Raw genomic sequence first — 53,779 nt, forward strand, 5'->3', positions numbered from 1 at the left:
TCGTCGTGGCGTGCGCGGTGCTGATCGTCTCCGGGCGAGCTGGCCGGTCGGACCGCTGACCGCGGACCGCTGATTCATCGACTGTCCGCTGGCCGATCCCTATCAGAGACGCTGATGGGTAGCGACGGCTCTTGCGAGATCGGTCGCGGCCGTACTCTGACCTCCTCGCGTACTACGGTTTGAACGTGCCCGCGTTCTCCACCGACGACATCCTCGGCAACAGGCTGGACTTTGAGATTGCCCGCGACGGATTCGTCCGCAGGCTGCGAGACGATGCTGCGTTGCGCAATGCCGAGACGTGGCTTCGGCGCGAGGGCTATCGGGTCATCGAGCTGGACGCCGGGGCTTGGCAAGAAGGCAAGCAGATGCACATCGCCTTCGCGACGGCCCTTCAGTTCCCCAGCCACTTCGGGAAGAACCTGGACGCGCTCAACGACTGCATGTCAGACGTAGCCGAGGCGGACTACGGGTGGGATGCGACCGAGACAGGCCTCGTCCTGATCCTCTCCGGCTTCGAGCGTTTCACTCAGCGACTCCCACGGATAGCCGACGATGTGCAGCACATTCTGAGGAGGCAGGGACGCTACGCAGCACTCTTCGGGAACCGGCTCCTCACGATCTTGTCCTGAAGAGGATCCGCTGCCGGGCTGGTCGGGCGATGCAATTCGATCCGAGTGACTGTTGTTCTAGTCGGTGGCTTTGCTGGCGGCGATGGCGGTGAAGACGCTGACGATCAAGAAGGCGATCGCGACCAGGATCGCAACGATGCCTTGTGCGTTGCCGTTGAGCAGGACTGCTCCGCCCAACCAACCGAGCCCTACAGCGACCACGGCGACGGCGGCTGCCCAGACAGCAACGGCGATGTTGCCGTGTGCCTGGTGACGGAGACGGGTCGCGTTTCGAATGTTCGCGATGGTCGAGATGACGGCGCTGATGGTGAGGATGAGGAACGCCACGATGACCACGTCGGAGGCGCGCGTGGCGAGCTCGAAGTACGCCAGGAACACGGCAATAACCGCCGCACCGATCAGCGGGCGGATCGGATGCGTCGGTGTTGTGGTCTGAGCGTCGGTGACGGCCATCGGGGTTCCTTTGTCGGCGATAGGTGTGTGGAAATGCTACTGGCGGATCAGGGGGCGACAGCGACTCATCGCCCCCTGATCAGTCTCAGTAGTTCGTCGTGAACGCCTTCGAGGAGTTCACGTGGAGCGACATGTAGAGATCCTCCGACTGATGCCCGGTGTTCCCGACATAGTGCGCGTGGGCGGTCGCCACCGCATCCTTTGAGCCGTCCTGCTTCTTACGCTTGATGGCGAGGGACTTGCTGTCGACGGACCCCCAGAACGCGTTGACGTAGAGCGAGCTGCTCGGTGCCGAGTCGATCTGCGCGCCGCCGGTATAGCGCTCGTACGTGGCCTTGAAGGATAGCTCGTAGCTTGCGGTCTGGAGGTAAACGGTGCAACCAGACATCACCACGTAGCCGCCGCCGTTCGACTCCTTGCAACCCTTGATGGCGCGCGGCGCGATCGATCCCGATGCCGCCGGCGCCGCTTGCTCGGTCCCGGAAACGCTGATCGAGCCATCAGCGAAGGTCGAAACGACCTCATCTGCGGTAGCAGTCGTGATGGTGCGCGACGACACCGGGATCGCTCCGGACTTCGCAGAGTCGAGAGTCTGACCGTGCGAGAGCTTGTCGACGAGGGCGTCCTGGGTCGTGGTGGGGACGCCGTACTCGGTCAGGAAGCTCCGTGTGTACGCCTCATCGTCGCTGGTGGCCGCGTGAGCAGGAACGGCGAGGGTCACACTGAGGCATGCTGCGGCTGCGACAGCAGTTGCGAATGTTGCGACTCGGCGGGTTCGGGTGCTGTTCATGATTGTGGTCTCCTTCGTCATCGAGCTCACCAGCCCGTCGTCCATGCCTTGTCGCCGCCGACCTTGACGTACATCGTCCCCGTGTAACTGCCCGCGGATCCGCTGAACTGAGTCGAGCCGCGCGCGTACGCAGGCCCAGCAGAAGTCTCGGTCTTGCGCTGGATGGAAATCTTCGGCGTCGCCGCCTGACCACCACGAGCGAACTGATACGGCGTCGTGATCTCGTTGATGGTGTCGCCGGTCCCGGAGACCAGCGTGTAGGTGAGGTGCATCCCGACCGTCAGAACACCGTCGGAGGCCTCCGCGGCGCAGTCGTGGTAGGTCGTGCTGTAGTGCGACGTGGTCTTCTTCGCGCAGTTCCCGACCGCCTTGGTCGAGAACCCACCGGAGGTCGAAGTCGTCGGCCGCTCGACCGTGGTGACGGAGATTGAGCCGTCTGGGAACGTTGTGATCGTCTTCAGCTCGTTCGCCGTGCCCACCTCCCGCGAACCGACCGGGCTTGCTCCACGCATGGAGTCCAAGAGCGTTCCGCCGTCGTACTTCTGCTGAAGGGCCTCGGCGGTGGCGGTGCTGACGCCGTTGTCGGTGAAGAACTCCTCGAGCGTCGCGGGTTCCCCTGCAGACGCGGTCGCGCTCATCGTGGTTCCGAAGATAAGTGGCGCGGCGACAGCGACCGCCGCAACGACACCCAGCCCGACCCGATGCCTGATTGGTACTAGCAAACTGCCCCCTTGTTCGATCGACCGAAGTTGTCGATGGAACGACCTTGGCTTCCGCTCAGGCTGTCGCGGGAGTCGGCCAAAAAGAGGACTGGTGCACTACGCAACATTCAGGAATCGTGGCGAGATTGCATCTGGTCGTGCCACCGAATCCGGCTCACACCGCCTCCAGTTCGATGACCACCTTGAAATCCCAGGTCAGCGGCCCGCTCCGACCGTGGCGTAAGCGCGTCGCTGACGGGCGAGCGGATACTCCGGGCGATCGTTACGCGGCTGTAATTGTGCGCGCGCACAGCAAAGCCCCCCAAATCTGTGGAGATGAATAGGGTGCTGCACTGGCCAGACAGTGGCAGCCGCATGGGCTACGAGCAATCGGGACTGCTGCAGAGGATCGTCAGGCGGACAGTCGGACAGCGACCTCATCGGGGGTCAGGTCATAACCGGTCGCACCCGCTCCAGACCAGTTGACGCCGGCAAGGAGGCCGTCCCGTTGCAGCCCCGGAAGCCAACGAGACGCAAAGTGCTCGCGCGAGATCTCCAACGGCCGGAATCCCTCGTACGCGCGAACAGTACGGATGATGCGCTCGGCACGCGATCGTCGCGACCAGAAGGGCATCACTCGTCGGCCGCTCGATCCCATCGGAGCGGCGACACCGCCATCGTCCTCGATCACCCAGACCGGGCCTTCGCTTCCGAGTTCGTCAAAGAACGCTTGTGCCTGTGCTGCGCTCGTGCTCACACGGAGAACCTAGCTCGACAACCGTCGCACACGCGGATCGGTCGGTGACGTAGTTCGACTACGTGCCGAACAGACCAAGAGAGGCTGCGACTGCCAGACCACACCCGGCGAGTACCGCCACCGCGCCCCCGACGACCGCGGCCAACCGTTCACCCTTATTCATCCCCATGTCCCGAGCCTAGAAGTGTCCGATAGCCGATCGGTTCGCGGGGCAAGCAGTCTGGCGATTTTGGACGTCGCCTACGTGGGACTGAGGGCGAGCTAGCATCTCGTCGTGGCTGAAGCGATCCTCCTCGCGGCGAGCGTCGTGATCCTGGTGGGGACCGTCGCGCTCTTCCTATGGCGTGTGCGGAATCCAACGTGGGTGCGTGACGCACGGCTCACTCAGAACGCCAGTCCCGTGATCAGCCTGGTGATGCTCGTTCTCGGTGCACTCCTAGTCGCGCTCGTCTTCGCGTTCGGGATCGGCTTCATCGCCACGGGACGCAGCCTCATCGGATGGGCAATGATCTGTGCTGCTGGGAGCGGGCTCGCTCATGTGAGCGTCACCGTCTGGATCCGACGGCAGCCGCTTCCGTAGATGTGTCCAGCGCCGTGGGTCCGGAAGGATCGGTTGACGGACACGTTGGTTCTGCTCCTCACGGCGCTCCCGTTTCTGCTGACGGGCGACGCGCGGCCCCAGCGTGATCAGAATCGTTCGGGCAACGGCAACGGCAACGGCAACGGCAACGGCGACGGCGACGGCGACGGCGGTCGCAGCGAGCAGCGGTGGCCAAGGCATGAGCGCGTGGATGCCGCCAGGACCGCCAGCACGATCAGGGCCGCCGTACGCGAGCCGATGGTTCACGCCATCCAGATCCCGTACCGACGCATCATTGCCCCATAGCTGACTCGGCACTCACTACTGGGTTGGGGGATTCTGGTTTCGAGGGAGTTCCTCGGTCCTGGCTCGGAGCGTCTCGATGGTGCTGACGTGGTTGACGAGCCGGGTGATGAGGGGTTTGAACTCGCCCGTCACGGACCGGGTCCAGGCGGCGGGGTTCTCCCGTTGTTTAGGGGGGGAGTGGTTTCCACCCCACACCGCCATCGACGAGGGGGAGAGGCCAGACGGCGTGGAGGAGTTCGTTGCGGGTGTGAGCGTCCGTACGGGCGGCTGCGACCTCTGATCGGAGAGCGTGAATGAGCTTCGGAGGTGCTGACCGTCGAGCGGGTATGCCCGCTCGTGCGATCTGGTCGAGCTCGTCGAGGACAGCGCCAGCGGGACGTCCGGCCCACGTACTCTGCGGGTCGGTTCCGACGGTCGAGAGCAGCCCGTGAAGTTTGCTCTCCACGAGTGCGGACAGGAGCGCGACGCGGGCGATCGCTGCGGCGAACTCGTCGGGGATGGGGCCGCCGAACATCGTGTCTGGGACACCCCACCGATCGGCTCCTGTGTTCATGGGGTCACCTTGCCACGCCTCGTAGGAGCTCGGTGGCTCACGCGTCATGGTGGACAGTTGTAAGACAGGGCAGACGCGGCACCCGAGTGCGAAGCGGACGGCGTCCTCGGCAACTACAGCAGCGCTGGTGCCGGTGTCCGGTAGTCGATCGGTTTCCGGAACGCGATCACGACACGAGCGAAGCTGCTCACACCGGGGCTTGTCGACGTCGCTGCGCCGCGACGAAGTGCTGGGCGATCGGCACGAGATGCAAACATCCTCTGCCGGCCGCTTGGTTCGTCGCGGTCTCCGACTAGATTCAGATGGTGTCCGACTCCTCCTCGCCGTACGGAGACCGCCGTCCAGCGCCGCCCAACAAGGGTCAGGCTGCGCCATGGCGTGGCGTCGCACTGAGTCTGCTCGTCATCGCACTCGTCTTGTTCCTCGGCGCGGCCGTCGCGGTCGTGGTCGCAGTTGCCCGAATATGGATAACGCTCTCGCAAGATACGGGCCTGGACATTGCCGTAGGGCTGATCATCATCGTGTTCGTGGCGTTGGTCCTCTCTGGTTACGCCACAGCGACCGCAGCCAATAGAAGGCGTCACAACTGACGCTTAGCGGATCGCGCTGGTCGGACTGATTACGCCGAGCACGCCGCCGTAGCCGGTGACTCAACGAACCACCGGGCCCGAGTGGCTCAGCCCGGTAGGACGTCACCACTCGAACGCTACCGGCGCAGCATGACGTTCGGTAGCCGATCGCTCAGCGAGCGACTAGAGGCTGATGAACTCCGTCGCCCACGCGACGATCACGCCCACGCCGGCGAACACTGCCACAAGGGCTCCGACGATGACCGTGAGCTGCTGGTCCTTGTTCATCCCCATGCTCGGAGCATATGAGATCCGCCCGCTGCAGCGGTCCTTGGCCGTCTCGACGGCCGATCGGCTCACGAGACGGATCGGGGCGGCTTTTGCGCGCTCAAGACGAGGTGTACTGCCTGTCGCGCTTCGTCAGGAACAAGCCGTTCCTCGTCGAGTGACGTTGCGGCGATCCAGCTCGGGTCGTACTCGTTACCTGCCGACGCACGGCGCAGCTCAGGTCCTCCGAGCGACACCTCCGTGGAGGTCACTCGCACCGCAAAGTAGGCGGCGGGCACGTCGCCGTCCACGGGAACGTCGAGCAGATCGCCCACGTCGCCTTCGAGCCCGGTCTCTTTGCGGAGTTCACGGAAGCAGGCCTCGCGCAGGTTCTCGCCCTCTTCGACGCCGCCTCCGGGGAGCACGCAGTAGCTCCGACCGTCCTTGCGTCTCTTGATCACCAGCACCTGCTCATCGAGCACGACGACTGCGGCTGATCGAATACGCATGATCTCAGTTCACCATCCACCACCTCGGTCCGGCAGGCGTCACGACGTCCGATCGGCCTCTGAGCGCTGGTAGCGTCCAGAGATGGCGCAAGCGATCGGCGGTCCGGCTCGATCGAAGATCCGCGAGCTGCTCGCGATCCCGGCGCCGGAGTCGATCCACCCGACGGCGGTCCGCCGTTCGCCGCTCTGCCACGAGGGCTCGGTGTGGAGCGAGCGCATCGAGCTCGACACCCTCGACGGCGACACGATCCCGTGCCTCCTCCTCACGCCGGATGATCCCGCCGGCGTGGACGTCATCGCCGTTCACCAACACGCGGGGGCGTTCACTGTCGGCAAGAGCGAGCCGGCGGGGCTGACGGGCGACCCGGCACTCGCCTACGGTGCAGCGCTCGCGAGTGCCGGAGCGCGAGTGATCCTGCCGGACCTCGTCGGATTCGAGGAGCGACGACGCGACTGGACCGACGACCCCGCCGCGGACGAACGGCTCGACGCATTGTTCCGGGTGTCGAACGGCAGCAGTCTGCAGGCGAAGCACACGCGCGACATCGCCACGGTGACGAGCTGGATGCAGGACACGGGTGCGGTCGGCACCGAGCTCGGGATCATCGGGCACTCGCTCGGCGGTCAGGTCGCGCTGTTCTCCCTCGCAGTCGACCCCCGCCTGACGCGGGGCGTCGTGAGCTGCGGCATCGGGACGCTGGCCTCGTTCGAGTCGGAACGCATTCGCCACAATCCCGCGTGGTTCGTTCCGGGGCTCACCGCGGCCGGCGACGTTCCGCTCGTCGCCTCCGCCGTCGATCAGTCCGTCTTCGTCGCCGCCGGACATGACGACGGCCTCTTCCCGCTCCACGGCGTGCAGCAGGTCCTCGAAGCGTTCCGGCCAGGCATCCTGACCACCGAGGTGTTCAACGGCGGACACGCGATGCCGGCGTACGTCCTGGACGCAGCCGTCCGGCATCTGCTCCGAGAGCGGAACGCAGACTGACCTCCTCGCCCGTCCGGTCGTCGATCGACCGGCCCTCCGTCACGCCCCGATCTGCACGACCCCGATCGCGGACAGCACGAACGCCACGATCGCCGCGCTCGACCGGACCACGTCGATCCGCTCCCACCGCACCACGACCCGCTTCCAGTCCGCCGGCGGGTCGAGCGGATCCCAGTCGTTGACCCCGATGTTGATCGGGACCGTACCGAGGAACGACGCGAGGACGAACACCCCGAGCGCCACTGCGGCTGCCACTCGCCACCTGAGACCGTCGCCCGCGCCGGCGACGACCAGGACGGCGACCGTGGCGAGCACTGCCGGCACCATCAGCATCGGCACGACGACCTTGAGCGACTTGACGAGCGCGATCCGCGTGCGGAGGTGGGCATCGTCCGGCAGGGAGGCCATCGCGGGTTGGACGCCCCACCGCACGATGAACTCCTCACCGGCGAGGAGACCGACGAGGACGAGCTGCACGACCAGGACCACGTTCACGGACCACAGCCTCGTCCGAGCCACTCACACCACGCTGACGTGGCGCTCACACAGGTTCGACAGAACCGTCATCGGTGCCTGGGAGCCGCGACGGCGCGCATTCGACCACGAAACGGAACAGGAGCGGCCCCGCTGCCTGCGGGGTCGCTCCTGTTGACCGTGGCTCTTACGACTGCGCGACGCAGACCTGCTTGACGCTCGTGACGTGGCCCGTCGAAGCGCCGATCTGGAACGTGTACGTGTGGTACCCGGAGTTGTAGCTGTACGAACCGCTCTTCGTGACCACGCGGATCAGGTTCGTTCCGGCCGAATTGCGGTCTGGTGAACCGAAGATGTGGACTTCACCCGTGCTCGTCCAGTTCAACTGGGCGGTCTTGTTCCCGCACCCGATGGTCAGGAGTGACCCGATCTTCTCGGCGTGTGCCGGACCTCCGGTGAACAGGGTGGCGGTGACGAAGGCCACGGCGACCAGCAGGAGAGCGCCGAATCGCTTTCGACCGGTAAAGGTCGACGTCGTTTCTCGGGAGATTTGGCTGGTGATGTTCATGTTGCCTCATTCACTTCCGCTCGCGGATTCCCCGAAATGCCTTCGGGATCCCGTTCGGACGCTAACACCGGCGAGATGCGGTCAACAGTCCGCTGTTCGGCGGACTGCAATTCCTGGAGCATTGCGTATAGGGTCTCCGCCACAGGCGCAGCAGTCGTGCAACAACGCTGTGACAGTGCCGACTACCCATCCAGGGCAAACCACGTTCCTCGGGCACGCTGGAGCGGCACCGCTGACGATCGGGGGGACCGTGCAACAACGCTGTGACCAGTGCCGACTGCCCATCCAAGGCGAACCGGTCCGGACGGCCACACGGACGCTGTGCGACGCGTGCGGGACGACCTTCCTCGGGCTAGCTGCCGGAACGATGGCCGGCAACGGCGACGTCGGGCAGTCGATCGCGACGGCCGGCTGGTTCGAGCGACTGCGCCGACGCAAGCTGGACTGAGCACCGCGACCGAGGTCACCGGACCGCTGCGAGCACCGCCGCCTCGTCGGCCGCCCCGAGCCCCGCCCGCCGCGGCCGCTCCAGCCCGCGATCCCGCTCGTCGTCGAGCACCCCAGCGAGGGTCTCCGTCAGCGGACGACTCCGACCCCCGGCATCGCGGAACGCCCGCGCAGACCGGTGCATCAGCGCCGCATCGGAGTGCGGAAGCCACAGCGGCAACGACCTCGGCCCCGCCCAGTACTGCACGTCGTGGGTGAGCAGCACGTCGTCCTCGACCTCGACGAGCTCGCCGTCGAACCCCGTGGCGTCGACGACCAGGCGGAAGAAGTCCCGCATCGGCACGACCTCGCCGACGGCGTTGACGACCCCGGTCTGGCCCGTTCGCCAAGCACGTCCGACCCACGCGGCCAGGTCCGCGACGTCGATGACCTGCACGGAACGCCCTTCCGACGTGGGGACCAGCACCGGCCCGGGTCGGCTGAGTCGGGCGGGCCAGTACCCGAACCGGTCGCTCGGGTCGCCCGGGCCGACGATGAGGCCGGGTCGGGCGACCAGGAGCCGCGACCCGAGTCGGTCGGCGCTGCTCCGCTCGGCGGCGACCTTGGCGTCCGCGTACTGCGTCAGGTCGACGGGTTCGACGACCTCGGCGGTCTCGTCCGCGCCCGGTTCGTCGTTCCGGGCGTAGACCGAGGTGGTCGAGACGAGCGTCCAGTGCGCGGCGGAGTCTGCGAGCGCGTCGAGCGCGGGACGGACGAGAGTTCGACCACCTCGTCCCACGCGCCACGCACGGGTTCGTAGGCACCGTCCGCACGACGATCGGTGCGGACGAGTCGGGCGCCGTCCGGGACGTCACCCGTCGCACCGCGTGCGAGGCAGGTGACCGCGACGCCGTCCTCGAGGAGGTCCCGGACGATCGCACGTCCGAGCCATCCGGTCCCACCCAGCACCAGTGCCCGCATGGACCCATTCAACCGTGGTCGACCCCGAGCGTCCGGCTCGTCCACCCCGCCAGCGCGGCGGTCGCCGTCCTGGAGATCGTGGCGTCGGGGAGCATGCTCGTGAAGCCGTGGAAGGCTCCTGGCCACACGTGGAGCTCGGCGTCGACGCCCGCTGCCCAGAGTCCGCTCGCGAAGGCCACGGTCTCGTCGCGGAAGACCTCGGCGCTGCCGCAGTCGATGTAGGTGCGCGGGAGTCCGGCGAGGTCCGTCGCCCGAGCGGGAGCGGCGTACACGGACACGTCGTCGGTGGCGCGTCGGCTGCCGAGGTAGGCGTCCCAGCCGAACCGGGTCAGCTGGCGGTCGGCGACCCCGACACCGTCGATCTGCACGGTGGAGACGGTCTCGTCGCGGTCGTCGAGCATCGGCGACACGAGGATCTGGGCCAGCAGCGACGGCCCGCGTCGGTCGCGGGCGAGCAGGGCCGTGCCCGCTGCGAGGCCACCCCCGGCGCTCTGCCCGGCGATGACGATGCGGTCCGGGTCGATGCCGAGCTCCTCGGCGTGCTCGGACACCCACACGAGCCCGGCGTAGCAGTCCTCGACCGGGAACGGGTCCGGGTACTCGGGCGCGAGGCGGTAGTCCACGCTGACGAGCACGACGTCGTGGACCAGCAGCCAGTCGTCGTAGGAGTCGAGGTTCCCGAGGTGGTGGCCGAACACCATGCCGCCCCCGTGGATCGTGTACACCCCCGTGGTCGCGCCGGTGCGACCGATGCGCTGGATCACCGCGAGGTCGATCGGGTCGCCGCGGTGACCGGGGACGGTGATGCGTCGACGCTCGTACCCGCGGGCGTGCAGCCGTGCATCGAGTTCGGCCTCGGTGACGTCGAGCTGCCGCATGTGCGGCAACACCTCGGGCGTGATGGTGACGGGACCGCGCGCTGCGAGGGCGTCGAGGAACGGCACGAGTTCGGGGTCGAACGGCGGGCGGGTGATGACTTCGGACACGGGTGCACTCCTTCGATGAAGAAGTGGCGACCCCCGTGAGCCGCGTGTGAGTACCCGGCAGCCGATGGGGCGCGGGCCTTTTCCCTCTGCGCCCGACGATAGCGCATCCTCGACGGGCGCCCACCCACGCCGATCAGGTCGGTCGGTGCTGTTCCGCGTACCGACGCGCACGACCGATCCGCCGTACCGAGAGCGGGATCGCCCAGGCGAGCACGACGACCATCGCGACCAGGAAGACCACGGGCAGCAGCCCCAGGTCGCCACGGACCGCGGACGACACGAACTGGAACGCGATGGCGACGTACAGCAGGCCCGTGAACACCAGCTGGAACTGCAGGGCGAGCGGGACGATCCGGGCGTACCGGACCGCTCCCGCGCGGTCGGCCTCGTCGAGGGGGAGCTCCTTGCCCCGCAGCACCACCTTCGCGTACCGCTGCAGGCGTCCGAGGTCCCGCCCACCGCTGTCGCGGAGCGCACGGTTCAGCGGGAGCGCCACGACGATCGCGGCCATCGCCGTCGCGGTGAAGGTCAACTGGCCCCCGAGCAGGACGACCTGGAGGAGCGCGCCGCCCCGGTCCGAGAAGGCCGCCAGGATCGTGACCCCGATCGTGCAGACCACCGCGGCGATGACGAAGGTCGTCGCGATCGAGCGCACCCCGCGTCGCACCAGCCCGGTGCCGGGGATGTCGTCGCCCTGGTCGGTGATGGGCGGCTCCGAACGCCGGAAGAGTGCTCCGAGCGGGCGGGCGACGGCGAGGAGCACCCCGGCCCCGATGACGAGCAGCACCGGCACCCAGAGGGGCGCCTGCGCCGACAGAGCCGTCAGCACGAAGACCACGGCGGCCACGACGTCGACGGCGGCGACGACCGCCGAGACCCGGAACAGGGAGCGCTGGCTCTCGGGGGACGAGCGGTGGTCGTAGTAGCCGGCCAAGGCCCCGACGAGGACCGGCCCCATGACGACGAGCGGCGTGCAGACGGCCGCGGCGATGAGCCACCCGTGCGCCGCGCTCCCGAGTTCGAGCGCCACGAGCAGCCCGCCGCCGAGGGACAGCGCCGTCGCGACGACGATCGTGGCGACGTACAGCAGGACCCGGATCACACCGTCGCCTCGGTCCCCCGGATCCGCCCGACGACGACGTCGACGATCCCCGCGAGCAACGCCGCCGCGACGAACCCGAGCGCCACGCCCAGTCCGAGCGGCAACCCCTGCGCGTAGTCGCCCTTCGAGCTCGCGAGCGCCGAGTAGAAGACGCTGCCGACGGCGGCGATCCCGATCGCGGACCCGACGCGCGCACCGACCTGGATGAGCCCGCCGGCCGAGCCGCCCTGCTCCACCGGCACCTCGGACAGCGTGAGCGTCTGGTTCGGCGAGATCGTCAGTCCGGAGCCGACACCGGCGACGAGGAGCGGTACGACGAGCCACCACCCGAGGTCGGACCGGTAGTGGTTCGCGACGACCCAGATGACCCCGCCGAGGCCGATCAGGACCAGTACGGTCCCGACGACGATGAGCTGTCGGCCGAACCGCGAGACGACGCGACCGCCGATGGTCGACGCGACCCCGGACCCGATCGCGAACGGCACGGACGACAGGCCGGCGAGCAGCGCGGAGTACCCGAGGCCCGACTGCAGGGCCAGCGTCAGGACGAAGAACAGCGGCGTGAACCCGGCGAAGTACAGCGTCGCGAGCCCGACACCGAGCGAGAACGACCGGCGGCGGAACAGCCCGAGGTCGATGACGGGCTCCTTGGACCGCGCGTACCGCCGTTCCCACAGCACGAAGAGTGCGCCGAGCACGACGGCGGCGACCACGAGCCACCACTTCGCCGTGCCCTTCCACTCCTGCGACTGCACGAACGGCAGCAGCAGGGCGACCACCGCGGCGCCGAGCAGGACGATCCCGACCGGGTCGAAGTCGTGCTTCCGGCCGCGTTCCACCCGGCTCGCCGCCGGCAGGTAGCGGAAGGCCAGGAGGATCGTGACGAGTCCCACGGGCAGGTTCACGAAGAAGACGAACCGCCAGCCGTTCTCGGTGCCGAAGGCCGTGATGAGCAGACCACCGACGAGGGGGCCGATCGCCGTGGCGATGCCGACCGTGGCGCCGAACAGCCCGAAGGCGGTGCCGCGCTCCTTCCCGCGGAACAGCTGCTGGATGAGCGCCGTCACCTGCGGTGTGAGCAGACCACCGGCGAGGCCCTGCACCAGCCGTGCGACCACCAGCACGATCCCGTTCGGGGCGAAGCCGCAGAGCGCGCTCGCGAGGGTGAACAGGCCGACCCCGATGACGAACATGCGCCGGCGGCCGGAGGCGTCGCCCAGTCGACCGCCGGGGACGAGCAGGAGTCCGAACGACAGTGCGTAGCCGGACAGGATCCACTGCACGGCCTCCGGAGTGGCCCCGGGGAGTCCGGACGAGATCGACTGCAGCGCGACGTTGACGATCGACACGTCGAGCAGGACGATGCCGCCGCCGAGCAGGCAGATGACGAGGGCCTTCCACCGGTTCGGGTCCGGCTGGTCACCGGATCCGGCGTCGGAGTGCTCGGATCGCTCGGGGGGCGCGGCGGTGGCCGCGTGGTGCGCATCGTGGTGCGCGACGGTGGGAGCCGCGTCGGGCTCGGCGGGGAGTCGGTGTTCGGGTGCCATGACGCTCTCACGCTAGGCCGCAGCGGAGTCGCTGGTCCGGCGAGCACGGATCTTGTCCACACCTTCAGGAGGCGCGGTGCGGGTCCGGTACGCCGGCTGGCAGCATGGCCTGGTGACGACCGATCCGGACCCCGCCCTCGTCCCCGAGCTCCTCGTCACCGACGTGGACGCGAGCATCGCCTTCTGGTCCGGCCTGTGCGGGTTCACCGTGGCCTACGCGCGTCCCGAGGAGCGGTTCGCCTACCTGACGCTCGGGTCGGCGCACGTCATGCTCGAGCAGGCCGGGGTCGGTCGGAACTGGCTCACTGGGCCGCTCGATCGACCACTCGGCCGCGGGATCAACCTGCAGATCGGTGTCCTGGACGCGGACGTCGTCGCGGCGTCGCTCCGTGCCGGCGGTGTGGAGCTCTTCATGCCGGCGGAGACGCGCTGGTACCGCGTGGGCGACGAGGAAGCCGGGGTGCGGCAGTTCCTGGTCACCGATCCCGACGGCTACCTGCTGCGCTTCCAGTCGTCCACGGGGCGTCGACCGGTCGCGCCGTAGCGCGACTCACGCGTCGTCGCGCAGTGACCGCACCATGCTCCGCAGTGCTCGGAGCGCCGCGCCCTGCTCGTCGGCCGACATCCCGCTGAGCATCCGGACCTCGACCCCGCGGACGGCTGCCGAGGCCTCGGCGAGACGCTCCCGCCCGAGCGGGGTGAGCTGGACCGGCAGCGCCTTGCCCACCGGTGCCTCCGACGCGCGCGACACCGAGCCGTCCCGTTCGAGCGCCTGCAGCAGGACGTTCATCGACTGCCGCGTCACGAACGCCCCGCGAGCGAGGTCGGAGTTCGACGACCCCGGACGCTGCGCGAGCAGCTCGAGACACGAGTAGTGCGTGACGGTCATGCCGAGCGGGCGCAGGACCGACTCCATCGCGGTGCGGAGCGCGCTCGCGGCCTCCTTGAGCAGGTACCCGAGGGACGTGTCCAGGTCGATGCCGTGTCCGTCTTGACGCATGTCAGTAGTCTGACATAGGTTCTTTCGTGTCAGATAACTGACACCAACGAAGGAGACCCCATGCCCGTCACCGGCCCCGACTTCATCTCGCTGCAGACCCGCGATCTCGATGCATCTCAGGCGTTCTACGAGCAGTACCTCGGCCTCGTCCGGTCGCAGGCGGGTCCGCCGCACGCGGTGGTCTTCGAGACCACGCCGATCGCGTTCGCCCTGCGCGACCTCGTGCCCGGCACCGACCTCGACGCCGTGGCACAGCCGGGCATCGGCGCGGCGATCTGGCTGCACGCGACCGACGTCCAGGCGATCCACGACGCCTTGGTCGCCGACGGCCACCGGATCGTGTCCGCGCCGATCGACGGCCCGTTCGGTCGGACCTTCACCTTCGCCGACCCGGACGGGTACCAGGTGACGTTGCACGACCGCGCCTGACGCCCTGGCACGGGCGGACCGGACGGTCTACGGTGTCGCCATGAGCGATGACGCCGGGGACGAGCAGCTGTGGCGGTCGATCGTCGGGCGGCCGGCGCTCTGGATGGCCGTGGCGTGGACTGCCCTGGGTGTGGTGTGGCTCGTGTTCGCCGCGGTCGAGGGCGGTGACGACGCGTGGCGGTGGATCATCGGTGCGGTCTGGATCGCGCTCGGTGTCGGCCGGATCGCCGTCGCGGTCTGGGACCGGCGGCACCGCCGTGGGCGGTACGCCGGGCGCTGACCCGGCGGCGCGGCTCGTGTCACTCGTCGTCGGGGGTGGTCCGGCGACGGGCGACCAGCAGGACGGCGACGAGCGCGGCGGCGACGACGACCGCGATCCCGCCGAGGACCCACGGCGTCGCCCCGGGCCCGGACGACCCGGCCGTGGCGCTGGTCGCACCGGCACCGGCACCGGCTGTGGCGCTCGGCGTCGGGGTGCCCGCGCTCGGGGTCTCCGTCGGTCCCGTCGCCGTCGGAGTCGGAGTCGAGGTCGGCGCTCCGGTCGACGTGAACCGGTAGCTCCCCGAGATCGGGTGTCCGTCCACCGAGACGCTCCGCCAGGTCACCGTGTACGAGCCGGCAGCCGTGAGGTCGGCGGCCGTGCGCAGCGTGCTGCCGTCGACGTCGACACTCCGCGCGCCGACCTCGGCGCCGTCCGGGCCGGTCACGCTGACGACGATCCCGGACTCGAGCCCGGCCAGCGGCGGCTCGGAGAACGTGAGGGCAACCTGGTCGAGGTCACCTCCGACCGTCGCGTCCGCAGCGGGTGCGGTCGAGGCGAGGACGTCGTGGGCGGACGCGGGGGCCGCCGTGACGAGGACGAACGCCAGGGCGACGGCCGACGCGGCGGTGGCGAGCAGGGCACGGAAGGGCACGGTCCATTGTCGCCGATCCTGACCGGACGCACAGGACGTCGGCCCGGACGACGGACTCCGCGACGGCTCAGTCCATCGCGTCGTCGTAGACCCCGATCAGCCGGTCGAGGAAGGTCTGCACCGTCGCACGCTCCGCGAGGTCCAGGTCGTCGACGATGCCCTCGATGCCCTCGATGAGCGGCAGCACGAGGTCGTACGCACGGTCCGAAGACTGCTCCGCCGCCGTGACGACGAGCTTGCGCCCGTCGCTCGGGTGCCGTTCCCGTCGGACGTGCCCGGCGCCCTCGAGCCGGTTCAGGACGAGCGTCATCGCGGCGGTCGAGATCTCGAGCCGACGGGCGAGCTCGGTCGGGGTGGCCGGCCCGGTCGCGATGAGGTGGTCCATCGCCTCGAGCCCCGCGGCGTCGACCGACAGCGCCGCGGCGAGGTGCCGCTCGAAGCGCTGCTGCCGCACACTGACCTGCTGCACGCGGGACCGGATGTCGTCGTCGGGGAGCGATCGCCCGTCGCGTCGCGCCGTCGCCCGGTCGTGGCGGTCCTGCCGGTCGTCGGGGCGGTCGGTCGCTGGGTGCTGGTCGTCGTTCGGCACGTCCACCATGGTAGTCGTGTACATTGCCAATCTCATTGGTAATCAACAACGTGAGGGACCATGACCGATCACACCCGCGGACGCGTGCTCATCTCCGGCGCGAGCATCGCCGGCCCGGCACTCGCCCACTGGCTCCACCGCTTCTCGTTCGAGACGGTCGTCGTCGAGCGGGCGCCGTCCCTCCGCACCGGCGGGCAGAACGTCGACGTGCGCGGAGCCGGGCGTGAGGTGGCGCGCCGGATGGGCATCGAGGACGACATCCGCGCTGCCACGACGGGCGAGGTCGGCACCCGGTTCATCGGTCCGAGCGGCCGGACGGTCGCGGCGTTCCCGGCGGGGACCTCGGACTCCGGCGGGGCCACCGCCGAGCTCGAGGTCCTGCGCGGTGACCTCGCGCGGCTCCTCGTCGACGGGACGTCCCACGCCACCGAGTACCGCTACGGCGACCGGATCACCCGCATCGACCAGGACGACGACGGCGTGACCGTGGGGTTCGAGCACGGCCCGGACGACCGGTTCGACCTGGTGGTCGCGGCGGACGGCATCGGATCGAGCACCCGTCGGCTGGTGTTCGGCGACGAGCCGGAGATCCGCTCGCTCGGGCTCGAGACGACGTACGGCACGATCCCCCGGACCGCGGCGGACGACGACTGGTGGCGCTGGTACAACGCACCGGGTGGCCGGTCGATCACCCTCCGCCCCGACCAGCACGGGACCATCCGGGCTGCGATGTCGGTCGTGACGGACCGGAAGCGGGAGCGAGCCGGCCCCGAGCGCGGCGACCTCGATGCGGTGCGCCGCCGCCTGCGCGCGGTGTTCGGCGACGCCGGGTGGGAGGCCGAGCGGGTCCTCGCGGGGTTCGACCACTCCGAGGACCTCTACTCCGAGGCGATCGGACAGGTCCACGCCCCGCGCTGGTCGGACGGCCGGGTGGTGCTCCTCGGGGACGCCGCGTACTGCGCCTCGCCGGTGAGCGGCATGGGCACGAGCCTCTCGCTCACCGGTGCCTACGTCCTCGCCGGGGAGCTCGCCGCCCACGTCCATCACCGCGACGCCCTGCGCGCGTACGAGCGCATCATGCGCCCGTACGTCGCGAAGGCGCAGCAGCTGCCGCCGGGCACGCCGCGGATCGCGAACCCGAGGTCCCGGCTCGGGATCGCGGCCTTCGGCACCGCCGTCCGCGTGGCGTCGCTGCCCCTCGTCGGGCGCCTCGGCGCCCGCTTCGCCACCCCACCGGCCGAGGCGATCGACCTGCCGAACTACGCGCACCTCGAGTGAGCCGGTGGCGGACGGGAGGCGCGGTGCGGGCCCGCCACGCGCCTCCCGTCCGTCCCGTCCTCCCGTCCCGCAGCGATGTGCGCTACGGTCCGGTCATGATCGTCTGGATCAACGGGACGCACGGCGTCGGCAAGACGACCACCAGCAGGCTGGTGCAGCCGCTCCTGCCGGACGCTCGCGTGCTCGATCCGGAGAAGGTCGGCGAGACCCTCATGGACGTCCGGCCCCCGCTGCCCGAGTCCGGCGACTTCCAGCACTGGGACCCCTGGCGACCGCTCGTCGTCGAGACCGCCCGGCAGGTCCTGGCCTTCGCGGGCGGCACGCTCGTGATGCCGCAGACGGTCCTCGTCGAGCGGTACTGGCGGGAGATCGCGGACGGGTTCGCGGCGCACGGGATCCCGGTCCGGCACTTCGTGCTGCACGCGGAAGAGGAGACCCTGCGGGACCGGATCCAGAACGACGCCGTGATGGGGCCGTCCACGTTCCGGTCCAGCCGCGTCGAGCCCTACGCCGAGGCGGCACGCACCTGGCTGCACGCCGCGGCCGAGGTCGTCGACACGACGGACACCTCGCCCGAGCAGGTGGCACGGAACATCGCCGACGCGGTGCTGCAGGTCGCACGGTGAGCGCCTTCGTGCAGCGGTCGCAGTGGTCGGTCGTGACGTCGGAACCGGCGGACGCGGCGGAGCTCGTCACGCGGATCCCCGACGTCCGACGGGCCACGGTCGAGGGCGCGCCCTCGGGGTTCTCGTTCGAGGAACGGCGACGTGGCTCCGAGCTGCTGTCCCTCGTGTCGATGGCGAGCACCGGTGTCGTCGAGGGAACGGTCGAGGCGGAGTCCGCGATGGTCCTCTTCTGGCTGAAGTCCGGCAGCGGTGCGGTCGACGGCGACGGGGTGCCCACCGGCCGTCCGGTCCTGTTCCGCCACGACCCGCAGCAGGTTCGGTGGGACGGGTTCCAGCTCGACCTCATCCGCATCGACCGGACCACGGTGGAGCAGGTCGCTGCCGAGCGCGGCGCCTGGCAGCCGGGCCCGATCGAGTTCCAGCCGCACCACATCCCCGAGGGGCCGACGCTCGCCGCCTGGTGGTTGATGGTGCGCGCGGTGGCGGCCGACGTGCTGCGCGGTCCGGAGGAGGTCACCGAGGAGCACGAGCGCGAACTGACCCGCTTCGCGGCGGGCGGCCTGCTCACGGCGATCCCGCACTGGCCGGTCGGGCAGGACCAGCCCCGCACGGCGGCGGCGGCACGGTTCGCCCGGGCTGAGGCGTACCTGCTCGAGCACGCGACCGAGCAGATCACCGTCGAGGACGTCGCGGCGGCCGCGGGCCTGAGCATCCGCGGGCTGCAGGACGCGTTCCGGCGCCACCACGGCATCACGCCGACCACCTACCTCCGGCGCATCCGACTGCTGCTCGCCCGGGAGGGCCTGGAGTCCGGGGACGACCGGAGCGTCGGGGACGTGGCGCGGGACTCGGGCTTCGCGCACCTCGGACGGTTCGCCGGCAGCTACCGCGACGAGTTCGGGGTGCTGCCCCGCGAGACCTGGCAGGCCGCGCGCCGCCGCTGATCCGCGCGCCGCCGCTGATCCGTGCGCCGCGCCGGTCAGGCCGCCAGCGGCTGGTCCCGCAGCGCCGGGCAGTGCTCCGGTGTCGGGTGCTCGGTGATCGCGATGACCTCGTCGAGCCGGTCCCGAGCGGCCTCGAGCTCGGCGAGCTGCGCCGTGATCCGGTCCCGCTCGGCGACGAGGAGCGCGAACGACTCCGGCGTCGCCACCCCCGCGTCCACGCACGGCAGCAGCTGCACGATCGTGCGGCTCGGCAGTCCGGCGGCGAAGAGCTGCTGGATGAGCTGGACCCGCTCGACGGCGGGCACGGCGTAGGAGCGCTGGCCGCTCGCCGTCCGTCCGGCCGGCAGCAGGCCCTGCTCCTCGTAGTACCGGAGCGACCGCACGCTCACGCCGGTCGCCGCAGCGAGGTCTCCGATGCGCACGATCTCCTCCTTGCACCTGACATCGATGTGAGGTCTTAGCGTAGCCGAGCCGCTGCGGGAGGTGCCCGCTCGGCAGGAGGAACACCATGGACATCGCTGGATCGGTCGCACTCGTCACGGGCTCGAACCGGGGCATCGGACGACGGTTCGTGCAGCAGCTGCTCAAGCGCGGCGCCGCCAAGGTCTACGCCACGGCCCGGCGCCCCGAACTGGTCGACATCGAGGGGGTCGAGGTGCTCCCGCTCGACATCACCGACCAGGCGTCCGTCGCGGCGGCAGCGGCTGCGGCGTCCGACGTGACCCTGCTCGTCAACAACGCCGGGATCACCACGCAGGGCTCGCTGCTCACGGACGACCTGACCGACGTGCGGCGTGAGATGGACACGCACTTCTGGGGCAACCTCGGGATGGTCCGGTCGTTCGCGCCGGTGATCGAACGCAACGGCGGGGGCGCGATCGTGAACGTCCTGTCGGCGCTGTCCTGGTTCGCGTACCCGGGCTCGGGCGGGTACGCCGCCGCCAAGGCCGCGGAGTGGAACATGACGAACGCCGTCCGCCTCGAGCTGACCGGCCGGGGCATCAGCGTCCAGGGGCTGCACCTCGGAGCCGCCGACACCGACATGATGGCCGGCTACGAGGGGCCGAAGGTCGACCCGGCCGAGGTCGCCCGGCTCTCCCTCGACGGTGTGGAGCGGGGCGCGGCGGAGGTCGTCGTGGACGACTGGAGCGCCGGGGTCAAGGCGTCGCTCGCCGAGGCGCCCGAGCGGTTCTACGCGCAGTTCGCGTGATGCGGCCAGCGTGACCCGGGGGCGGACGGGAGGGACGGTGCGGGCCCGCACCGCGCCTCCCGTCCGCCGCTCCGCACGGTCCGCGCGCTCGTCGCGTCCTCCGCGCTCGCCGCGTCAGGACCGCGCACGGGACCGGACCGACGGCGTCAGCGATCCGTCAGGACGCTGTCCGCACGGCCGCCCCCGCCGGATCGTGGAGTGGTGACCCTGACCGCGATCCTCCCGACGCTCCGCGCGTCCCTCCCCGACCCCGTGGACCCGACCCTCTGGCCCGCCCACACCGAACCCACGACCGGCGACGTCCTGGTCGCCGCCGTGTCGATGGTCCGGCTGGCCGAACTCGCCGGCACCCCGTGCGTGCACACCGCCGAGCAGGCACCGCCCCGCTACCGACCCCGCACGTGGACGCCGGGCGAGGTGAGCGTCGCCGTGGCGTCGGTGCTGCGCGTGCGGCGCCCCCGGACCGGTGTCGTCCTGCTCGAACTCGACGCGGTGCTCCCCCGGTTCGCCGTCCTCGACCAGGTGCGGCTCATCGGCCGGGTGAGCACGGCGGCCCCGACCGGGACGTACGTCCTCACCCCGTGCGCCGGCGCGGAGGACGGTCCCTTCCACCGGCTCCCGGCCCCGTTGCCCGCGGACGTCCGCGAGGGCGACCTGCTCTGCTTCCCCTGCGTGACCGCGATCCGGCACCGCGACGTCGTGGTGCCGGTCCGTGCCGAGGTCGTCCGGTGAGCGCCGTCTCCGACCTGCGCGCACGCGTGGTCGACGGCCCGCACGTGTGGGGCCGGTACTCCGTGCGTCCCGTCGACCGGACGATGTGGAGCACGAGGACCCTCGTCGTCTACCCGCCTGGTACGACCCGCCGCGAGCGTGCGGTACTCCGTGCGTGGTCGGCGTGGCCGGCCGTGGGGGCACTGCTGGCGATCGCCGTGATGGCCGCGCTCGCTCCCCGCGCCGCCCTCGGGACCGTCGCCGCCGTCGGGGTGTACGCGTGCGGTTTCCTGGTGCTCGGGCGGGCCGCTCGTCGACTCCGTCCCGGTGTCCGGACGTTGACGGTGACGACCTTCCACGGCACCGGGCGACCCGAGGTGCACGGGGACGTCCGGTTGCTCCGCGCCTCGCTCGACGCGTTGACCGTGCCGGAGCGGGCGCTCCGTGCCGGTGCGATCCGACCGGTGGACTTCGAGTCGATCTGGGCCGACGTCTGGGACGACCTGCCGAGCGGCCCGCGGTCCCGGGTCAGTCGCGCAGGAACGCCTCGAGCTGCCGGGCCACGAGGTCCGGTCGGGTGATGAACGGGTGGTGCCCCGTCGGGAGTTCGACCGACCGGGTGGCCCGTGCCGCGTGCTCCCGCTGGAGTGCGACGGTCGTCGAGCGGTCCTCGGCGCACACCACCGCGGTGGAGTCCACGCCGGCCCACCCCTCGGCGCTCGTCGGGGTGCCGAACGCGCGGACGTCCTGCGAGGTGACCCGGTCCCACGCCGCCCGCTGCGTCGCGGCGTCGGCGTCCTGCAGGAACCGGGCGCCGAACGACCGCGCGTCGTACCCGTCGACGACGATCCGCCCGTCGGCGTCCGGACGCACCGCGACGGGGTCCGGCTCGCCGGACATGATCGACCCCTGCGACGCCCCGACGGGCGGCAGGTAGCTCGACACGAGCAGCAGGTGCCGGACCGCGGGGTGCGGGCCCGCCTCGGCGATCACGGTCCCGCCGTAGGAGTGTCCGACGACGATGGCGTCGGGGACCTCGTCGAGGGCGCGGCGCAGTGCGGCGGCGTCCTCCTGCAGGCCGCCGCCGGTGTCGGTCTCGCCGCACGACGGCAGGGCCACGGCGCGGCTGACGATGCCGGTCCGTTCGCGCAGCAGGTCGCCGGTCGGAGCCCACCACCAGTCCCCGTCACGGACGAGGGCGCCGTGCACGAAGAGGACCGTCGGGCTCGTCACTCCATCACCATCGCGGACATGCGCGTCATCAGGCCGCGGGGGACGAAGCGGTGCGCACTCGCCAGCACGGCGTTGCGCGCGCCGGAGACGACCGTCGGTCCGCCGGCACGGGCGAACGCCCGCAGACCGACGCGTGCGACCTCCTCCGCCGACTGCCGACCGCCCTCGAGGAACGACCCGCCGCCCGCGGCGTCGAAGAAGCCCGTCGCGGTCGGTCCGGGGCACAGGGCGAGCACCCGCACGCCCTGCCCGCGCGTCTCCTGCCAGAGGGCCTCGGTGAAGGACAGGACGAACGCCTTCGTCGCGCCGTAGAGCGCCATGTGCGGGGTGGGCTGGAACGCCGCGGTCGAGGCCACGGTCATCACGCCGCCGACGCCGCGGGCGAGCATGCCGGGCAGGAACGCCCGCGTCAGCCGGACCAGCGCGGTCTCGTTGAGCGCGATCTGCTGCACGATGCCGTCCTCGGGCTGCTCGGCGAAGGTGCCGTGCCACCCGACCCCGGCGTTCGCGATCAGGACGTCGACGCGGGTGCCGTCGAGGGCCGTGATCACCTCGTCGACGCCGTCGGCCGTCGCCAGGTCGGCCGGGAGCACCCGCACGCGCACACCGTGGCGCGCGTGGATGCCCGAGGCGACGGCGTCGAGCTTGTCGGCGGACCGGGCGACCAGGACGAGGTCGGCGCCGCCCGCGGCGAGGCCCTCCGCCAGCGACTCGCCGATGCCGCCGCTCGCACCGGTCACGAGGGCCAGTCGGCCCCGGAACGGTTCGGGGTTCCGCGCCACGGCTCAGCCCGCCGTGCGGAGGAAGTCGGCGATCGGGGTGGAACCGGTGTTGAACCGGATCGTCCGGCCGATCGTCTCGTCGCCCTCGACCGCGTCGGCCACCACGTGCGCGACGTCGCCGCGCGGGACCTGCGTCGAGGAGCCGTCCCAGTCGACCGAACCCGTGGGCTCGTCGTCGGTGAGGGTGCTCGGCGCGACGACCGTCCAGCGGAGCCCCGAGTCGCGGAGGACGGCGTCGGCGATCATCTTCGACTGCGCGTACGCGAAGAAGTCGTCGTCCTGCGGCACCCCGTGGTCGAGGAGCGAGCCGGACCAGGAGACCATGACGTAGCGGTCGACGCCGGCCTTCGCGGCACCCTGCACGGACAGGATCGCCGCGTCGCGGTCGATCGCCCAGGTGCGGTCCGCCGATCCGCCGCCGGCACCGGCCGACCAGACCACGGCGTCGTGTCCGTGGATGAGCTCGGCGAAGTCGGTGAGGGTCTGCTGCTGGATGTCGGCGACGTGCGGCTGCCCGCCGTGGGCGCGGATCTCGTCGGCCTGGTCGGGGTCGCGGATGACCGAGGTGACGGTGTGGCCGCGGTCGGTGAGGATGCGGGTGGCGAGGAGTGCGACCTTGCCGTGGCCGCCGAGGACGATGACGTTGCTCATGCGTCGGACGCTACTCGCGGCGGCTCAGCGCGCGAGGTGCGCGAGGTGCGCACCAGCGGACGGGAGGCGCGGTGCGGGCCGGCACCGTCCCTCCCGTCCGGCGGTCCGTCGCGTCAGCCGACCCGCCGGCGCTGCACGAGGGTCGCGACGCCGAAGGCGGCCAGCAGGATGCCGACGCACCACGCGAGGGCCACCCACAGGTCCGCGTCGAGCGGCTGCCCGGCGAACAGCGCACGGATCGAGTCCACGATCGACGTCACCGGCTGGTGCTCCGCGAACCACCGGACCGGCCCGGGCATGGAGTCGGTCGGCACGAACGCCGAGCTGATGAAGGGCAGGAAGATCAGCGGGTAGGAGAACGCACTAGCGCCGTCCACCGACTTCGCCGAGAGCCCAGCGACGACCGCGATCCAGGTGAGCGCCAGCGTGAAGAGCACCAGGATGCCGAGCACCGCGAGCCACGCTCCGACGCCCGCGCTGCTGCGGAACCCCATGAGCAGGGCGACCCCGACGACCACGGTCACCGACACGGTGTTGGCGACGAGGGACGTGAGCACGTGCGCCCACAGCGACGCCGCGCGCACGATCGGCATCGACCGGAAGCGCTCGTCGATCCCCGCCTGCAGGTCGAGGAACAGCCGGTACGAGGTGTACGCCACCCCGGACGCCACCGTGATGAGGAGGATCCCCGGCAGCAGGTAGTCGATGTACGGCGTGCTCCCGGTGTCGATCGCGCCGCCGAAGACGTACACGAACAGCAGCAGGAAGGCGATCGGCATCACGGCGGTGGTGATGATCGTGTCCGGGCTCCGGAGCACGTGTCGCAGCGAGCGCCCGGTCAGGACGGCGGTGTCGTGGATCGGGTGGGCGGACATCAGGCCACCTCCTTCGTGGTGTCGGCCTTCGTGGTGTCGGCGTCGGGACGGTGTCCGATGACGGCGAGGAAGACGTCCTCGAGCGTGGGGCGCTTCTCGACGTACTCGACCGTCGCGGGCGGGAGGAGTCCCTGGAGTTCGGCGAGGGTGCCGTCGGCGATGATGCGGCCCTCGTGCAGGATGGCGATCCGGTCGGCGAGCTGCTCGGCCTCGTCCAGGTACTGCGTCGTGAGCAGGACCGTGGTGCCGCTCGCGGCGAGGGCGCGGACGGCGTCCCAGACCTCGATGCGGGCCTCGGGGTCGAGGCCGGTCGTCGGCTCGTCGAGGAAGACCACCGACGGGTCGCCGATCAGGCTCATCGCGATGTCGAGCCGGCGGCGCATCCCGCCCGAGTACGTCCCCGCGCGGCGGGACCCGGCATCCGTGAGCGAGAACCGGTCGAGCAGCTCGTCGGCGATGCGCCCGGCGTGCCGGAGGTGCCGGAGCCGTGCGACGAGGACGAGGTTCTCGCCGCCGGTCAGCACCTCGTCCACGGCGGCGAACTGCCCGGTGAGGCTGATCGCCTCGCGGACCGCACCCGGATCGGCGGCCACGTCGTGCCCCGCGACCGACGCGGTGCCGGCGGTGGCCGTCGTCAGGGTCGCGAGGATGCGGATCGCGGTCGTCTTGCCCGCGCCGTTCGACCCGAGCAGGGCGACCACGGAGCCGGCCTCGACGTCGAGGTCGACCCCACGGAGGACGTGCAGGTCGCCGAAGGACTTCTCGAGCCCCCGGACCCGGATCGCCGCGGTCACGACGGCTCCCCGTCCGCATCGGCCGCCGCGATCGCGTCGACGAGGCGCTGCTGCTCCTTGCTGAGCCACGACCCGAGGCCGTAGTTCGCCTTGAAGTCCTCGGCGAAGGCGATCGGGTCGTCGCCGACCACCGCGCGGACGCTCGTGCCGTCGGCGGCGCTCTGCTCGAACAGGTCCGCGAGGTCGTCGAGCATGCGCATGAGCTGCTCGCCGTCGCTCGGGCCGGTGTACATGAGGTACCGCTCGATGCCGTCGACGGCGGTGCGGTGGCTCGTCGGCAGCGCTGCCGTGCGGGCCTTGTACTGCTTCCAGCGCTTCTTGTCGCCGATGAGCTTGGTCGTGATGTCCGAGATCGAGATCCCCATGATCAGTCCTGTCCGTTCGTGCTGCTGGTGGTGTGCCGGAGGTGGTCGAGCCGCTCGTCGAGGAAGGTCCACGCCCGCCAGAAGTCGTCGAGCTGCTCCTGCCCGCGGGCGTTCAGCGTGAACACCTTGCGGGGCGGGCCCTTCTCCGACGGGACCTTCTCGACGTCGACGAGGCCGCGCTGCTCGATGCGGACGAGCAGGGCGTAGACGGTGCCCTCGGCGATGTCGGTGAACCCCTGCTCCCGGAGCGAGGCGGTGATGTCGTACCCGTGGGCCGGGCGGCCGGCGAGCACGGCGAGGACGATCCCCTCGAGGATGCCCTTGAGCATCTCGGTCTCCTGCTTGGGCATGCGTGCCTCCTGCGGTCGGTGCCGTGTGTCGTGGTGCGCTGTACTCAGTGACGCTGACTACTGGTACATAGTAACGCTGAGTACCAGGAGCGCAAGAGTAGTTTCCGAACCGACACGACAGGAGCACCGATGAGCACGAAGAACGAGCAGCACACCCTGGTCCGCACCCTGGTCCTGGGCATCCTCAGCGGCGGCCGGAGCGCGACCCCGCTCGCCGTCATGGCACTGAACCACGACCGCTCCTCGCTGAAGGGCTCGTGGCAGGACTGGAAGGTCTTCAGCACGCCCCTCGGCCGTGGCGTCCTCGTCGCATCGGCCGTCGGCGAGCTCATCGGCGACAAGCTGCCGGGGACGCCGAACCGGATCTCCCCCGCCGGGCTCGCCGGGCGCGTGGCGTCCGGAGCGCTCGTCGGGGCCGCGCTCGGCACGACGGGCAGGCGCGACCTGCGCATCGAGGGCGCGATCCTCGGCGGCGTCGGCGCGATCGTCGGCAGCTTCGTCGGCTGGGGTGCGCGCAAGCTCGTCGGCGCCACGACCCGCCTCCCCGACCCGGTCGTCGCGCTCGCCGAGGACGCCGCGACCATCGCCGGCTCCGTCAAGGTGATCACCACCTCGTGACGGCACCGCGTCGGGCCCTCGTCACCGGCGGCAGCATCGCCGGGCTCTCCGCCGCCTACTGGTTGGACCGGACCGGCTGGGACGTCACCGTCCTCGAGCGCTCGGCGGGCTTCCGCACCGGCGGCCAGAACGTCGACGTCCGGGGCGTCGCCCGCGAGGTCCTCGACCGCATGGGGCTGACCGAGGCGATCCGCTCGGCCAACACGGGCGAGACCGGCACGGTGATCGTCGACGAGCAGGGGGACACCATCGTCCGGCTGCCCGACGACGACTCCGGTGAGGGGGCGACGGCGGAGCTCGAGGTCCTGCGCGGCGACTTCGCGGACGCGATCCGGCAGGCGCTGCCGGACCGCGTGCGCCTGGTCTTCGACGACGCCGTGGTCGCGGTGGACGAGGACGGCGCGGACGGACGACCCGTCACGGTCCGCACCCGGAGTGGCGCGACGCTCCAGGCCGAGCTCCTCGTCGTCGCCGAGGGTGTCCGCTCGAGCACCCGCGACCTGCTCTTCACCGTCGAGCCCCGGCGGCTCGGCATCACGATGGAGTTCGGGACGATCCCACGGATCGCGTCCGACGACGACACCTGGCGCTGGTACAACGCCGTCGAGGGTCGACAGGTGCACCTGCGGCCCGACAACCACGGCACGACGAGGGCGATGCTCGCGTACACGAACGACGAGGGCGAGGTCCCCGACCGGCGCGACCGCTACGCCGGTGCCGGCTGGCAGACCGATCGGGTGCTCGACGGGTTCGCGCAGTCGGACGACGTCTACGTCGACGACCTCACGCAGATCCACGCCCCGACCTGGCACCGGGGTTCCGTCGTGCTGCTCGGCGACGCGGCCTGGTGCGTGACACCGATGGGCGGTGGCGGGAGTTCGCTGGCGCTCACCGGCGGGTACGTCCTCGCCGCGTCCCTCGCCGACGAGTCCGACACCACCGCGGCGCTCGGGGCCTTCGAAGCGTGGATGCGGCCGCTCGTCGACCGGATCCAGACCATGCCGTCCGGGATCAAGCACTTCGCGTACCCGCAGACGAAGCTCGGTCTCGCGGCGCAGCGCGCCGCGCACCACGTCCTGACCTCGCGCCCGGTGGCGCCCCTCATGGCGCGACTGACGCACACGGCGGACTCGGACCAGCCGCTCCCGGCCCTGGAGCCGACCCGCTGAAGGACGGGAGGCGCGGTGCCAGCCCGCACCGTCCCTCCCGTCCGTCACAGGGGTTCCGTCCGGGCCTGCCACGCCCAGTCGCGTGCGCCTAGCGTGACCGGCATGCGCATCGTCGTCATCGGAGCCACCGGCCACATCGGCACGTTCCTCGTCCCCCGTCTCGTCCGCGCCGGTCACGACGTCGTGACCGTCACCCGCGGCAGCAGCACCCCGTACGCCGACTCCCCCGAGTGGCAGCAGGTCGAACGGGTCACCGCCGACCGCGAGCAGGAGGACCGCGACGGCACGTTCGGCGACCGGATCGCCGCACTCCGTGCCGACGCCGTCGTCGACCTCGTCTGCTTCACGATGTCGTCGGCCGACGCCCTCGTCACGGCTCTCCGCGGGAGCGGCACCCACCTCGTGCACTGCGGGTCGATCTGGCGTGCCGGGGTCTCGCACGTGCTGCCCGTCACCGAGGAGAACGCGACCGAGCCGTTCGGCGACTACGGCGTGCAGAAGGACGCGATCGCCCGGATGCTCAAGCGTGAAACTGCCGAAGGGGGTTTGGTGACGACCTCGTTGCACCCCGGCCACATCAGCGGACCGGGCTGGATGCCCATCGGTCCGCTCGGCAACCTCGACCCGACGGTGTGGACGAAGCTGTCCGCCGGCGAGCCCGTCGAGGTCCCCGGCCTCGGTGCCGAGACGATGGCGCACGTGCACGCCGACGACGTCGCGCAGGCCTTCCAGCTCGCGGTCGAGCACCGGGACGCCGCGGCCGGCGAGGACTTCTTCGTCACGGCTCCGACGGCGCTCACGGCACGCGGGTACGCGCACCTGGTCGCGTCGTGGTTCGGCCAGGAGGCGCGGCTCGAGCCCGTCTCGTGGGACCGGTTCCGCGAGACCACGGTTCCGGAGCACGCCGGTGCGAGCTGGGAGCACCTGTCGCGCAGCCAGGTGTTCAGCACCGAGAAGCCGCGGCGGCTGCTCGGCTACGAGCCCGCCTGGACGGCCGAGGCGACGGTCCTCGACGCGTTCCGCTGGCTGGTGGAGCACGGCGAGGTGGACGTCGCGGGCCCCCTCGTCGTCTGAGGTCAGGCGCGGGCGGTGACCACCAGCCCGCGGCGGCGGTGGACCGCCCAGACCGTCAGGGCGAACCCGACCAGGACCGCTCCGCCCACGGTGACCGCGGTCCACCCGCCGGCGTTCCAGAGCACCGAGGCGAGTGCCGAGCCGATCGCCCCGCCGATGAAGTTCGCGGTGACGAACGCGGTGTTGAGTCGGCTGCGCGCCGCCGGGTCGATCGCGAAGAGCCGGGTCTGGTTGAGGACGTTCGTCGCCTGCACACCGACGTCCAGCAGGACGACCGCGACGAGGACGACCACGATCGACCGCGCTCCGAGGCCCGCGACCACGAGCGAGACGAGCACGACGGCGATCGCCGCACCGGTCACGGGCACGGACACCCCGCGGTCGTGCAGCCGACCGACCCGCTGCGCGGCGACCGCCCCGGCGAGGCCGGCCAGGCCGACGAGCCCGATCGCGCTCGTGGAGTACCCGAACGGCTCGGCGCTGAGCAGGAACGTCAGCGCGGTCCAGAACATCGTGAAGACGGCGAACATCGCGGAGCTGATGACGAGGGTCACCCGCACGGCCCGGTGCGCGGCGACGGCACGGAACACCGAGGCGATGAGCGTGGGGTACCGCACCCGGTCGCGCCGGTCGAGCTCGGGGATCGCCCGCCGGAGCAGCACGGCGAACAGCAGGGCAGCGACGGCGGCGACCACGTAGATCGCGCGCCAGCCGAACGCGTCCGCGACGAGCCCGCTGACCGTCCGCGACACGAGGATGCCGGTGAGGACCCCGGAGGCGATCGTGCCCACGACCCGCCCGCGGGCCGAGGGATCGGCGAGGTCCCCGGCCAGCGGGATGAGCAGCTGCCCGGCGACGGTGGTGAGGCCGACGAGCGCGAGCGCCACCAGCAGCACGGCGAACGACGGGGCCACGGCGGCGAACAGCAGCGCGACCGCGGACGCGACGAGCACCCCGGGGATCAGGCGTCGTCGGTCGAGCACGTCGCCGAGCGGCACCACGAGCAGGATGCCCAGCGCGTACCCGACCTGGGTGAGCGTGACGAGCAGCCCGGCGACCGCGGCGGACGTCCCGAGCGAGGACGCGATGTCGTCGAGGAGCGGCTGCGCCCAGTAGAGGTTGCCGACGGCCGCGCCCCCGGCGACCGCGAACAGCAGCGTGCGCGCGGGCGTCATCCCCGCACCGGCGGTCACGGACGCCGCCGGAAGAGCTCCGCGAGGTGCCACGGCCCCGGTGCGAGTCGGACGGCCGCCTCGGCGCGGATGCGGTCCTCGCGCGCGCGGTCGCGCGTGAGTTCCTCGATCTCGCGCTCGGCACGCAGGCGGAACCGGACCCGCTCGAGGAACGTCAGCGGCTCCGCGGGCCGGGTGGTCCGGATCGAGTCGGTCTCGCTCATGCGTCCTCCGTCTCCGGGACGGCGGCGACCGTGGTCGCCGCGAGGTTGGCGAGGAGCTGCAGGCGCTCCTCGGACGGCGAGCCGGGCTCCGCGCCGTAGACGATGAGCGTCAGCCCGGTGTCCGTGACGAGCTCCATCGTCTCGTACGTCAGGTCGAGGTCGCCGACCTCGGGGTGGTGCACGTGCTTCGTGCCGGACCGGTGCCGCATCACGTCGTGCGCGGCCCAGCGCTGGCGGAACTCCTCGCTGCGGGTGGAGAGCTCCCCGATGAGGTCCGTCAGCCCGCGGTCGTGCGGGGACCGGGCCGCTTCGGCACGGAGCACGGCGACCATGTCCCCGGTCACGCTGTCCCAGTCGCGCCAGAACTCGCGACCACGGGGGTCGAGGAAGGCAAAGCGCGCGGTGTTCGGGGTACCGGACGGGTCGAGGAAGAGCGGTGCGTAGACCGCACGGGCGAGGGCGTTGCCGGCCAGGAAGTCCGACCGGCCGTTCCGCACCCACGCGGGAGCGGTCATCGAGTCGAGCACCCGCTGCACGTTCGGCCGGACCTTCGACGTCGGGGTCTTCCGACGCGTCGTCGCCGAGGCGTTCTGCGCACGGGCGAGGTCGAACAGGTGCGCGTTCTCGGCGTCGTCGAGCCGGAGCGCCCGGGACAACGATCCGAGGACGCTCTCGGACACCCCGGTGAGGTTCCCCCGCTCGAGGCGGATGTAGTAGTCGACGCTCATGCCCGCGATGAGGGCGAGTTCCTCGCGGCGAAGGCCCTTCACCCGTCGCGCGCCGCCGAAGTCGGGCAGCCCGACCTGCTGCGGCGTGACGCGCTCGCGGCGGGTGCGGAGGAAGTCGCGGACTTCGTCTCTCGTGTCCATGTCCTCCACGGTAGGTCCGATCGACGGGTCGGAGCAGGGGCTGCTGGTACCCGTCAGGTCGGTCCGGGCGGTCGTAGCGTCGTGGACATGGACACACTCACCCTCAACAACGGACTCGAGATCCCCGCGATCGGGTTCGGCGTCTTCCAGAGCGCGCCGGCCGAGACGGTCGACGCCGTGCGCACCGCGCTCGAGACCGGGTACCGCCACATCGACACCGCCGCCGCGTACGGCAACGAGCGCGAGGTCGGCGAGGGCATCCGCGCCTCGGGTGTCGACCGCGACGAGATCGTCGTCGAGACGAAGATCTGGGTCTCCGACTACGGCCTCGACGAGACCCTGCACGCGTTCGACAAGGCGACCGACAAGCTCGGCTTCGACCACGTCGACGTCCTGATCCTGCACCAGCCCGCACCCGACCGCTTCGAGCGGACCATCGCGGCGTACCGGGCGCTCGAGCGGCTGTACGCCGAGGGCCGTGTCGGCGCGATCGGCGTGAGCAACTTCATGCCGCACCACCTCCGGTCGCTCCTCGACGCCACGGACGTGATCCCGGCGCTCAACCAGGTCGAGCTGCACCCGTACTTCACGCAGCCGGACGTGCAGCGCGCCGACGCCGAGCACGGCATCCTCGACCAGGCGTGGTCGCCGATCGGCGGCATCACCTTCTACCCGGGCTGGGGCGACGAGCGGGTCAGCGTGCTCGACGACCCGACGATCCGGGCCATCGGCGAGGCGCACGGGAAGACCCCGGCGCAGGTGATGCTCCGGTGGCACGTGCAGCAGAGCCGCAACGCGATCCCGAAGTCCACGAACCCCGGGCGCATCGCCGAGAACTTCGACGTGTTCGACTTCGTGCTCTCCGACGACGAGCTCGCAGCGCTCGACGCCCTCGACACCGGTCGTCGCGGCGGGCCGGACCCGGACGGGACCGACACGAGCCGCTTCGAACGGGTGATCCCGGAGGCCTGACGCGACCCGGTGGGGCCTGGAGGCGCGGTGCGGGCCGGCACCGTGCCTCCAGTCCCGCAGGCGGTCGCGACCACCGCGTCAGACGCGCTCGCGCGCACGCTCCACGATGCGCTCCGTCGCCGCCCACGAGGCGAGCAGCCGCAGCGCGTCCGCCGTCGGGCTCCCGGGCGTCGCCGGGTAGATCGTCAGCGCGAGCCCCGGGTCCTCGGTGAGCTCGAGCGTCTGGAAGTGCAGCTCGAGCGGACCGACCACCGCGTGCCGGAACGACTTCACCCCCGCGTAGTGCCGGCGGACGTCGTGCGCCGCCCAGAGCGCGCGGAAGTCGTCGCTCCGCATCGAGAGCTCGCCGATCAGCGCCGCGAGCCCGGGGTCGTTCGGCGTCCGCCCGGCCTCGCGCCGGAGGATCGCGACGTTCGTGTGCGCCGCGCGCTGCCAGTCGAGGTAGAAGTTCCGTGCCTGCGGGTCGAGGAAGATGAACCGCGAGAAGTTGCAGGGCCGTGCGCTCGCCGCGACGAGGTCCGAGTGCATCGCCCAGCCGAGCGTGTTCGCGGCGACGATGTCCTGTCGGTTGTTGACGATCATCGCGGGGGCGTCGGCGATGGCGTCGAGCAGGTACTGGAGCTCCGGGCGCACCGCCGCCACCGGTGTGACCGCGGCGGCACGGCGGGGCGTGGCGTTCTGGTGGCGGGCGAGGTCCCGCAGGTGCTCGTGCTCGGCCGGGTCGAGGTGGAGTGCGCCCGCGATGGCGTCGAGCACGCTGTCCGAGACGCCCTGCAGGTTCCCGCGTTCGAGCCGGGTGTAGTAGTCGATGCTCACGCCGGCCAGCCGGGCGACCTCCTCGCGGCGCAGCCCGGTGACGCGGCGGCGGGTGCCGAACGTCTCGACGCCGGCCTGCTCCGGTGTGATGCGGGCGCGGCGGCCGGAGAGGAAGTCGCGGGCTTCGTCGCGGTGGTCCATGCCGGTCACGGTACTTCGGCTGGGCGGGGGCGAGCGAGGTGCTGCCGGAACCCCCGTGCTGGGTCCTCGTGCTGGTCGGGGTCCGTCGCTCGGGCTCAGCTCGTCGCGAGCGGCACCGACACGATCCGGTCGTCGCCGTCCGTCGGGTCGCCACGCCCGTCGGTGTTGTTCGTGACGAACCACAGGGCACCCTCGGGACCCTCGAGCACCGTGCGGATGCGGCCGAAGTCCTCCGCGAAGTACTCGGTCGACGTCGAGGGGGCGTCGGCCGGCACAGCCCTGACGACCTCGCCCTGGAGGTTCGCGATGAACACCGTGTCGTCGATCACCGCCAGGCCGCTCGGTGAGGCGTCGTCGGTGGCCCACTGCTGCACGGGGTCGACGAAGCCCTTGCTCGTGCCGCCGGTGCCCTCGACCTCGGGCCAGCCGTAGTCCCGGCCCTTCTCGATGACGTTGAGCTCGTCCCAGGTGTCCTGCCCGAACTCCGACGCGAACATCGTGCCGTCGGCCGTCCACCCCATGCCCTGCACGTTCCGGTGCCCGAGGCTCCACACCGGGGACCCGGGGAACGGGTTGCCGCCGGGGACCTGGCCGTCCGGGGTCAGCCGCAGGATCTTCCCCGCGAGCGAGTCCCGGTCCTGCGCGTCCGAGCCGGCACCGGCGTCGCCGACGCTCGCGTAGAGCATGCCGTCCGGGCCGAACGCGATCCGTCCGCCGTTGTGGAAGCTGTTCGACGGCAGCCCGTCGATCACGGTCGTGGCGTCCCCGAGCGCGTAGGACCCGGCGCTCCCGGACAGCTCGTAGCGCTGGATGCGGTTGCCGTCGTCGCCCGTCGAGTACACGAACAGGTCGCCCTCGTGCAGCGCGAGTCCGAGCAGACCGCCCTCACCGCCGTGCCGGACGCCCGCGATCGTGCCGACCTCGCGTGTCTTCCCGGCGCCGGTCAGTTCGAGCACCGTCGCCGAGTCCCGCTCGCTGATCAGGGCGTCGCCGCCGTCACCGGTGCGGACCACCGACCACGGGGCCTCCAGTCCGGTGGCGATGTCGGTCGTCTCGCCCCCGGGCTCGAGCTGTCCGGCGGCGCTCGCCGCGGGGGTCGTGGCGCTCGACGAGGGGCTGCTCGTGGCGGTCGCCCGACCCTCGAGCGTGCGGACGTCGTCGTCGGTGCACGCCGCGAGGATGAGGGCCGCGGCGGCGAACGCGCCGAGGGCGGACAGGGTGCGGCGGGTGCGAGCGGTGGTGTGCACGGTGGTCCTCCCGGGTCGTGGGTCGATTGCACACGCGGCGGTCGGGAATCCCCTGGGTGACGGGGGTTGCGGTGGAACCCCTGTCGGCAGGGACTCCCACCAGCGCACCGACCAGCCGTTCGATGGGTCCGTGCCCGCCACCGTGACCCCGCTCGCTCCCCCGACCGCCCGCGCCGTGCCGACGGCCCTCGTCGCCGCCGTCGTGTTCCTCACCGCGGTCGCGCCGCTCGCGACCGACATGTACGTCACCGCGTTCCCGACCGTCGAGGCCGAGTTCCGCACGAGCGCGTCCGCCGTGCAGCTGACCCTCACGACGTTCTTCGCGGGCATGGGCCTCGGGCAGCTCGTCGGCGGACCGTTCTCCGACCAGCGCGGGCGCCGCCTGCCGCTGCTCGCCGGCACGCTGCTCGTCGTCGCGGCCTCGGTCGTGTGCGCGCTCGCTCCGTCGATCGGCGTGCTCACGGCGGCGCGCCTCGTGCAGGGGTTCGCGGGCGGTTGGGTGATGGTGATCGCCCGGTCGGTGGTCGTCGACCTCGCCCACGGCGCCCAGCTCGTCCGCGTCCTCAACGTCGTGATGGGCATCGGCGGGATCGCACCGGTGCTCGGGCCGCTGTTCGGCGCCGCGATCCTGGGGTTCGGTGACTGGCGGACCACGTTCTGGGTCCTCGCCGGCCTCGGGGTGCTCATGTGCGTGACCGCGGCGGTCGTCGTCCCCGAGTCCCTCCCACGGGACCGACGGCACGCCGGTGGCCTGCGCACGTTCCGGCTCGCGGCGCGGCAGGTCCTCGGTGATCGACGGTTCGTCGGCTACGTCGTCACCGCGTGCGCTGCGTTCGTCGGGGTGTTCGCGTACGTCGCGACCTCGCCGTTCGTGCTGCAGACCATGAACGGACTGTCGCCGACGGCGTACGCGATCGACTTCGCGGCGAACGCGGGAGCGATGACGATCGCGTCCCTCGTGGCCGCCCGACTCGCCGGCCGGGTGTCCACGAGACGCATCATCCTCGTCGGGCAGGCCTGCATGGGCGTCGCCGGCGCGGGCATGCTCATCGGCGCGATCTGGTTCGGGATGCCGCTGATCGTGGCCCTGATCGGCTTCTTCGTGCTCATGATCGGCAACGGGCTGGTCGTTACGAACGGTGGGGCCCTCGCATCGTCCGCCGTCCCCGCACATCCCGGGACGAGCTCAGCCGTGCTCGGTCTGGTTCAGTGGACGACGGCCGGCGTGACCGCTCCGATCGCGGGACTCGGCGGCTCGGACACCGCCGTCCCGATGGCCGTCCTCGTCCTCGGTGGCGCGCTCGTGTCGCTCTGGGGACTGCTCGTCCTCGCACGACCCCACACCACCGGAAGGACCACCTCATGACCACCATCGCCATCGTCGGAGCCGGCAAGGGCCTCGGCCTCGCCGTCGCCGAGCGCTTCGCCCGCGAGGGCTTCTCGATCGCCCTGCTCTCCCGCAACCAGGACCGCCTGGACTCCCTCGCCGCCGGCCTCCGGGAGCACGGGTACACCGCCGCCGGCTTCGCCGCGAACGTCCGCGACGGGGACTCCCTCCGTGGCGCCCTCGAGCGTGCGACCGAGCAGCTCGGGCCGATCGAGGTGCTGCAGTACAGCCCGCTGCCCGCCAAGGAGTACATGCGCCCGGTGCTCGAGACCACGGCGGAGGACCTCGTCGGCCCGATCGAGTTCTCGGTCTACGGCTCGGTCAACGCCGTCCGCCAGGTGCTGCCCGGCATGCGCGCGATCGGGCACGGCACGATTCTGTTCGTGAACGGCGGGAGCGCCGTGCGCCCGGGTGCTCGGGTCACCGGCACGTCCGTGGCGTTCGCGGGCGAGAGCGCCTACGCGCAGCTGCTGCACGACGCGGTCCGTGACGAGGACGTCCACGTCGGCCAGCTCATCATCCCGTTCGGCATCGACGACGGGCAGCCCGAGCACTCCGGTGCGTCGATCGCGGACCGCCTCTGGGCGATCCACACCGAGCGCGGTGCGTTCCGGACGTACGCCGAGCCGCTGCCCGAGTGACCGACTGACGGACGGGAGCGCGCCCCGCTCAGCGGCAACGCGAAGCGTTGCGCGGGGCGCGCCGACCGAGCCTGCGAGGGAGGAGCGCGGGCCCGCCCCGCCCCTCCTGTCCGCCCCAGGTCGCGTCTCGATCAGCGCGCGGCTCGCGTGATCGCCGTCGCCATCACGCGCGCGACGACGACGTTCGTCGCCGCGTCGCCGTGGATGCCGTCCGCCGACGCGCCCCGGACCCAGGCCCCGTCCGCCTGCCGGAACCCGGCGAACGGGTCGACGTACGACCAGCCGTGCTCCGCCGCGTCGCGCTCCAGCGCCCGGCTGAGGACGAGCTGTCCCGCGCGGCGGTCGGCGCCCCACTGGCTCCAGGTCCAGTTCGACGGCGGGCCGGAGACGACGAGGACGTGCCGCGCACCGACCTTCCGGACGACGGCGTCCACGTTCGCGATCGTCGTCGCGGTCGGGATCGCCTGGTTCACGTCGTTCGTGCCGAGCTCGACGACGAGGACGTCCGCGTCCGGCACGGGGCCGATCTCGTGGAGGACCTCGTCGGACCGGTACCCGCTGTGCGCGTAGCCGCCGACGGCGTGGAACCGGGTGTCCGGCACGAGGTCGTGGAGCCAGGAGTCCGGCCGTGCCGTGATGGAGTCGCCCGCGTACGCGAAGGTGATCGCGCCGGACCGGTCGCCGGAGCCGAGCGCCCCGGTCACGGCGTCGTCCGGTGTGGCGGCACGGACAGCTGTTCCGCCGGCTGCGGCTCGGGTGTCCGCACGTTCGACCGGCGCGGCCGAGGCGCGACCCACGGACGGTGCGCGCTCGGCTGCGGCGGTGCTCGCCGACACGACGGCCGTGCCGACGACGAGGGATCCGCCGGCGACGAGGCAGGCGGCGGTGACGATGCTCGCGACGAGGGCGAGACGACGGGTGCGGGACACGACATCAGGTATCCCCCGGATCGGCCTGCCGTACCAGTCCCCAGACCTGGGGAACCGCGCCGCTGGCTGTGGGTCTTCGCGGCCGTTCCCAGCCGGCCTCCCCGGTCGGGTCCGGGACCCGCCGCGTCCGGTCACGGTGTGCGCCGCAGCGCCACGCGGTGGCGGCGGCCCGCGAAGACCCACGTCCCCGCGGTGACGAGCAGCGGCAGCCCGAGCCCGAGGAGGGCGAGCACGGGCCAGTCCGCCACGAACGGCAGGTGCGTGGTGCCGGCTGGTCCCGCCGAGAAGCGGAGGGTGAGCGCCCGGATGGGCAGCAGCCCGAGCAGCGTGCCGATCACCGCACCGACGGTCGTCAGGATCGCGGCCTGCCACGCGGACACCCGGCGACGGAGCACGGGTGCCGCACCGACCGCGTCGAGGACCTCGTCGTCGCGTCGGCCGTCCGAGCGGGCCAGCCCGATGGCGACGGCGGTCGCGCCGATCGTCACCGCCGCGGCGAGGGCGAGGACGATCGCCTTGACGATGCCCTGCGCGTCGACCGGACCGGCCTCGTACTGGAAGTACGGGCCGCCCCACCGTTCGCGGTCCGCGCCGCCGAGGCTCTGCCACGCCGAGGTCAGCTCGTCGGACTGTGCCGGGGTCAGGTCCGCGGACTGCTCCGTGACGAGCATGCCGTCCACCGCCGGGACCCGGTACCGCTCGGCGGTCTCGCGGGTCATGAAGACGCCGACCTGGATGCGGGGGGTCTGCACGTCGAGCACCGCGGGGATCGTCGTCGTGGCGTCCGGACGGGTCTTGGTCGTGATCGCGGGGCTGTTCGACGTCTGGTCGCGGAACGCGTCGATCCGGACCTGGCCGTCGTGCGCGTACTCCGGCCACAGGGCGACGGCGCGGCCCGAGGTGAGCGCGTCGCGGACCTCGGCGGACGGACGGTGTCCGGTGAGGACGGCGTAGTCGTCCACCGTGCCGGTCCAGATCTTCGGCGCGGAGGTGTCCTGCGACTCCAGGTAGCGCGAGCACGACGTGGTGTCGTTCGCGCGGCAGTCCGTCCGCCCCCATGAGTGCAGGAGCGAGAGCGTCGACGGCTGGTCGCCGGCGACGTCGGGCGCGACGCCGAGCACACGCACCCGGTCGTGGTCGAGGACACCGGAGACGATCTTCGCCGCCTTCGCCGTGACGGAGGCGTCGTAGCCGCCGTCGCTGCCGTCCTCGTTCGAGAGCCAGACGTCGGCCGTCGCGACGCCGACGGCGGTGCGGTACTCGTAGTCGCGGACGAACTGCGCGTGCTCGGACGCACTCCACGTGATCGCCACCGAGGCCACGAACACGACGCTCATCACGCTCGCGAGCACCGGCACGGTCCGCACCGGGTTGCGCCGGGCGTCGCGGGCGGCGATGCGGGCGGAGAGCCCGAGCCGCGTCGCGGTCCTGGAGACGAGGGCGAGCAGCCACGGCGACGACATCGCGACCCCGAGCTGCATGAGGCACGGGCCGATCGCGACGCCGGCGCCGACGATCCAGGCGAGGTGGTCCTGCTGCACCGGGCGGTCGTTGAGGAGCAGCACGCCCGCACCGCACGCCAGGGTCATCACGGTGCCCGCGACGACGAGCACCGGTGCCCAGATCCGGCGACGGCGCTCGGCGCGCGGGTTCACCGCCGCGGGCCGGAGCGAGCCGCGCAGTGCGGCGAGGACGTTCACCCGCGTGGCCGCACGGGCCGCGACGAGCGCCGACACGAGCCCGGCGAGGACGGCGGCGGCACCGATCGACAGGACCAGGCCGACCGGGACGTGCAGCCCGGGCCACGAGCCCACGTTGCCGTTGTCGGCCAGGTGGAACGCGAGCACGCCGACCCCGGTGCCGAGCGCGACCCCGAGGACGGCGCCGGTGAGCCCGAGCACCAGCCCGGAGCCGGCGACGATCGACCGGACGAAGCGTCGGTCCCCGCCGACGCTCGTGACGATCGCGTACGAGCGGGTGTCCGCCCGGGTCCCGACGAGGAACGCGGCACCGGCGAGCAGGGCCACCTCGAACATCGCGAAGACGCCGAGCAGCGCCATCGCCCCGAGGAACCAGCCGATCGGGCTGCTGAGCCCGGCGCCGTGCAACCGCTCGTCGGGCGGGTCGAGCACGACGGGACGTGACTGCACCGTGATCCCGTGGGCGTTGAGCGCGCGGATCTCCGACCACGTCGGCGCGTCCGAGGCCAGGTACACGGTCACGTCGAACGGCGCCGCGGCCGTGCCGGTCGTCGGCTGCGTGGTGCCCCACGGCACGAAGACGCCCTGCGCACCCGGGTCGGACGCGGCGTCGCGCATGGTGCCCGTGATCGTGAAGCGCTTCGTCACCGGGTCGGTCAGGTCGACCGTGTCGCCGATCGACGCGCCGAGTCGCTCGAGCGTCGCCGGGGTGACCATGAGCTCGTCACGGCTGGTCGGTGCGGCGCCGTCGAGCACGTGCCAGTGCCCGTCGAGGACCCGCGACCAGACCGCTCCCTCGACCGCCTGGATCCCGATCGGTCCCTTCGGCCCGGTCAGCACGATCTGCGCCGAGGTGACCGGGATCGACACGGCACCGGCGGGCACGTGGTCGAGGACGTCAGCGAACCGGGCCTCGCCGTCGGACTCCGCGACCGGGCTGTCCTTCGCGGACTCGGTGTACTGCCACTGCACGGGGTCCTGCCGCATGCCCGGGAGGTCCGGGCCGACGACCTGCATCTGCGCTGCCGCGTGCCCGAGGTCGTACCGCAGGCTCTCCGCCTGGGTCGGCTGCGTCGACTGCACGACGACCGACACCGCGGCGAACCCGGCGGTCGGGATGCCGATGAGGGCGACGATCAGCGCCGCCCGCCCGGCCTTCGCGAACGCCAGCCGGCGGCCCAGCCGGAGCGCCGGTCGCAGCGCGAAGGGCGTGCGGCGGTCACGCCCCGAGCGGGCTCCGGCGTCGGCACGTCGCCGACGCGCGTTCACGAGGCGGTCCGGTCCGTGAGCGCCATCTCGACGCCCGAGTACACGGTCTCGTCCACGACGCGGCCGTCGCGGAGGAACACGATCCGGTCCGCCCAGGCCGCGTGCCGGGCGTCGTGGGTCACGAGCAGCGCGCCCGCCCCGGAGTCGACGTGCCGGCGCAGCATGCGGAGCACGACCTCGCCGGTCTGCGAGTCGAGGGCACCGGTCGGCTCGTCGGCGAGGACCAGCCGGCGCTCGCCGACGACCCCGCGCGCGATCGCGACCCGCTGCTGCTGGCCACCGGACAGGTCGTCCGGGAAGGCGTCGGCGCGGTGCCCGAGCTCGACGTTCTCGAGCGCGAGTTCGGCTGCGCGCCGGGCACGGCTCGCCTTCCAGCCGTCGAGCTCGAGCGGCAGCGCCACGTTCTCGACCGCGGTCAGCGAGGGGATGAGGTTGAAGTCCTGGAACACGAACCCGACGAGACGCCGACGCAGGGCGGCGAGGTCCTTGGCCGGCCGGTCGGACACGAAGTCGCCGTCGATGACGACCTCGCCGCTGGTCGGCGGCAGGAGCGTTCCCGCGCAGGCGAGCAGCGTCGACTTGCCCGAGCCCGAGGTGCCCATCACGGCGACCATCTCGCCGCGGGCGATCCGCAGGTCGATGCCGGCGAGGGCGGTGACGGCCTTCGCGCCGGAGCCGTACTGCACGCTCACGGCGTCGAGCTCGAGGAGCGGGGCGACGGCGTTCACCGGGCGCTCCGCACGGTGGCGTCGGACGACTCGGCAGCGGCCGTCGAGTCGGGTGTCGGGGACGGTCGGTGGCGCGCGACGCTCGACTCCACGTGGTCGAGCCAGCGGACGTCGGCCTCGGCCTGGAAGAGCATCGACTCGAGTACGAGCGACCAGGCCAGGTCGTCCGCCGGGTCCGAGGAGCGCTTCAGCCGGGTCAGGTCCTGCAGGTTCCGCACGGCGGCGGCGCGCTGGACCTGCACGAGGCGCGGCACGTCGACGCCGGGCACCGTCACCGCCAGGGCGAACTTGATCGCGAGCTCGTCACGACCGCGCTTCGGCGGGACCGGCTCGCTGAACCAGCGTGCGACCTCCTCGTGACCCGCGTCGGTCGCCGTGTAGACGACGTGTCCGTCGTCGTCGGCGTCACCGCGGGCCACGAGGCCGTCGCGTTCCAGGCGGTCGAGCGTCGTGTAGACCTGGCCGATGTTCAGCGGCCAGCTGCCCCCGGTCCGGTGCTCGAACTCCCCCCGGAGCTGGTACCCGTAGCCGGGCCCGGCCACCAGCAGCGCGAGTACGCCCATCCGTACGCTCATGACGTCTTCCCCCTCGTTCCGTCCGCCTTGGACATACCGAGTATGCACATACCGCGTATGTGAGCGCAACCCCGTGACGGACTGGAGGCGCGGTGCCAGCTGGCACCGCGCCTCCAGTCCGTCACCGTGTCGCGTCAGTGACCCAGCTTCGACAGCTCCTCGAACTCGTCGTCGGTCAGCTCGACCGTCGCGCCCGCGAGGTTGTCCTCGAGATGGGCGACGCTCGACGTGCCGGGGATCGGCAGCACCACGGGCGAGCGCTTGAGCAGCCAGGCCAGGGCGAGCTGGGCCGGGGTGGCGCCCTTGCGCTCGGCGATCTCGGTCAGCGGGGAGTCGCTGCCGGTGAGACCGCCGGTCGCGAGCGGGAACCACGGGATGAAGCCGATGCCCTGCTCGGTCGACCAGTCGAGGAGTTCCTCGGCGTCGCGCTTCTGCAGGTTGTACAGGTTCTGGACGGAGACGATCGTGGCGATCTCCTGCGCAGCCTTCACCTCGTCGACCGACACCTCGGACAGGCCGATGTGGCGGATCTTGCCCTCGTCCTGCAGCTTCTTCAGCTCGCCCACCTGGTCCTCGAGCGGGACCTTCGGGTCGATGCGGTGGAGCTGGAACAGGTCGATGCGCTCGAGGCCGAGGCGGCGGAGGCTCATCTCGGCCTCCTGGCGTAGGTACTCCGGGCGGCCGACCGGCGGCCACTCGTTCGGCCCTGTGCGGGTGAGGCCGGCCTTCGTCGCGATGACGATGTCGTCGCCGTAGGGGTGCAGCGCCTCGCGGAGCAGGTCCTCGGCGACGTAGGGGCCGTAGGAGTCGGCGGTGTCGAAGAAGTCCACGCCGAGCTCGACGGCGCGCTTGAGGACACGGATCGCCTCGTCGTGGTCCTTCGGGGGTCCCCAGACGCCGGGGCCGGTGAGCTGCATGGTGCCGTAGCCGAGGCGGTGGACCTCGAGGTCACCACCGATGCGGAAGGTGCCGGAGGCGGCGGCCGGACGGTTCGTGGTGTCGGTGCCAGTGGTCATGTCCCCGGTCTACGCCTGCTTCGTTGCAGGTCTGGTGAACCGCTGTCCCCCGGGATCTGTCAGAAGCGGTTCCTATGCTGCTCGGCGTGCCCCTCCGCTCCCGCAGACGGAGTCCCGGCCGCTCGTTCGTCATCGGTGTCGTCGGGATCGCGTTGCTCGCCGGGATCGTCGTCCTCCTCGTCCCCGCCGTCCTGGGCGTCCTCGGGAGCTCGGGGTCCGTGATCGGCTCGCTGCTGCCGTGGCTCGCGCTCCTGCTCGTCCCCGTCGCCGGTGCGGCACTCGGCACCCGGTCGAAGCGGCTCGCCGTGCTGTCCCTCGCCTTCGCCGCCGCGTGGGCCGTCGCGGTCCTGCCCGGCGTGCTCGCTCCCGGCACCTCGGGGTCGCCGCAGTTGACGGTCGTCACCGAGAACATCGAGGCCGCCAACCCCGACCCGGCCGCCACCGCGAGGTCGATCGCGGCACGCGACCCGGACGTCATCGCGCTCGAGGAGCTCACCCAGACCTCGGGTACGGCGGTCGCGGGCGTCCTCGACGAGCGGTACCCGCACCACTACCGGGTCGGGTCGATCGGGGTGTGGAGCCGGACGACCCTGCGCGACGGCGAACCCCTGACGCTCGGCCTGGGCTGGGCCCGGGCGCTCCGGGTGACGGTGGACACCGGGGTCGGCGACGTCCGGTTGTACGTCGTGCACATGGACTCACTGCGACTGGGTGGCGAGGACGGTCGGCCGCGGATGCTGGCGTCGCTCACCGAGGCGGTCCGCGACGACGAGTCGGAGCGGCTCGTCGTCGCCGGGGACTTCAACGGCGGTGCGGCCGACCCGGAGATGCTCCCGCTGACCCGGATGCTCGACGAGGGCGGCGGGTTCGGGGCGACCTGGCCGGCGCAGTTGCCCGTCGTGCGGATCGACCACGTGTTCACCCGGGGGCTCGGGGCGACGTCGACCGAGGTCCTGCCCGCGAACGGCAGCGACCACCGGGGCGTGCTCGTGGGCCTGCGGCGCTGACGCCGGGCGCGGGCGCGGCCGCGTCGAACCACGTTTCCGACGTCGATCCAGCCCGCGCGCCTGGTTCGACGTCGTCTTCGTGGTTCGACGCGGCCGTCAGGGCTTCCGCGGGTACGGGGTCTCGCCCCGCTCGAGCCCGCCGACGAGCTTCGCGAGCCGGTTCGCCCGCGCCGTCGCACTCGGCGCGGTCGTGATCCGGTGGAGCACGGCGTACCGGTTCGTGGCGTCGAGTTCGGCGAACAGCGCTGCGGCCGCGGGAGCGGCGTCGAGCGCTGCGTGCAGGTCGTCGGGCACGGTGGCCGTCGCGGCACCGGCGTAGGCGCGGTCCCACCGGCCGTCGCCCTTCGCACGTTCGACCTCGGCCCGGCCCCGGTCGCGCATGCGCCCCGCGGACTCGAGGGTGCCGACGAGTCCGATGTTCCGCTGCGACCAGATCGACGCCTTGCGCCGCGGGGTGAACCGCTGGCGGAAGGTCGCGGTGTCCCGCCCGCGCTTCTGGCCGTCGATCCACCCGGAGCAGAGCGCTTCGTCGAGCGCCTGGTCGTAGGTCAGCGTCGTCGGCTCCGTGGTGCCCTTCTTCGCGAGGACGAGCCACACGCCGTCGGGGTCGTCCTCGTGCGCGTCGAGCCAGGCGCGCCAGGCAGCGGCGTCGGGGAGTACCAGGTCGTCCGCGTCCATGCGGTCATCGTAGGGCGGCCCACCGGCGTCCGGAGGGCCACCGCTCACACCCAGTTCGGCTGCGCCAGCACCCCGTCCGGGTCCACCTGCTCGGCGATCCGGTGCAGCCGCGAGGTGTTCACGTCGAAGTAGTCCGCCGGGTCCGTGATCGCCGCGTCACAGTAGTTCGCGTACGCCGCGTCACCCCACGCCGGCCGCATCGCCTTCCGGAACCCCCGGACGTAGGCGTCGAAGGGTGCCGGGTCCGATCCGTCCGCGAACACAGCGGTGTACTGCACGGTCATGAGCGCCGACCGCCACGGGAACGCGGTGTCGGTCCGTCCGACGTCGGAGACGACACCGCCGAGGGCGTCGAGCGCGACCCCGCCCTCGAGGTTCCCCGCCACGTCGCCGGCCGCCTCGGCGTGGGCGACGAGCACGTCGATCTGGTCGTCGGACAGTTTCACCGATCCGATCGAGGACGTCGCCGCCTCGGACACCCGCTGCGGCTTCCCCGCCAGCGCGGACATCGCGGCACCGTAGGTGAGCTGTCGCGCGGTGTGGGCGAGCGGCTTCGCTCCGGTGGCGGCGATGAAACCGTCGACGGTGGTGTCAGCGCCGGTCTTCGAACCCGTCCACACACCCGTCACAGTGACCGTCGGGGCGGTGTGCCGGCTCCCGTTCAGCAGCTTGAGCGTCGACCACAGCTCCGGGTCGGCGGTGGGCGCCCAGTCCTGCCAGGCGCGCACGACCGCCGCGGCGGCCGACCACGCGAAGGTGATCGAGAAGAGCAGGACGCCGGGCGCGGCCTGAGTCCGGTACGTCAGTGCCGTCACGACGCCGACGGTCCCACCGCCCCCGCCGCGACAGGCCCAGAACAGGTCGGGCTCGGCGGTCGCGGAGACCTCGTGCACGGTGCCGTCCGGCGTGACGACGGTCGCACCGGTGAGCTGGTCGCACGTCAGACCGAAGGAGCGGACGAGCACACCGACCCCGCCGCCGAGCGTCAGGCCGCCGATCCCGACCGTGGGGCAGGACCCGGCGCCGATCGCCCGTCCGGCGGCGGCGAGCGTGGCGTAGACGTCGCCGAGCTGGGCTCCGGGACCGATCGTCACGGTGCCGTCGTCGTGCACGTCGATGCCGTCGAGGTCCTGCGTGCTGATCACCAGCGACCGCGGGACGTCGGTGCCGCTCGCGCCGCCCGCCGACCAGCCCGTGTACGAGTGCCCGCCGGAACGGAGCGCCACCGGCGTGTTCGTGTTCCGGGCGAAGGCCAGCCCGGCCTGGACGTCCGCGGTGCCGGCCGCGCGCAGGATGCCCTGCGGGTCGGCGTCGTCGTACCGGGGGTTCTCGACGAGCCGGGCGCTGTTCCACCCGTTCGACCCCGAGCGCAGCAGCCGTCCGGAGACCGCGGCGGCGAGGGCGTCCCACGAGTCGGGGCCGCCCGGCGTCGGTGACGCGGTCGGGGTCCCCGTGGGGCCGGGCGTCCTCGTGGCCGACGGGGACCGGGACGGGGACGGCGCCGGTCGGCTGCACGCGGCGAGCACCCCGGCGATCCCGAGTCCGACTCCCCCGGCGAGCACCGCACGCCTGGTGGCGGGACGGGTCACGGTCCGGAGACCCCGCCGCCGGCGCCGGTGATGCCCGGGTGCGCGGCCTTCGACAGCCCCTCGGTCACCGAGTGCGCTGCCTCGGCGTCCGCTCTCGCCTGTGCCCCGAGCCGCGGGTCGGCCGGTCCGAGGTGCGCGAGGCGCTTCGCTCGTCGGTGGTTCTGCACCTCGAGCACGGTGATGACGGCGGCGATCAGCACCGCGACGCCGATCACGATCCACACGATGGTCATGACGTCCCCTCTCGTCCCGGGGTCTCGGACCCCGTGCCCGCGAGCGTACCCGAGCTGCTGATCCGGGTGGCCCCGGCCCACTCGTGCACCCACTCCGGCACCGACAGGTCCCGGTCGGTCGCGCCCGCGGCCTCGAGCAGTTCCGACGGGGACACCGTCCCGCCGGTGCGCAGCAGGAACCGTGCCTGCACCACGGCCCGTGCCACCACGGTCCCGCGGCGGACGAACGTCTGCTCCAGGTAGGCCGCGCGGTCGTCCATCCCGAGCACGTGGGTCACGAGTTCGAACCGCTGGCCGAGCGTCAACGACCGCTTGTACGTGATCGTCTGCGCCGACACGACCGGGTACCAGCCGCGCTCGGCGATCGCACCCCAGAACCCCGAGCGCAGCATGAGGTCGAGCCGCCCGAGGTCGAGCATCGACAGGTACTTCCCGTTGTTCACGTGCCGCAGCGGGTCGAGGTCGGTCAGGGTCACCCGGAACGGCGTACGGACCTCGTCCCAGAGCGTCGGTCGCCGTCCGCCGATCGCGGGGCGGAGCCGGACGCGCAACTGGAGCAGGAACAGCCGGAAGTACAGGTTCACGCCACGATCACACCAGGGTCGGGCCACGAACGCGCGGAACCTTGGAGGAACCGCACGAACCGGCATTCCCGGCTGACGGGTCCGGTCAGTGCCTCCCTCCAACCGAGGGACCCGGAGTAGACCTGCACCCATGCAGACACGCAAGCTCGCAGACCTCGAGGTCGGCCCCGTCGGCCTCGGCACCATGGGCATGAGCGCCTTCTACACGGGCGCCGGCACCGACGACGACGAGTCGATCCGCACCATCCACCGCGCGATCGACCTCGGCGTCACCCTGTTCGACACCGCCGAGGCGTACGGCCCCTACACGAACGAGGACCTGCTCCGCCGGGCCCTCGGAGACCGCCGCGACGACGTCGTCATCGCGACGAAGTTCGGCCTCATCACGCACACCGCCGGCGAGGAGACGCCCGCCACGGGCCGCGGCATCAGCTCCGCACCGGAGTCCGTGCGCGAGGCGCTCGAGGGCTCGCTCCGCCGCCTCGGCACCGACCACATCGACCTGTACTACCAGCACCGCGTCGACCCGGCCGTCCCGATCGAGGACGTCATCGGTCAGCTCGCCGGCTTCGTGCAGGAGGGCAAGATCCGTCACATCGGGCTCTCCGAGGCGAGCGCCGCGACGATCCGGAAGGCCCACGCGGTCCACCCGATCACGGCCCTCCAGAGCGAGTACTCGCTGTGGACCCGGGACCCCGAGGGCGACGTGCTCGACACCCTCCGCGAGCTCGGCATCGGCCTCGTGCCGTACTCGCCGCTCGGCCGCGGGTTCCTGACGGGAGCGATCACGAAGCCGTCCGACCTGGACGCCGACGACTTCCGCCTGGCGAACCCGCGCTTCCAGGAGGAGGCCTTCGCCGAGAACATGCGCATCGTCGACGCCGTCAAGGAGATCGCGACCGAGGCCGGCGGGACCCCGGCTCAGGTGGCGCTGGCGTGGCTGCTCGCGCAGGGCGACGACGTCGTGCCGATCCCCGGCACGAAGCGGGTCTCGCGACTCGAGGAGAACGTCGGCGCAGCCGACCTCACCCTGACCGCGGACCAGATCGCGCGCCTGTCGGCGCTGCCGGTGCCGACGGGTGACCGCTACCCCGACATGTCGACCATCGGTCGGTAGACGCGACCGGATGACGGCCTGGAGGCGCGGTGCCGGCTGGCACCGCGCCTCCAGGCCGTCTCGGCGTGCGTTCCGGGCGTCGGTCCGGTGACGGACGCGACCCACGCCCGTCATCCCGGCTCCGCGAGCGGGCGGAACATGCGCCGTTCGCCATGGGAGCCGTGCACATTTCGCCCGCTCACGCGCTGCGGGGTCGGACACATGCCCCGCGCGGCATGGGATCAGCTGCCTCGGTAGGTGCTGTAGGCGAACGGGCTGAGCAGGAGCGGCACGTGGAGGTGCTCGGTCCCGTCCACGGTGAAGGCCACGACGACGAACGGGTGGAACGACGGCACCCCGGCGGCGCGGTGGTACGCGCCGGTGTCGAAGCGCAGCTGGAGGTCGCCTCGCGGCAGGACGTCCGGCCCGAGGGCAGCGCGTCCGTCGGTGTCGGTGGTGCCGGTCGCGAGGACGTCGCCGTCGACGGTGCTCAGCACGAGGCCCACCCCCGCGGCGGGTGTGCCCCGGGTCGCGTCGAGGACGTGCGTGGTCAGCTGGGCGACGGCGAAGGTCGCGCGGATGCGGTGCAGCGCGATGTCCGCGAGGGCACCGGCGGCCTCGGCGACCTCCACGTCGGGATCGTTGCCGAGCCGCCGTCGGAGCTCGGCGAGGAGCTCCTCGGGCGTCCGGCCGGCCGCGCGCACGAGGAACACCCGGCCGAACCGCCGCTCGTACTCGGCGTTCCCCGTGGCGATCGCCCCGGCGACGTCGTCGTCCGCGGTGCGCATGGCCGACTGCTCCCGGGCTGACGAGGCATCGCTGCCCCGCTCACCGATCCGCGGGTGCTGCGCGAGGGCGGCGTCGAGCTCGGCGGCGCCCCACCCCCGGGCCTCGGCGGCGGCACGCGCCAGGAGCGCTGCGACGGAGCCGTACGGTCGTCCGGCAGCGAGTGCGTCGGCCCACGCCGGGACGGCCGCCCACCCGGTGGCCGTGGCGACCGCGTCGGAGACGGTCGCGTCGTCGAGATCGCCGATGTCCATGCCGCCACGCTACGGAACGCCCGTTTCACGGGGGTTACGCCGTGGTTTCCCACGCGACGTGGCCGACGGTCCCGGAACGGTCGCCGCTGCGGGACGGGAGGCGCGGGTCGGGCCCGCACCGCGCCTCCCGTCCCGCAGGTGCGCACCTCGACGACGTCTGCGCGCGCTGCACGCCGCGCACTCGTCGTCCGCGTGCGCAGTCGCGACTAGACCTCCGCGGCGAAGGACGCCGCGCGGAGCTGCAGGTCCTCGATCCGCTGCAGCCGTGCAGCCTCGACGTCGTAGCCCTCGTAGGCGAGCGGCGGCGTCCGCCGGACGTTGCGCGAGCACTGGAAGTCCTGGCAGACGAGCGTGCCGACCGTGTTGCCGTTGCGACCCGCCTTGCCGGACCGCTTCGCGCTGTAGAACACGACGTCGTTGGGGAGCTTCACGTCCTGGCACCACGAGCACTGCGCCCGGGCACGGGGCGAGGCCTCGGCCTGCCGGAAGAGGATGCCGACGAGGTCGCCCTCGAGGGTCGGCACGACGGCGTACGCGCGCCGGGCGAGCTTCGGGTCGCGCCAGCCGAGGTAGTCGAGTGCGTCCCAGTCGACGGTCTCGAGGTCGGCGGGCAGCGTGAGGTCGCCGGTCTCCTTGCGGGAGGCGTTGACGAAGGACGTGCGGATGGTCTTCTCGCTGATGGGCAGCATGGTGGTTCGCTCTCGGACGGGCCCGGGGCACGCGGACGCATGCCGCACCGGGCGGAGGGTTCAGGGTTCGATGACGGCGGCCGCACCGAACGGTGCGACCGGGGGCATCACGCCCTGATGTCGGCGAAACGGGCGCCGACCACCTCCTGGAAGCTCACCCGACCAGCCTACGTCGACGTGTCAAGCCGGGTGCGGCTGGGCGGTGAGGAGGACGAGCGAGCCCTCGAACGTCGGCTGCGTGCGGAGCGCGCCGTGGGCTCGGTCCCACTCGCCGGACTCGAGGGCCGTCCGGAGCGCGGCGACGGATCGCCGCGCGGCCATCTCGTCGACGGAGCTCCACGCCGCGTCCGCCCGTCGTGCGCCCGGGTCGAGGAGGCGTTCCGGCCGCGCGTAGTACGCCTCGGAGAACCCGTCGACGCACGTGAACGGGATCGGCAGACGCGTGGTCGTCACCGCGTCGTCGGCGAGGGCGGCCGCGATCCGGGCGAGCGCGGGATACCGCCGGGCCTCGGTCGCCATGACCTCGGGGGCGTACTCGGCGAGCCAGAAGTCCTCGACACGGTCGGGGTCGCACGTCAGGATCACGATCGGACCCCGGGTCACCCGGCGCAGCTCGGCCAGCCCACGCCCGAGGTCGCCCCACTCGTCCACGGAGAAGGTCGTCATCGCGGCGTCGAACGTGTCGTCGGCGAACGGCAGGTCCTCGGCGGTGGCGTCGACCGCGGTCACCTCGCGGTCGGTGGGCTCGTAGGACCCGGCGCCGGCGCCGGCGCCCACGTCGAGGACCGTCCGGGCGTCGCCGAGGGCCTTCGCGATCGCCCGGGCGAAGGACGGCTCCGGCCGACGGTACTTGCGGTGGTCCTGACCGATGCGGGCGGAGTCGGCGTCCCCCGCTGAACCGTCCGTCGTCCTCGTCACGGCCCCAGCCTACGGACCGGGCCTGTTACGGTCGGGCCATGGTATCCGGGGGATACGCCGTCGTCAGTGTCCTGTACATCGCGTTCGTCGTGGCGCTCGCCGTGCTGACGGTCGCGCTCATCGTGCTCGTGTTCGCCGCGATCCGCGTGCTGCGGCTGTCCGCGACGGAGCGGCAGCTGCGCATCGAGCGGCTGCGGTACGACGCCGCCGTCGACGGCATCGACGACCACGGTGCCGGCCCGGACGAGACAGGTCCCGCGACCCCGACCGCCTGACCGTCGACGCGCGGGGGGTCAGTCGACCGACTCGGTCTCCGACTCGCGCAGCGCCGCGTAGTGCTCGGCACGCTCGGTCGCAGCCCACGACCCGAGGAGCGCCAGGGACCGCTCGGACTCGCTGCCGGGTTCGGCCGAGTACGAGAACATCACCAGGCCCGGGTCCGCGACGAGTTCCAGCGCCTCGTAGTCGAGCCGGAGCTCACCGACGATCGGGTGCACGAGCCGCTTCTTGCCGGTGCGGTGCATCCGGACGTCGTGGGCGGCCCACCACGTGCGGAACTCCTCGCTCCGGGTCGACAGCTCGCCGACGAGGGTCACGAGTCCGGGCTCGCACGGGTTCGAGACCGCGGCCGCACGGAGGATCGCCACCGCGTCCCGAGCGGTCTGCGCCCAGTCCGCGAAGAACTCCTTCGCCGCGGGGTCGAGGAACGTGAAGCGCGCGGTGTTCACCGGGCGGCCGGGGCCCGCGAACATCGGCGCGTACAGCGCGCGGCCGAGCTCGTTCGTCGCGACCACGTCACCGCGCTCGTTCCGCACCCAGGCGGGCGCTCCCGTGATCGAGTCGAGCAGCCGCTGCACACCGGGGCGCACGCGGGTCGGGACGTTGCGGTGCATGACCTTCACGCCGGCGTTCGCCAGGCGGGCGAGGTCCCACAGGTGCACGCGCTCGTCCTCGTCGAGCTGCAGCGCACCGGCGAGCCCCTCGAGCACGCTGTCCGAGACGCCCTTGAGCGAGCCCCGCTCGAGCCGCGTGTAGTAGTCGACGCTGACGCCGGCGAGCATGGCGACCTCGTGCCGACGCAGCCCCGGCACCCGTCGGACACCACCGCCGAACGACGGCATGCCGACCTGCTCGGGAGTGAGCCGCGCCCGCCTCGAGGACAGGAAGTCGCGGATCTCGTTGCGCACGTCGATACCCATGCGACGAGCGTACGTCCCGTGGCTGGTACCGCGGCAGGCCCTGCCCGTACCCGGGACGGACGGACGGGAGGCGTGGGGCGGGTCCGCACCGTCCTCCCTCGCAGGCTCGGTCGGCGCGCCCCGCGCAACGCTCCGCGTTGCCGCCGAGCGGGGCGCGCCCGCGTCAGGCGGTGACGTCGGCCGTGATGCGGACGCGCGCCACGCGGTGACCGTCCATGGCGGTCACCTCGAGCCGGTGGCCGCCGACCTCGACGACGTCCCCGACCTCGGGCACGCGGTCCAGCGCCACCTGCACCAGGCCGCCCACCGTCTCGTAGTCGCCGTCGGGGAGGGCCGGGCCGCCGTCGGCCACGAGGTCCTCGAGCACGGTCGCCCCGTCGACGCCGTCGTGCTCGGCCGCGGGCTCGTCGTACTCGTCGCGGATGCGTCCGACGAGGTCCTCGAGCAGCGCCTCGAGCGTCACCATGCCCGCGCTGCCGCCGTACTCGTCGACGACCAGGGCGATCTGGTGTCCCTCGGTGCGCATGTCCGCGATCGCACTCGACAGCGACTTCGTCTCGGGCAGCGCGAGCACTGGACGCACGAGGGTCGACACCGGTGCGGTGGGGTCCTCCGGGCGCAGCAGGTCCCGCAGGTGGACGAACCCGTCGACGTGGTCCCGCGTGCCGTCGGTGACGAGGTACCGGGTGTGCCCGAGGTCGATGGCGTGGTCGGTGGCCGCGGCGATCGAGGTGCCCGCGTCGATCGTGGACACGTCGTACCAGGGCCGCATCGACTCGCGGAGGATCCGGTCGCCCGCGTCGAGGGCGCTCCGGGCGATCCGGCGTCCCTGGGCGTCGATGGCGTCGTGGTCCTCGACGAGACCGCGGAGCTCCTCGGTGCTCATCGACTCGCTCCGGGCGTTCGGGTCCCCGCCGAGCAGCCGCACGACGGTGTCGGTCGACTTCGAGAGCAGCCAGATCACCGGGCGCATGAGCGTGGCGAACCGGTCGAGCGTCGGGGCCACGGCCATCGAGAAGCCCTCGGCCCGCTGCAGGGCGAGCCGCTTCGGCACGAGCTCGCCGAAGACCAGCGAGAGGTAGGCGATCACGAGGGTCATCAGCACCAGTGCCACCGTCTCGGCAGCACCCTGCTCGAGCCCGAGGCCCGTGAACAGCGGTGCGACGTCCGGAGCGATCGACGATGCGCCGTACGCGGCCGAGAAGAACCCGGCGACGGTCACGCCGATCTGCACGGCGGAGAGGAAGCGGTTCGGGTCGCGGCCGAGCTCGGCGACCCGCATCCCCCGGGACCCGCGGCGCTCGAGCTGCTGCAGCTGGGATTCACGGAGGGAGACGAGGGCGATCTCGGCTGCGGCGAACACGCCACCGACGAGCACGAAGAGGACCACGAGCCCGAAGGCGATCCAGGTGTCGGGTCCCATCAGCGGGTTGCCGGCTCAGATCGGCGACGGGCGGGCGGTCTGTGACAATCGTCCATGCCTGTGAGCATGCACAGGGAACCTGATCAGGCGGTGAGGGAACGCCCGATGCGCGCTTCGAGCCAGGCTTCCGGGTCGATCGGGGTCTCGCCGTCCATCAGGACCTCGAGGTGGAGGTGCGCCCCGGTCGAGACCCCGGAGGAGCCGACCTTGCCGATGAACTGCCCGGCCTCGACGGTGTCGCCGACCTTCAGTGGCGAGGAGCCGGGGATCATGTGGCCGTAGAGCGTCGAGACCTCGCGCCCGTCGATCACGTGGTCGATGATCACCGCGGTGCCGTACGAGAAGTACGTGCCGGAGACCCGGACGGTCCCCGCGGCCACGGCACCGATCGGCGCGCCCATGCCCGGGTTGAAGTCGAGGCCCTGGTGGAGCGACGAGCAGGCGCCGCACGGAGCCGAGCGGTAGCCGAAGCCCGAGCTCATCCGTACCGGCCCGGGGAACGGCGACCGGACCTCGCCGCCGTAGGACACCGACGTGCCCGGGGCCCCGGCCGAACCGCCGCCGACCGTGAAGCCGTCGCGGTCGAGGGCGGAGGCGGAGATCGCCTGCGTCACGGCGTAGTCCTGCGTGCGGACGGAGGGTGCGAGGGTCGCGGTCGCGATCGAGGTGCCGGCGCTGGCGTGCGCGGGCATCGCGGACGCGGCGAACATCGCGAGGGCGGCGAGGGCGCTCGTGAGCGTCACGCGGCTGGCGCGGCGGGATCTGGAGGCGCGGGTCGCCCGGGCGACGGCGGGCACGCTGGGTGCGGGGCGACGGACGACGCGCTGGATGCGGGCGTCGAC

The 53,779-nt window shown here is 71.9% G+C and carries 65 protein-coding genes and 2 pseudogenes; 23 read left to right on the plus strand and 44 right to left on the minus strand.

Annotated elements, in window-relative coordinates:
* The first annotated feature begins 185 nt into the window (after positions 1–185).
* Complete coding sequence (locus HWD93_RS01995; RefSeq protein ID WP_261645874.1) at positions 186–629, plus strand: barstar family protein; 444 nt, start codon at positions 186–188, stop codon at positions 627–629.
* 57 nt (positions 630–686) lie between these two features.
* On the opposite strand, the gene HWD93_RS02000 is transcribed toward HWD93_RS01995, so the two are convergent.
* The 4 genes from HWD93_RS02000 to HWD93_RS02015 all read right to left on the minus strand — a co-directional run bounded on the left by HWD93_RS02000 (position 687) and on the right by HWD93_RS02015 (position 3,330).
* Positions 687–1,082, minus strand: coding sequence for a hypothetical protein (locus tag HWD93_RS02000; protein ID WP_261645875.1), 396 nt, complete (start codon positions 1,080–1,082; stop codon positions 687–689).
* Between the two features lie 85 nt (positions 1,083–1,167).
* On the minus strand, positions 1,168–1,803 hold the full coding sequence (locus HWD93_RS02005) for a hypothetical protein (protein ID WP_261645876.1): 636 nt from the start codon (positions 1,801–1,803) through the stop codon (positions 1,168–1,170).
* 95 nt (positions 1,804–1,898) lie between these two features.
* On the minus strand, positions 1,899–2,510 hold the full coding sequence (locus HWD93_RS02010; protein WP_261645877.1) for a hypothetical protein: 612 nt from the start codon (positions 2,508–2,510) through the stop codon (positions 1,899–1,901).
* A 475-nt stretch (positions 2,511–2,985) separates the two neighbouring features.
* Entirely contained in the window at positions 2,986–3,330 is a 345-nt protein-coding gene (locus HWD93_RS02015) for a DUF2750 domain-containing protein (protein ID WP_261645878.1), read from the minus strand.
* A 274-nt stretch (positions 3,331–3,604) separates the two neighbouring features.
* Between HWD93_RS02015 and HWD93_RS02020 the strand changes: the two genes are divergently transcribed.
* The 3 genes from HWD93_RS02020 to HWD93_RS02030 all read left to right on the plus strand — a co-directional run bounded on the left by HWD93_RS02020 (position 3,605) and on the right by HWD93_RS02030 (position 5,359).
* Positions 3,605–3,910, plus strand: a complete 306-nt coding sequence (locus HWD93_RS02020; RefSeq protein WP_261645879.1) for a hypothetical protein — start codon at positions 3,605–3,607, stop codon at positions 3,908–3,910.
* Positions 3,911–3,943: 33 nt separating this feature from the next.
* Positions 3,944–4,216: a hypothetical protein gene (locus HWD93_RS02025; RefSeq protein ID WP_261645880.1), complete on the plus strand. Its 273-nt coding sequence runs from the start codon at positions 3,944–3,946 to the stop codon at positions 4,214–4,216.
* 858 nt (positions 4,217–5,074) lie between these two features.
* Positions 5,075–5,359, plus strand: a complete 285-nt coding sequence (locus HWD93_RS02030; protein WP_261645881.1) for a hypothetical protein — start codon at positions 5,075–5,077, stop codon at positions 5,357–5,359.
* A gap of 335 nt (positions 5,360–5,694) precedes the next feature.
* On the opposite strand, the gene HWD93_RS02035 is transcribed toward HWD93_RS02030, so the two are convergent.
* Positions 5,695–6,114, minus strand: a complete 420-nt coding sequence (locus HWD93_RS02035; protein WP_261645882.1) for an NUDIX domain-containing protein — start codon at positions 6,112–6,114, stop codon at positions 5,695–5,697.
* Positions 6,115–6,196: 82 nt separating this feature from the next.
* Between HWD93_RS02035 and HWD93_RS02040 the strand changes: the two genes are divergently transcribed.
* Positions 6,197–7,099: a S9 family peptidase gene (locus HWD93_RS02040; protein WP_261645883.1), complete on the plus strand. Its 903-nt coding sequence runs from the start codon at positions 6,197–6,199 to the stop codon at positions 7,097–7,099.
* A 39-nt stretch (positions 7,100–7,138) separates the two neighbouring features.
* On the opposite strand, the gene HWD93_RS02045 is transcribed toward HWD93_RS02040, so the two are convergent.
* The 7 genes and pseudogenes from HWD93_RS02045 to HWD93_RS02070 form a co-directional block, all read right to left on the minus strand.
* The gene (locus HWD93_RS02045) at positions 7,139–7,594 is read right to left on the minus strand and encodes a DUF1772 domain-containing protein (protein ID WP_261645884.1); all 456 of its coding nucleotides are present in this window, start codon (positions 7,592–7,594) and stop codon (positions 7,139–7,141) included.
* Between the two features lie 166 nt (positions 7,595–7,760).
* Positions 7,761–8,141, minus strand: coding sequence for a hypothetical protein (locus tag HWD93_RS02050; RefSeq protein WP_139199247.1), 381 nt, complete (start codon positions 8,139–8,141; stop codon positions 7,761–7,763).
* 463 nt (positions 8,142–8,604) lie between these two features.
* On the minus strand, positions 8,605–9,366 hold the full coding sequence (locus HWD93_RS02055) for an NAD-dependent epimerase/dehydratase family protein (RefSeq protein ID WP_306576839.1): 762 nt from the start codon (positions 9,364–9,366) through the stop codon (positions 8,605–8,607).
* Positions 9,367–9,404: 38 nt separating this feature from the next.
* Positions 9,405–9,548, minus strand: a pseudogene (locus HWD93_RS19615) (NAD-dependent epimerase/dehydratase family protein); the annotation flags it as partial.
* Between the two features lie 8 nt (positions 9,549–9,556).
* Positions 9,557–10,534 (minus strand): alpha/beta hydrolase, encoded by a 978-nt coding sequence (locus tag HWD93_RS02060; protein WP_261645885.1) that lies wholly within the window; start codon positions 10,532–10,534, stop codon positions 9,557–9,559.
* A gap of 133 nt (positions 10,535–10,667) precedes the next feature.
* Entirely contained in the window at positions 10,668–11,636 is a 969-nt protein-coding gene (locus HWD93_RS02065; protein WP_261645886.1) for a hypothetical protein, read from the minus strand.
* The gene (locus HWD93_RS02070; RefSeq protein WP_139201801.1) at positions 11,633–13,183 is read right to left on the minus strand and encodes an MFS transporter; all 1,551 of its coding nucleotides are present in this window, start codon (positions 13,181–13,183) and stop codon (positions 11,633–11,635) included. Before HWD93_RS02070 ends, HWD93_RS02065 begins: the two co-directional genes overlap by 4 nt.
* Before the next feature lie 112 nt (positions 13,184–13,295).
* Here HWD93_RS02070 and HWD93_RS02075 point away from each other — a divergent pair, with 112 nt between their 5' ends.
* Positions 13,296–13,727: a VOC family protein gene (locus HWD93_RS02075; RefSeq protein WP_261645887.1), complete on the plus strand. Its 432-nt coding sequence runs from the start codon at positions 13,296–13,298 to the stop codon at positions 13,725–13,727.
* 6 nt (positions 13,728–13,733) lie between these two features.
* Here the strand turns inward: HWD93_RS02075 and HWD93_RS02080 are convergent, their stop codons facing one another.
* Positions 13,734–14,183, minus strand: a complete 450-nt coding sequence (locus HWD93_RS02080; RefSeq protein WP_070417516.1) for a MarR family winged helix-turn-helix transcriptional regulator — start codon at positions 14,181–14,183, stop codon at positions 13,734–13,736.
* A gap of 60 nt (positions 14,184–14,243) precedes the next feature.
* On the opposite strand from HWD93_RS02080, the gene HWD93_RS02085 reads away from it, so the two are divergent.
* Both HWD93_RS02085 and HWD93_RS02090 read left to right on the plus strand, forming a co-directional pair.
* Positions 14,244–14,612 (plus strand): VOC family protein, encoded by a 369-nt coding sequence (locus tag HWD93_RS02085; protein ID WP_070417517.1) that lies wholly within the window; start codon positions 14,244–14,246, stop codon positions 14,610–14,612.
* A 40-nt stretch (positions 14,613–14,652) separates the two neighbouring features.
* Complete coding sequence (locus tag HWD93_RS02090; RefSeq protein WP_071294205.1) at positions 14,653–14,892, plus strand: hypothetical protein; 240 nt, start codon at positions 14,653–14,655, stop codon at positions 14,890–14,892.
* Between the two features lie 19 nt (positions 14,893–14,911).
* On the opposite strand, the gene HWD93_RS02095 is transcribed toward HWD93_RS02090, so the two are convergent.
* Positions 14,912–15,526, minus strand: coding sequence for a copper resistance CopC family protein (locus tag HWD93_RS02095; RefSeq protein WP_261645888.1), 615 nt, complete (start codon positions 15,524–15,526; stop codon positions 14,912–14,914).
* A 67-nt stretch (positions 15,527–15,593) separates the two neighbouring features.
* On the minus strand, positions 15,594–16,115 hold the full coding sequence (locus HWD93_RS02100; RefSeq protein ID WP_261645889.1) for a MarR family transcriptional regulator: 522 nt from the start codon (positions 16,113–16,115) through the stop codon (positions 15,594–15,596).
* A 60-nt stretch (positions 16,116–16,175) separates the two neighbouring features.
* Here HWD93_RS02100 and HWD93_RS02105 point away from each other — a divergent pair, with 60 nt between their 5' ends.
* The 3 genes from HWD93_RS02105 (at position 16,176) to HWD93_RS19405 (ending at position 18,963) form a co-directional block, all read left to right on the plus strand.
* Complete coding sequence (locus HWD93_RS02105; RefSeq protein ID WP_261645890.1) at positions 16,176–17,393, plus strand: FAD-dependent monooxygenase; 1,218 nt, start codon at positions 16,176–16,178, stop codon at positions 17,391–17,393.
* 95 nt (positions 17,394–17,488) lie between these two features.
* Complete coding sequence (locus tag HWD93_RS02110) at positions 17,489–18,019, plus strand: AAA family ATPase (RefSeq protein WP_261645891.1); 531 nt, start codon at positions 17,489–17,491, stop codon at positions 18,017–18,019.
* Positions 18,016–18,963 (plus strand): helix-turn-helix domain-containing protein, encoded by a 948-nt coding sequence (locus tag HWD93_RS19405; RefSeq protein ID WP_071302324.1) that lies wholly within the window; start codon positions 18,016–18,018, stop codon positions 18,961–18,963. The genes HWD93_RS02110 and HWD93_RS19405 overlap by 4 nt, the downstream gene beginning before the upstream one ends.
* 35 nt (positions 18,964–18,998) lie before the next feature.
* Here the strand turns inward: HWD93_RS19405 and HWD93_RS02120 are convergent, their stop codons facing one another.
* On the minus strand, positions 18,999–19,385 hold the full coding sequence (locus tag HWD93_RS02120; RefSeq protein WP_070417522.1) for a MerR family transcriptional regulator: 387 nt from the start codon (positions 19,383–19,385) through the stop codon (positions 18,999–19,001).
* 86 nt (positions 19,386–19,471) lie between these two features.
* On the opposite strand from HWD93_RS02120, the gene HWD93_RS02125 reads away from it, so the two are divergent.
* From HWD93_RS02125 to HWD93_RS02135, 3 genes are all read left to right on the plus strand, one after another.
* Positions 19,472–20,173 (plus strand): SDR family oxidoreductase, encoded by a 702-nt coding sequence (locus HWD93_RS02125; protein ID WP_261645892.1) that lies wholly within the window; start codon positions 19,472–19,474, stop codon positions 20,171–20,173.
* A gap of 201 nt (positions 20,174–20,374) precedes the next feature.
* Positions 20,375–20,905, plus strand: a complete 531-nt coding sequence (locus tag HWD93_RS02130; protein ID WP_071294344.1) for a hypothetical protein — start codon at positions 20,375–20,377, stop codon at positions 20,903–20,905.
* Positions 20,902–21,465 (plus strand): DUF6611 family protein, encoded by a 564-nt coding sequence (locus HWD93_RS02135; RefSeq protein WP_261645893.1) that lies wholly within the window; start codon positions 20,902–20,904, stop codon positions 21,463–21,465. The genes HWD93_RS02130 and HWD93_RS02135 overlap by 4 nt, the downstream gene beginning before the upstream one ends.
* Here the strand turns inward: HWD93_RS02135 and HWD93_RS02140 are convergent.
* From HWD93_RS02140 to HWD93_RS02170, 7 genes are all read right to left on the minus strand, one after another.
* Positions 21,413–22,117, minus strand: a complete 705-nt coding sequence (locus tag HWD93_RS02140; protein ID WP_261645894.1) for an alpha/beta hydrolase — start codon at positions 22,115–22,117, stop codon at positions 21,413–21,415. The two genes, HWD93_RS02135 and HWD93_RS02140, sit on opposite strands and share 53 nt — an antisense overlap.
* A complete protein-coding gene (locus tag HWD93_RS02145; protein ID WP_175473654.1) occupies positions 22,114–22,899 on the minus strand; it encodes an SDR family oxidoreductase in 786 nt (261 codons plus the stop codon). The genes HWD93_RS02140 and HWD93_RS02145 overlap by 4 nt, the downstream gene beginning before the upstream one ends.
* Before the next feature lie 3 nt (positions 22,900–22,902).
* Positions 22,903–23,550 (minus strand): SDR family oxidoreductase, encoded by a 648-nt coding sequence (locus HWD93_RS02150; protein WP_070417526.1) that lies wholly within the window; start codon positions 23,548–23,550, stop codon positions 22,903–22,905.
* A gap of 113 nt (positions 23,551–23,663) precedes the next feature.
* Positions 23,664–24,425, minus strand: a complete 762-nt coding sequence (locus tag HWD93_RS02155) for an ABC transporter permease (protein ID WP_092385512.1) — start codon at positions 24,423–24,425, stop codon at positions 23,664–23,666.
* Positions 24,425–25,219: an ABC transporter ATP-binding protein gene (locus HWD93_RS02160; RefSeq protein ID WP_261645895.1), complete on the minus strand. Its 795-nt coding sequence runs from the start codon at positions 25,217–25,219 to the stop codon at positions 24,425–24,427. The genes HWD93_RS02155 and HWD93_RS02160 overlap by 1 nt, the downstream gene beginning before the upstream one ends.
* Positions 25,216–25,584, minus strand: a complete 369-nt coding sequence (locus HWD93_RS02165) for a DUF1048 domain-containing protein (protein WP_071294194.1) — start codon at positions 25,582–25,584, stop codon at positions 25,216–25,218. The genes HWD93_RS02160 and HWD93_RS02165 overlap by 4 nt, the downstream gene beginning before the upstream one ends.
* 2 nt (positions 25,585–25,586) lie before the next feature.
* The gene (locus tag HWD93_RS02170) at positions 25,587–25,934 is read right to left on the minus strand and encodes a PadR family transcriptional regulator (protein ID WP_261645896.1); all 348 of its coding nucleotides are present in this window, start codon (positions 25,932–25,934) and stop codon (positions 25,587–25,589) included.
* 129 nt (positions 25,935–26,063) lie between these two features.
* Here HWD93_RS02170 and HWD93_RS02175 point away from each other — a divergent pair, with 129 nt between their 5' ends.
* The 3 genes from HWD93_RS02175 to HWD93_RS02185 all read left to right on the plus strand — a co-directional run bounded on the left by HWD93_RS02175 (position 26,064) and on the right by HWD93_RS02185 (position 28,795).
* Entirely contained in the window at positions 26,064–26,552 is a 489-nt protein-coding gene (locus HWD93_RS02175) for a DUF4126 family protein (protein ID WP_070417531.1), read from the plus strand.
* Positions 26,549–27,721 carry an FAD-dependent monooxygenase gene (locus HWD93_RS02180; RefSeq protein WP_261645897.1) on the plus strand — a complete coding sequence of 391 codons (1,173 nt, stop codon included), beginning with the start codon at positions 26,549–26,551 and terminating at the stop codon, positions 27,719–27,721. Before HWD93_RS02175 ends, HWD93_RS02180 begins: the two co-directional genes overlap by 4 nt.
* A 102-nt stretch (positions 27,722–27,823) precedes the next feature.
* A complete protein-coding gene (locus tag HWD93_RS02185) occupies positions 27,824–28,795 on the plus strand; it encodes an NAD(P)-dependent oxidoreductase (protein ID WP_261645898.1) in 972 nt (323 codons plus the stop codon).
* A 2-nt stretch (positions 28,796–28,797) separates the two neighbouring features.
* Here the strand turns inward: HWD93_RS02185 and HWD93_RS02190 are convergent, their stop codons facing one another.
* From HWD93_RS02190 to HWD93_RS02200, 3 genes are read right to left on the minus strand one after another with little or no spacing between them, the layout of a single operon-like run.
* A complete protein-coding gene (locus tag HWD93_RS02190) occupies positions 28,798–29,988 on the minus strand; it encodes an MFS transporter (RefSeq protein ID WP_261645899.1) in 1,191 nt (396 codons plus the stop codon).
* Positions 29,985–30,191 (minus strand): hypothetical protein, encoded by a 207-nt coding sequence (locus HWD93_RS02195; protein WP_071294192.1) that lies wholly within the window; start codon positions 30,189–30,191, stop codon positions 29,985–29,987. Before HWD93_RS02195 ends, HWD93_RS02190 begins: the two co-directional genes overlap by 4 nt.
* Positions 30,188–31,060 (minus strand): helix-turn-helix domain-containing protein, encoded by an 873-nt coding sequence (locus tag HWD93_RS02200; RefSeq protein ID WP_261645900.1) that lies wholly within the window; start codon positions 31,058–31,060, stop codon positions 30,188–30,190. The genes HWD93_RS02195 and HWD93_RS02200 overlap by 4 nt, the downstream gene beginning before the upstream one ends.
* An 87-nt stretch (positions 31,061–31,147) precedes the next feature.
* On the opposite strand from HWD93_RS02200, the gene HWD93_RS02205 reads away from it, so the two are divergent.
* On the plus strand, positions 31,148–32,032 hold the full coding sequence (locus tag HWD93_RS02205; protein WP_261645901.1) for an aldo/keto reductase: 885 nt from the start codon (positions 31,148–31,150) through the stop codon (positions 32,030–32,032).
* Positions 32,033–32,110: 78 nt separating this feature from the next.
* On the opposite strand, the gene HWD93_RS02210 is transcribed toward HWD93_RS02205, so the two are convergent.
* The gene (locus tag HWD93_RS02210; RefSeq protein WP_070417537.1) at positions 32,111–32,989 is read right to left on the minus strand and encodes a helix-turn-helix transcriptional regulator; all 879 of its coding nucleotides are present in this window, start codon (positions 32,987–32,989) and stop codon (positions 32,111–32,113) included.
* 95 nt (positions 32,990–33,084) lie between these two features.
* Positions 33,085–34,236 carry a PQQ-dependent sugar dehydrogenase gene (locus HWD93_RS02215; RefSeq protein ID WP_261645902.1) on the minus strand — a complete coding sequence of 384 codons (1,152 nt, stop codon included), beginning with the start codon at positions 34,234–34,236 and terminating at the stop codon, positions 33,085–33,087.
* A 130-nt stretch (positions 34,237–34,366) separates the two neighbouring features.
* Here HWD93_RS02215 and HWD93_RS02220 point away from each other — a divergent pair, with 130 nt between their 5' ends.
* Positions 34,367–35,602, plus strand: a complete 1,236-nt coding sequence (locus HWD93_RS02220) for a multidrug effflux MFS transporter (protein WP_261645903.1) — start codon at positions 34,367–34,369, stop codon at positions 35,600–35,602.
* Entirely contained in the window at positions 35,599–36,264 is a 666-nt protein-coding gene (locus tag HWD93_RS02225) for an SDR family oxidoreductase (protein ID WP_070417539.1), read from the plus strand. The genes HWD93_RS02220 and HWD93_RS02225 overlap by 4 nt, the downstream gene beginning before the upstream one ends.
* A 131-nt stretch (positions 36,265–36,395) precedes the next feature.
* Here the strand turns inward: HWD93_RS02225 and HWD93_RS02230 are convergent, their stop codons facing one another.
* From HWD93_RS02230 to HWD93_RS02250, 5 genes are all read right to left on the minus strand, one after another.
* Entirely contained in the window at positions 36,396–37,193 is a 798-nt protein-coding gene (locus HWD93_RS02230; RefSeq protein ID WP_261645904.1) for an SGNH/GDSL hydrolase family protein, read from the minus strand.
* Positions 37,194–37,324: 131 nt separating this feature from the next.
* A complete protein-coding gene (locus tag HWD93_RS02235) occupies positions 37,325–40,162 on the minus strand; it encodes an FtsX-like permease family protein (protein WP_261645905.1) in 2,838 nt (945 codons plus the stop codon).
* Entirely contained in the window at positions 40,159–40,890 is a 732-nt protein-coding gene (locus tag HWD93_RS02240; protein ID WP_071294186.1) for an ABC transporter ATP-binding protein, read from the minus strand. Before HWD93_RS02240 ends, HWD93_RS02235 begins: the two co-directional genes overlap by 4 nt.
* Positions 40,887–41,465, minus strand: a complete 579-nt coding sequence (locus HWD93_RS02245; protein ID WP_071294185.1) for a PadR family transcriptional regulator — start codon at positions 41,463–41,465, stop codon at positions 40,887–40,889. The genes HWD93_RS02240 and HWD93_RS02245 overlap by 4 nt, the downstream gene beginning before the upstream one ends.
* A 134-nt stretch (positions 41,466–41,599) precedes the next feature.
* The gene (locus tag HWD93_RS02250; RefSeq protein ID WP_070417544.1) at positions 41,600–42,481 is read right to left on the minus strand and encodes an aldo/keto reductase; all 882 of its coding nucleotides are present in this window, start codon (positions 42,479–42,481) and stop codon (positions 41,600–41,602) included.
* 86 nt (positions 42,482–42,567) lie between these two features.
* Between HWD93_RS02250 and HWD93_RS02255 the strand changes: the two genes are divergently transcribed.
* Positions 42,568–43,488: an endonuclease/exonuclease/phosphatase family protein gene (locus HWD93_RS02255; protein ID WP_139219769.1), complete on the plus strand. Its 921-nt coding sequence runs from the start codon at positions 42,568–42,570 to the stop codon at positions 43,486–43,488.
* Between the two features lie 96 nt (positions 43,489–43,584).
* Here the strand turns inward: HWD93_RS02255 and HWD93_RS02260 are convergent, their stop codons facing one another.
* Genes HWD93_RS02260 through HWD93_RS02275 form a run of 4 tightly spaced genes read right to left on the minus strand, consistent with a single transcriptional unit; the run spans position 43,585 to position 46,572 of the window.
* Positions 43,585–44,166 (minus strand): YdeI family protein, encoded by a 582-nt coding sequence (locus HWD93_RS02260; protein ID WP_261645906.1) that lies wholly within the window; start codon positions 44,164–44,166, stop codon positions 43,585–43,587.
* 44 nt (positions 44,167–44,210) lie between these two features.
* Positions 44,211–45,755, minus strand: coding sequence for an FAD-binding protein (locus HWD93_RS02265; RefSeq protein WP_261645907.1), 1,545 nt, complete (start codon positions 45,753–45,755; stop codon positions 44,211–44,213).
* Positions 45,752–45,988 (minus strand): hypothetical protein, encoded by a 237-nt coding sequence (locus HWD93_RS02270; protein WP_071302341.1) that lies wholly within the window; start codon positions 45,986–45,988, stop codon positions 45,752–45,754. Before HWD93_RS02270 ends, HWD93_RS02265 begins: the two co-directional genes overlap by 4 nt.
* Positions 45,985–46,572 (minus strand): acyl-CoA thioesterase, encoded by a 588-nt coding sequence (locus tag HWD93_RS02275; RefSeq protein WP_261645908.1) that lies wholly within the window; start codon positions 46,570–46,572, stop codon positions 45,985–45,987. Before HWD93_RS02275 ends, HWD93_RS02270 begins: the two co-directional genes overlap by 4 nt.
* A 130-nt stretch (positions 46,573–46,702) precedes the next feature.
* On the opposite strand from HWD93_RS02275, the gene HWD93_RS02280 reads away from it, so the two are divergent.
* The gene (locus tag HWD93_RS02280) at positions 46,703–47,689 is read left to right on the plus strand and encodes an aldo/keto reductase (protein WP_071294180.1); all 987 of its coding nucleotides are present in this window, start codon (positions 46,703–46,705) and stop codon (positions 47,687–47,689) included.
* Between the two features lie 221 nt (positions 47,690–47,910).
* Here the strand turns inward: HWD93_RS02280 and uraH are convergent, their stop codons facing one another.
* From uraH to HWD93_RS02300, 4 genes and pseudogenes are all read right to left on the minus strand, one after another.
* Entirely contained in the window at positions 47,911–48,249 is a 339-nt protein-coding gene (gene uraH, locus HWD93_RS02285) for a hydroxyisourate hydrolase (protein ID WP_261645918.1), read from the minus strand.
* A pseudogene (uraD, locus tag HWD93_RS02290) lies at positions 48,250–48,708 on the minus strand (2-oxo-4-hydroxy-4-carboxy-5-ureidoimidazoline decarboxylase); the annotation flags it as partial.
* A gap of 206 nt (positions 48,709–48,914) precedes the next feature.
* Complete coding sequence (locus tag HWD93_RS02295) at positions 48,915–49,397, minus strand: FBP domain-containing protein (protein WP_071302396.1); 483 nt, start codon at positions 49,395–49,397, stop codon at positions 48,915–48,917.
* Positions 49,398–49,577: 180 nt separating this feature from the next.
* Positions 49,578–50,315 (minus strand): class I SAM-dependent methyltransferase, encoded by a 738-nt coding sequence (locus HWD93_RS02300; RefSeq protein WP_261645909.1) that lies wholly within the window; start codon positions 50,313–50,315, stop codon positions 49,578–49,580.
* Positions 50,316–50,353: 38 nt separating this feature from the next.
* Between HWD93_RS02300 and HWD93_RS02305 the strand changes: the two genes are divergently transcribed.
* Positions 50,354–50,590 carry a hypothetical protein gene (locus HWD93_RS02305; RefSeq protein WP_261645910.1) on the plus strand — a complete coding sequence of 79 codons (237 nt, stop codon included), beginning with the start codon at positions 50,354–50,356 and terminating at the stop codon, positions 50,588–50,590.
* A gap of 18 nt (positions 50,591–50,608) precedes the next feature.
* On the opposite strand, the gene HWD93_RS02310 is transcribed toward HWD93_RS02305, so the two are convergent.
* From HWD93_RS02310 to HWD93_RS02320, 3 genes are all read right to left on the minus strand, one after another.
* Positions 50,609–51,514 (minus strand): helix-turn-helix transcriptional regulator, encoded by a 906-nt coding sequence (locus tag HWD93_RS02310; protein WP_070417554.1) that lies wholly within the window; start codon positions 51,512–51,514, stop codon positions 50,609–50,611.
* A gap of 163 nt (positions 51,515–51,677) precedes the next feature.
* Positions 51,678–52,937 carry a hemolysin family protein gene (locus tag HWD93_RS02315; RefSeq protein WP_261645911.1) on the minus strand — a complete coding sequence of 420 codons (1,260 nt, stop codon included), beginning with the start codon at positions 52,935–52,937 and terminating at the stop codon, positions 51,678–51,680.
* An 83-nt stretch (positions 52,938–53,020) separates the two neighbouring features.
* The coding region (locus tag HWD93_RS02320) for a M23 family metallopeptidase (protein ID WP_261645912.1) at positions 53,021–53,779 on the minus strand (759 nt) is incomplete at its 5' end.

Origin of the sequence: Curtobacterium sp. C2H10 (genome assembly GCF_025407985.1) — a bacterium.
Taxonomy (GTDB): Bacteria; Actinomycetota; Actinomycetes; order Actinomycetales; family Microbacteriaceae; genus Curtobacterium.

What these genes read in the sequence shown, in the direction of transcription:
- HWD93_RS02210 (WP_070417537.1), bottom strand. Translation starts at nt 32,989, where the DNA reads ATGGACCACCGCGACGAAGCCCGCGACTTCCTCTCCGGCCGCCGCGCC.
- HWD93_RS02010 (WP_261645877.1), bottom strand. Translation starts at nt 2,510, where the DNA reads ATGAGCGCGACCGCGTCTGCAGGGGAACCCGCGACGCTCGAGGAGTTC.
- HWD93_RS02165 (WP_071294194.1), bottom strand. Translation starts at nt 25,584, where the DNA reads ATGGGGATCTCGATCTCGGACATCACGACCAAGCTCATCGGCGACAAG.
- HWD93_RS02050 (WP_139199247.1), bottom strand. Translation starts at nt 8,141, where the DNA reads ATGAACATCACCAGCCAAATCTCCCGAGAAACGACGTCGACCTTTACC.
- HWD93_RS02305 (WP_261645910.1), top strand. Translation starts at nt 50,354, where the DNA reads ATGGTATCCGGGGGATACGCCGTCGTCAGTGTCCTGTACATCGCGTTC.
- HWD93_RS02280 (WP_071294180.1), top strand. Translation starts at nt 46,703, where the DNA reads ATGCAGACACGCAAGCTCGCAGACCTCGAGGTCGGCCCCGTCGGCCTC.
- HWD93_RS02295 (WP_071302396.1), bottom strand. Translation starts at nt 49,397, where the DNA reads ATGCTGCCCATCAGCGAGAAGACCATCCGCACGTCCTTCGTCAACGCC.
- HWD93_RS02200 (WP_261645900.1), bottom strand. Translation starts at nt 31,060, where the DNA reads ATGGACACGAGAGACGAAGTCCGCGACTTCCTCCGCACCCGCCGCGAG.
- HWD93_RS02250 (WP_070417544.1), bottom strand. Translation starts at nt 42,481, where the DNA reads ATGACCACTGGCACCGACACCACGAACCGTCCGGCCGCCGCCTCCGGC.
- HWD93_RS02225 (WP_070417539.1), top strand. Translation starts at nt 35,599, where the DNA reads ATGACCACCATCGCCATCGTCGGAGCCGGCAAGGGCCTCGGCCTCGCC.
- HWD93_RS02155 (WP_092385512.1), bottom strand. Translation starts at nt 24,425, where the DNA reads ATGTCCGCCCACCCGATCCACGACACCGCCGTCCTGACCGGGCGCTCG.
- HWD93_RS02105 (WP_261645890.1), top strand. Translation starts at nt 16,176, where the DNA reads ATGACCGATCACACCCGCGGACGCGTGCTCATCTCCGGCGCGAGCATC.
- HWD93_RS02195 (WP_071294192.1), bottom strand. Translation starts at nt 30,191, where the DNA reads ATGAGCGAGACCGACTCGATCCGGACCACCCGGCCCGCGGAGCCGCTG.
- HWD93_RS02080 (WP_070417516.1), bottom strand. Translation starts at nt 14,183, where the DNA reads ATGCGTCAAGACGGACACGGCATCGACCTGGACACGTCCCTCGGGTAC.
- HWD93_RS02125 (WP_261645892.1), top strand. Translation starts at nt 19,472, where the DNA reads ATGGACATCGCTGGATCGGTCGCACTCGTCACGGGCTCGAACCGGGGC.
- HWD93_RS02000 (WP_261645875.1), bottom strand. Translation starts at nt 1,082, where the DNA reads ATGGCCGTCACCGACGCTCAGACCACAACACCGACGCATCCGATCCGC.
- HWD93_RS02035 (WP_261645882.1), bottom strand. Translation starts at nt 6,114, where the DNA reads ATGCGTATTCGATCAGCCGCAGTCGTCGTGCTCGATGAGCAGGTGCTG.
- HWD93_RS02205 (WP_261645901.1), top strand. Translation starts at nt 31,148, where the DNA reads ATGGACACACTCACCCTCAACAACGGACTCGAGATCCCCGCGATCGGG.
- HWD93_RS02245 (WP_071294185.1), bottom strand. Translation starts at nt 41,465, where the DNA reads ATGAGCGTACGGATGGGCGTACTCGCGCTGCTGGTGGCCGGGCCCGGC.
- HWD93_RS02260 (WP_261645906.1), bottom strand. Translation starts at nt 44,166, where the DNA reads ATGGACGCGGACGACCTGGTACTCCCCGACGCCGCTGCCTGGCGCGCC.
- HWD93_RS02085 (WP_070417517.1), top strand. Translation starts at nt 14,244, where the DNA reads ATGCCCGTCACCGGCCCCGACTTCATCTCGCTGCAGACCCGCGATCTC.
- HWD93_RS02270 (WP_071302341.1), bottom strand. Translation starts at nt 45,988, where the DNA reads ATGACCATCGTGTGGATCGTGATCGGCGTCGCGGTGCTGATCGCCGCC.
- HWD93_RS02315 (WP_261645911.1), bottom strand. Translation starts at nt 52,937, where the DNA reads ATGGGACCCGACACCTGGATCGCCTTCGGGCTCGTGGTCCTCTTCGTG.
- HWD93_RS02070 (WP_139201801.1), bottom strand. Translation starts at nt 13,183, where the DNA reads ATGGCACCCGAACACCGACTCCCCGCCGAGCCCGACGCGGCTCCCACC.
- HWD93_RS02150 (WP_070417526.1), bottom strand. Translation starts at nt 23,550, where the DNA reads ATGAGCAACGTCATCGTCCTCGGCGGCCACGGCAAGGTCGCACTCCTC.
- HWD93_RS02090 (WP_071294205.1), top strand. Translation starts at nt 14,653, where the DNA reads ATGAGCGATGACGCCGGGGACGAGCAGCTGTGGCGGTCGATCGTCGGG.
- HWD93_RS02310 (WP_070417554.1), bottom strand. Translation starts at nt 51,514, where the DNA reads ATGGGTATCGACGTGCGCAACGAGATCCGCGACTTCCTGTCCTCGAGG.
- HWD93_RS02185 (WP_261645898.1), top strand. Translation starts at nt 27,824, where the DNA reads ATGCGCATCGTCGTCATCGGAGCCACCGGCCACATCGGCACGTTCCTC.
- HWD93_RS02040 (WP_261645883.1), top strand. Translation starts at nt 6,197, where the DNA reads ATGGCGCAAGCGATCGGCGGTCCGGCTCGATCGAAGATCCGCGAGCTG.
- HWD93_RS02175 (WP_070417531.1), top strand. Translation starts at nt 26,064, where the DNA reads ATGAGCACGAAGAACGAGCAGCACACCCTGGTCCGCACCCTGGTCCTG.
- HWD93_RS02110 (WP_261645891.1), top strand. Translation starts at nt 17,489, where the DNA reads ATGATCGTCTGGATCAACGGGACGCACGGCGTCGGCAAGACGACCACC.
- HWD93_RS02170 (WP_261645896.1), bottom strand. Translation starts at nt 25,934, where the DNA reads ATGCCCAAGCAGGAGACCGAGATGCTCAAGGGCATCCTCGAGGGGATC.